Consider the following 57671-nt stretch of genomic DNA (forward strand, 5'->3'; position numbering starts at 1 on the left):
TTATTGAATTTTTTAAGATTGCCTGCGGATTTTCATCACACTCTTCATCTTTCACATCTTTGCCACACCAACCTTTGTGACCATCACACTTGGCAAAACTAAACTCTCTTTGAAAAGAAGTAGGTCCATTATCATCTTTACTTTTACCTGTTATTCCACTTAATGAGTGAGATGCACCACAAATACATTTTAAATTCCAGTTTAAGATTGAGCTTCCTCTCTTCTCAATCCAAACTCTATGCTCCACATCATTATCGTAGCCTGTTTGTGAGTGTGTGTACATAAAAAAAGGAAAATCCTGAATATGTCCTTTTTTACATGCAATTACTATTGGAAACTGAATATGATTCTGCTTACTGTCACACTTATTACAAGTTACATTAGCATTCGAATAGGTCGGAAGTAAAGTTTTCAAAGTTTGACATTTACTACAATAATGTAAAAGTGGAAAACGTTGCAAAGGAATTACAATTTCTGTGTTAGGCGCTTTGTTGTGAAAGTTTTTCTCTCTATAAAGAGGTACTTCTCTAAATCCATCTACACCTAGAAAACTTTCTAGCCTAACATCATTTATATCAAATTCATTCGTTGTTTCGTCATAATCCGCATACCATTTGTCCACTGCAGAAACTAAATAAGAAACCCCTTCAGTATCAACGTATAGACTTCCAGGTCCATTTTGCCCTATTAGTTTCCCCCTAGAAGTTCTAATCTTGTTACCACTCATATTTAAACTGCCCCGATTCTTTATTAATATTTTTTACACTCAGAACACTCTCAGATTCAACACTTCTCATTGAATTTATTATAGCTAAGACATTATTCTCGTTAGAATTCTCTTGAGACATTCTAATAATCAAGCCTTCTGAGTGTTTATTGTGTTCCCACCTATCAAAATTATTTTGAATTAACATGTTAATTAAGCTCTCTACTTCTGATTTAAAGTACTTTAATGATCCCGGATCAACTAAACTGATTTTAGCTTGAATTGACTTTACGAACTTCATAATGTCTTCCAACTCTTCTTCAATTAGCATACCTTCTGGACTTCTTCCTAATGTCTTCAACTCAAATGCCTGTCTAATGAAGCCAATTATTACTGCAGGTAGACCTCTTCTCAAAGCAAATTGTGAGAAAGGTGTGATACTACTTTCTTCTACTTGTGCATAAAGTTTTTGATGGTATTCTATGAAATGCTCATAATGAGATTTATCATTACTGTTATTGTTATCATACATAACGACGACCAATCCTGGTCTTTCAGTTACTCTTCTACCAACGCGACCACTTACCTGTATATATTGTGATGTCGTTTTAGGTTGACCAACAATAGTCATCAACGATAATCTATCAATATCGATTCCCACTTCAATAATATTAGAGGCTAAAGTTATATCATTAATATTGTCTCTTGTGCCATAACTAGTTTTCAACTCCGTTATTTCTCTACTTAGGGAAGAACTGTGCATCCTGGAGGTTAACTCTTTAACATTCAGATTAGAGTAGTTTCTTCTCTTTAAAGAATTTCGCTTTCTGTAAAAGTGTTCCATGGTGTTGGGGATATCTTGTTGAGTAAGTGTCAAAGCTTTCCCTATATCATTTATGCGATTATAAAATGATAAAATTGTCCAATATGGATCTCTTTCCTCTTCTGGAAACTCGTTAGATGCTATTAACAACGAGCTAAATATCTGTACCTGCGTCTGTAACAAACCTTGAGTCGTTGTATAAACTCCCACATATTTCCGTCCGGGCATAGGGTCATCATTCTCATCAACCAATATTGTAGAATAAAAATTATCATTTATGTCCAGACCAGATGGTGGAAATAGTAAACTCTTTTCTCGACCAAATAATGCTTTTATTTGATTTCCATATGCTTTAGTCGTCGCAGTAGCAGCAATTATTTTTGGTTTAATGCTTTTGTTTCTTCTTAAATCAGTAGCTAAATATTCTATTAAAACTTCGTACATTCCAGCTAATGTACCTAATGAGCCTGAAATTAAATGAAGTTCGTCTTGAATTATTATAGTTGGTGGGGAAATAATTCTTTTTCCACTTTCATCTAATCCAAAAATAGACCTCGCTTCTGGCTTCCATGTTAATTGAACAAACTTATCAACTGTCCCAACAACATACGTGGGTAAATTCTTATAAATATCCTCGTCGACAATATAAATCGGTAAATGATTGTGGAAATGACAATTTTTATCAGGACAATAAATTTTCAAACCATCCTCAAATCTAATTCCTAAATACTTTTTATTTATAACTTTGACCTCAGCCCCGCAAAACGGACAACTATTTACTAAGAATTCTTCTTCTGATTTATTATTTATCAAACTCGTATATTGTTTTTTAGCTGCTATGCTATTATTAGGAGTAGTATTACCTCCTACCCATAAACCTACGGAAAATTCATTTTCACCTAATTCTTTGGAGAAGTGACTCCTTAGATATTCTAAACTTACAATTAACCTAGAAGCTCTTTGAAATTGGTCAGCAGTTAACATTCTCAAAGTATATCTCATCATGATATCGACACCGTAATCATTCGGATTTTTTAACCTTCTATAAATCATAGAGAATGCAGACACTGCGAGATAAGCCTCTGTTTTCCCTCCACCAGTCGGAAACCAAATGACATCTACTGTTTCTCTATCTTCAGACTCTGGATTTACAATTGATTCTAATGATTGAAGAAGAAAGGCAATTTGAAAGCCTCTCCATTTACTACTCTTCATGAAATCTTTTTCTTTACTTTTGTTAAAATTTTTCCCAACAGATTCATATAAACTACTAAAGGTATCATAATTCAATTTATAAAAAGGATTATCGTAATTTTTATGAAACAAAACATTAGAATCTTTTATACTGATTTCCCTTATATCTTTCCCCATATTCATTTGCATTAGCATTGATAGATTAGCTAATTTAAACGAATCAAAAACTTCTTTATTTTTTAAAAGCTCTAATCCTTTTTCCATCTTTTTAATAGACTTTTCGATGTGAAGGATATTTTCATCCTTTGCTTTTTTATAATATGTAGGAACATCTTGTGTCTTTAAAATTTCAAACCAATTTTTATATCCATTTATAAAAGGATCAAATATTGAATGTATCTCATCAATTGTTTTGGATTTTATTATTTCTGCATGATGAATAGTTAGTTTTTTACCATCAATTATAATATCAGGTGTCATAGTTTTAATTTCATATTCCGGTAAGAATGTTGTCGATATTTCACTAATTTTCTCTGAATGATAGTCCCAGTGAACTGCACAATCATGACCAAATGCATACGTATTTTCTTTACCATATAACATTTCAAATTCCCTATCCTCCTCAGAGATATAAGTGTTCATTTCCGAAGCAGTAGGATAGGGTAAAAACTCGTTATTATTAATAGACGCTTCAAGTTTACATTGAAATAAAATACTCTCATCGTTGTTTGATTCATTATTTATATTTTCTATAGTGATTGAAACAATTTTTATGTCTCTCTCTTCATTTGTTATGAAAACTGGTCGAACAACAGTGTAAACTGACACCTCTGAGTTCGGCACTATATCTCCATTTTGTTCATTTAATAACAGCTTATTTTTTTCGACTATGGACTTCCCACTTATGTCAACAAGCACCTTAGAATATAATGACTTTCTATACCACCACTTGTTTGTTGATGCGCTATTGATTTTATTATCTCTTTCTTCATACTTCCCACAGGAAAACATAATTTCTACGGCGGACACTTCTGAGGGGACAGCGAATGTCATGCCCATTGTTGATTTCCTGTATTGATCCACTGAAGCATTTTTATACGTTTCTTCAGCAACTTCTTCAATAGGGCCATTATCTTCTTTATTTCCAGCAAATACAGCAAGAGCTTCCTCTTCTTCAGCTTCAGTCTCAATTTCACCTTCAACTGTGCTGAATTTTCTTTTGGGATATAGTAAGCCTGTCGCATATTTCTTACTAGGTATTCCTTCAGTGAAAACTTCTTCAAAAACACCATGATTTTCATAATAAAAAATAGATTTTTCTTCCATGCCTTCCGACTCAACATCGACTGCTTCCTCAAACTTTCTGAATGGTCCGATTAATTCTTCTTCAATTGCTTCAATTAATTTCTCTCGATTTTTTACATTAAGAATTAGTTCTGACATACAATCATTCCCTTTACAATTTTTGGATTTTATATAACTCACTTGTGTGAACATAAATTTTTTTCTTTATAACATTAACTACAGTTTCTATTGAATATTTCCCTATTTCAGAAATTGAGAACACGAAGTTATCTTCGCTGTATATAGCTTTATTATATTCAATAACTTCTCCTTCAATTTTCTTCAAAAGCTTAGCAATATTTCTTGACTTATATATTCCTGCTCTTCTTCTAGTAGTATTAATCTCTTTAGCTGCTTCCATAATTTCACCTATTTGGCTATCTTCAAATTTCAAAAAGATAAGCAGTTCTTTTAATTGTCTGGGTCTTACAGTTTTTTCTCCCATCCAATTTTTGAGAACTTGTAAATCAGATACCATCACACCATTATTATTTAGCTCTCTCATAAGGCGCTGGTAAGTACCTAATATATCTTTGGCCTCTTTCAACTTTTCCTTATATTGATTAACACAGTGTTGATACTTCTCATATTTCACTTCACCCAGCTTCTTAATCGAGTATTGCTCTAAGAATGTCGGATTAGTATATAATGTAATTATTATTTTATCGGCAGGTGTTAAGTCATTGAGCTTTTTCCTAATAATACTTACATTAATTTCATTATCTTTTTCGACCATTTCTATTACTCTAAGCGTTGAGTTTTTTAAAGCAATCAAGCCTCGATTATTGGTCAACCTTATGAATCTTGCTTCTACAACGTTATCTTCTTCTAAACTATTAGTACTAAGTTTCATAATATTTTCAGGCACCCCGACAAATATAGCGCTTTCATTAACCATTTCAATTGGTGTTGAATTTATATCATGATGCTGCTTCTCATTAGTAAATACTCTTACATTTCCATAAATCGTATTCAATTTTTTTTGTAATGGAGTTAGAACTTTACTCTTTTTAAACTCATTTCTATAAAAATCATATGACACATAATGTATAGTTGTTCCAAAGAATACATTATTAAACTCATTAAAAAAATTCGGTGTTCCTAAAAAAATTAGGACATCATATATTTCCAATCCTCTCATTAACTGATTCGGTTTCAAAAATATTAAATTGCTATGTTGCTTCAGTAGTTCGGAATCATATTCTGGATAGTTTGCAATTACTGCAACACGTTGAGTTCGATATTTGTAGCATATAGTTGTTAACCATTCTTTTGTTTTATTTACTACCTCACCATTTCGAATTTTTAAAATAATTTTAAATAATTGATTTGATATTTCTCCGTAATCTTCTCCATATAATACAAACTGACTAAAAAACATTCTGATTCTTTCCCAATCCTCATCCATGAATATTTTATCTAACTTTACATTGTATTCTTCTATCGACGATCTTAATTCGTAAAATATTTCTTTAATTGGCTGAAATAATTTTTCTAGCTCAGGGTTATACTGACTTTCTAATATCTTTTTTATTTTCATATATAATTTAAAGTAGTCTGATATTTCTTTAGAATATACATAGACATTTTCCACTTTGGTCTTCATAGAATTGTACTCATTTAAAAATTCAATTTCATTCGTGTGCAAAAATATCTACTCCCTTCGGGATTTTTATATCTAAGTCTTGGAAGTAATCTATAAGTTCATTATTTATCCTTTGTTTTCTGACTATTTTTGAATCTAGATTTGCAAATAGAACCGTATTAGATTCTATATCCATGTGCTTCCTGGTTGTCAAATATATATTTTTCCCACTGTAATTCCCACTAAACCTAAGTGCAGTATTTGCATTAAAAAACATCTGAGTTTCCCCCTCTCTGATTTGTTGGAAATTATTTTTATTAATAATTCTTGCGTTGTTATAATTAGAGTTAGAGTTACTGAATATTATATAATCTGTTAAAGGATAAATACCTCTTTTAGTTTTGATACTTAATTGAGTACCCTTATCTAAAAAAGCATTCATAAAATTATGACCAAAGATATTTAATATATTATAATTAAACATTTTTAAATGACTCAGTTTTCTGTTATATAGCTCTCTTATTAATGCCGATGGCATTTCATCCTCTAGTTTTACTATCGCTCCTGCTGTTTTTCGATAGTTTCCATTTATCCTAACATCAGCTAACCATCTATCTATAGGAATTGTTGATTTAGTTGTAGATTGACCAGCACGTTTCACGTCGAACTGCAACACTTCTTCTTTAAAGTATGGGCACATATATACCTCCAAGTTATTAGCAGTCATCCATTTGTGTTCATCATTTTCAAACCCTCTCTTTACCACAAAGTCCGATTCTAATTGGATTTCTCTTCTTATATCAGAGAGTATCTTTTTTTTATTTAAAGAGAGTCCCTCATAATATTTATCAAGAATTCCGATAGAAATAAGAATCCCTGGATAGAAACAATCCAGATAGCTTATATATATATTAATAGTTTTTTTCGACTCAACAAATCGTCCTAAATAGTAAAAGAAATCCATCCACTCAGTAGACTGCTGCCATTTACCGATTCGATTATTTAAAAACACTATTTTATTTTTATTTTTTTTTGTCATTTTATTCTCCTATATTCCCTGCAGTCGCGACAGAAAGCGTTTCCATTTATATACATTCTATAATACATTTCATTATATTTATAGGTGATTTTGCAAGTAATATAAAATTAGTGTCTTTAAAATAAGAATTTTTGGATTTACATTACCTTTTTCTAATTTTTTACTAAATACATTCTTAGCTATAGCATCTTTTTAAATACATATACATGGTATACTGAGTATAATTTATAGCTTTGATTTTCTTAATTATTGAGTTCAGGAGGAATCATATGATAATCTCAACGATTGATGACTTGTTGACAGTTGCAAAAGGTGCTGAAGGGTTGACTTTTCAAGAAATCGATACTACAGAACGATTATTATCTCGCAAAAACAAAGGTGGATTGGGACAAGTTATCGAAGAAAGTTTATTCGGTTACGAAGTTAATTCTTCCAGTGAAGCGGACTTTTCAGAGTTAGGTGTAGAACTAAAAGTTACTCCGGTTAAAATTAACAAAAGTGGATCAGTTTCAGCTAAAGAAAGATTAGTCCTAAATATCATTAATTATATGGAGGAAGTAAATTTTTCATTTGAAACTTCTTCTTTCTGGAAAAAGAACAAACAACTTTTGATAATGTTTTATCTATGGGAAGCTGAGAAAAATAGAAATGATTACACAATACTGAAATCCGTACTCCTAACTTACCCTGAGGATGACTTAGAAATTATTAAGAACGATTGGACAGTAATAGTTGAGAAAATAAAAAATGGTAGCGCAGAAGATATTTCTGAAGGCGATACCATGTACTTAGGTGCGTGCACTAAGGGTGCAAATAGAAACTCTCTCAGAGCTCAACCTTTTTCTGAAGTCCCTGCTATGCAAAGAGCATTTTCATTAAAACAGTCATATATGACTACATTTGTTAGACAGCATCTAGATGAACATAGAATTGTTTCATTCACTAATAAACATGAGCTAAGAAGTAAATCTCTTGAAGAGATTTTGATAGAAAAGTTTTCTCCTTACATTAACTTATCTTTAAAAGAAATTAGTCAATCAATTGGTTATACAATAACCCCCACGAATAAAGCTACTGTTGCAAACATGATTAGTACCATACTTGGTATTAGAGGAACTAAATTAGATGATATAGAAGAGTTCTCTAAAGCTAATATAAAATTCAAAACGATACGGTTGGAAAAAAACGGTATCCCAAGAGAACATATGTCTTTTGAGAACGTTGACTTTGATAGATGGGTAATCGATTCTTTTGAAGAGTCTCAATTTTATAATAGATTCGAACAAACTAAGTTTCTTTTTGTTGTTTTTCAATTTAACGAAACACACTCTGAAAATCCGCTTAGAACTCCCTACTTCAAAAAAGTATTACTCTGGAATATGCCTGAATCTATAATACAAACTGAATTAAAAAAAATGTGGTTAGAAGGTAGAAAAGTGTTGGAAGAAGGTGTACAATTAACACCGACTAAACGAGGTATATCAAACAATTTACCTAAAGCTAAAGATAACTTAGTTACCCATATCAGGCCTAAAGCGAGAAATGCAGAGGATAAAGTTGCGTTACCTGATGGACAGTTAATTACAAAACAAGCCTATTGGCTCAATAAAGAATATATTGCTGAAATTGTTAACAACTAGATCAAGCATGTTGCTTGATCTTTTTCTTGTTTTAATATATAATATACGAAAGTATGTTCGTAGAGAGGTAGTTTATTAATGAAGATTTTTTCAATGTTTGACGGTGTTGGTGGGTTTACCATAGGTTTTAATAATTCTGATAGTGAATTCTTCCAAACGATTTATTCGAACCAGTATGAACCCTCTAAAAAGGCTCAAGACGCCTATGAAGTTGGTGTCCATCGTTTCCCTGAAATGGAACATATTCCCACTGATGTCGCTTTAATTCCAGATTCTAAGTTCGAAGAAATGCGCGAGAATGGTGTAAATATGATTGTTGGCGGTTTTCCCTGCCAAGATTATTCTGTTGCGCGCAGTAAGAAAAATGAATTAGGTATTGAAGGAAAAAAAGGTGTGTTGTTCTGGGAGATAATTAGAGCTACAGAAATAATCAAACCAGAATTCTTAGTATTAGAAAATGTCGATCGCTTATTAAAAGCTCCTTCTAATCAGAGAGGTCGAGACTTTGCTGTAATGCTGGCATCCTTTAATGAGTTAGGTTATTCAGTAGAATGGAGAGTCATTAACGCTGCTGAGTACGGACGTGCACAAAGACGCCGTAGGGTTTTCTTTTTTGTTTATCGAAACGATACTAAATGGGCAAAGAAAATTGATTCTCAGTTTGAAAATCAACCTGTTGATAATTTATTAGGTATGAGAGATTTCTCTCATTATGCAGACTATATCTTTAAAGACGGTTTATTTGCACGACAATTTCCAGTTAAAAAGAATGCTTTTAAAGAAAGAATGACATTCAATCAATTGTCGAATGATATTAAAGAAGTTTCAGATAACTTTAGTGATGGTAAATTTTGGAACAGCGGTATTATGCGCCATGGTTACTATTATTCAGCTGATACAATTCCTTTGGGTGATGAAATTCCAATTACTCTTGGTGACATTATCGTACCTGAATCTTCTGTACCTGAAAAATATTATATTGATGGTGAAAAACTTAAGAAATTCAAGTATTTACGTGGAGCAAAAAGAATTGAAAGAACTTCTGCCGATGGACATAAGTATATTTATTCCGAAGGTGGCATGAGTGAGACAGATGATTTGGATTTACCAGGACGTACTATGTTAACTTCAGAAGGTACTGTTAATCGATCTACTCATCTTATAAAAGTTAATAATCGATATCGTCTAATTACTCCAATAGAAGCGGAGAGACTTCAAGATTTCCCTGATGATTGGACTAAATATAAACAACTTGATACTGGTGAAGTCGTAGAAGTTGGTGATCGTATGAGAATGTTTTTCATGGGAAATGCATTGGTCACTGGTATTGTTAAACGAATTGGCGATGAGTTGAAAAAAATAGCATTAGAAAATTAAAATACTTAAGAAAATAAGGCTTTAACTTAAGCCCAAGGCAAACGAAACAAACGAACTGACTATCGGTTCGTTTGTTTTTATTATTCAAAATATCGGATAGAGTTTTGGATTAAACAAATATAAACTGTATAAGCCATTATTCATGATGTTTTTTACGTAAATTTGATATTTTTTCTATGTACTGATTGATTATTCATTTACATCTTCATTTAACCTAACTTTGTCATTTTCACAAATAAATAAATGACGATAATTCTTGTGAATCACTCTTAGTCTAACTTGAAAAGCTTGTAGTGGCTGGTTGTCTTTCTTTCTAGAATATAATTTTTTCTGATTTATGATTTCTGCAATTTCTGCTAAACCAAGAGACCTTTTCTCTTCTCTTAGAACCTGAATAATTGCATCATGCAATGTCATTTTACTCACCCTTTCATCCTATTTAATTATCCAACCTATTCATTTAGATAACGGTTACTTTGATTATACATCAAGACATCTCTAATATCCTCTTCCCCAATAAAAAACCTCCAACCACTTCCCTTTATAGGATAGCGGCAGGAGGTTTTTTTCAGTTCATATGACTACAACATAATTTTCAATAACACTGGAATATAAAGTAAATAAAGTAAGACTGAATAGCCTAAACTTGAAGCCGCAAATTTCTGGTCCGCTTGATAAGAACGCGCTAGAATCGGAATAGAATTCTGCACAGGCATAGCTGCTTGAATAATAAATACCGATAACATCAGAGGTGGCACGGTGACAAACTGGCCAACAGCCCAAACTAGTAGTGGTGAGATTAGATAGCGTCCCACCAAAACACCAATAATTTCTTTATCCAAGCTCAGTTTAGTAATCCCAACACCATAAACAATAATACCAATAATAAACATCGACAGTGGTGTCGTTAAATTAGCCAAATAATCCAGGAAGGTTGTGACTGACTCAGGCAAAGGCAACTGGATTAAAACCCAAGTCACTCCCAGCATAAAACCGCCGAGCGCTGGTGAGAATATCTTCTTCAAAGCAACCAGTGGATTAAATTGAACTTTCTCTTTGGTAAATTGAGGGTTGTCGCTGGCAATTAAATAAATACCCACTGTCCAGAATAAGGTCGTATTGACGATATAATATAACAAAGCAAAGGGAATGGCGCGACTACCAAAGATTGCATAATTAATCGGTAAACCTATAAAAATTGTGTTGGAACAAGTAAAGGCGGTTGAAAAAATACCACGCCTTGAAACAGCTACCTTAAAGACTTTAATATAAATAAAACTGACCACAAATGTCAGTAGCATCGAAACAATTGGCACAATCGTTCCTTTGGCTAATTCCAGAAATTCTGCTTGCGTAAAATTACGTGTAATCGTCAGAAACATACTAGACGGCAAGGCAATTTGAAGTACCAGCTTAGAGAAAGCATCTCCAACGGTATCATTAAACCAGCCCTTGTAGGTCAAATAGTAACCTAGAAACATTAAGACAAATATAAAGACAATATTGATATAAACTGCCCCCATGACGCCACCTTTCTTTGCTTTAATCTACTTTGCTAGCTTAGTTTTTAATATCTATCGTTTATTGCGAATGCCTTGCTGAAGCAACCACTCTCGAAACGTCTCTTCTGAACCTTCTAGAAAACTATTCTTTTCAAGCTGAACGATGGTTTCCCCCTTCATAATCAGTACGAAAAAATTTTCCGTCTCTAAAGATACCTTGATTTCTTCAATCTCACTCGTAAACATTAACGTCTCATTTCGATAGATTGACATTTGACTATCTATTACGACCTTATTAACTAGATCACTCGGTGTTGCTAAAACACTTCTGTTTTTCAGCATTTTTCGGTACGCAAGTCTAGGTCCAATTATCGCCAGCAATAAACAAATTAACACAGCTAAAGCGAAGACATAGACTGTTCCTACCACATCTTTAGTGAAAAACCACATCATAGCTACCACAAAAATATAGACAAAGCCTAATTTCTTCGTTATTTCGCCAGCTCGATTTTTCATGGCTCTATAGATACTTTCTTTGAATTGCTCGTCTGTTATTTTTGGAAATTGATTGATAAAAATCATTCTACACCCCTCTAAACTTTCTTAATCCCTAATTTTCTGAGTTCCTTCATAAATTCCTCCGATGTCCCCGTCAGAAAAGCATTTTTCTTAAAGGCAACAACACTGTCTCCTTCTAATACTAACAAAATAAAATTATCCGTCAGCATAAAGGCTTTTGCCTGATCGAGTTGACTTATTGCAACAAGTTCCTCCCCCCAATATATCTGAATATCTCGTCCGAAAACCACTCGATTAATCAAACTTTTAGGACTTTTCATCACTGAGTGTCTTTTTTTAAGAGTTATTAAAGCAATCCTCGCAGTAACGCTCGGTTGCAACCAAATAAGCACTATCATAACCCCTGCAAAACTACCGGTGACTTTCCATAGTCCGATGTAATAATGAATGAACAAAGAGAACACGATAAACACTATTAAATTGTATATTTTGTAATTCTTTTTCGTTATATATTTAAGCGAAAGATAATTCACTTCAGAAAATTCCTCACTATTTAACGCAGGATATTCATTAACAAATTCCATTCAATTCTCCTTAATTTCAAGCCTCACTAAGCTGATTTTTGTACAATAACATTTATTAATTTTACTATACTAGTAAACCAAGTGCTAGCCAACAGCAATCCAAACAAAACAGCCACCTTCAACTCTTTTAAGTTGCGGCAGCTGTTTCATAGTCATATTGAGTCCTAAAGGGTTGTAATAATTGGGCCATCTTTAGTGATGATCAGCGTGTGCTCGTATTGAGCAACGATGCTTTCTTCAGTGAACAGCGTCCAGCCATCCTCGTCCTGCTCAACTTCTTCCTCATAGGTTGAAATAAAGGGCTCGAAGGCAATTACCAAGCCATCAACTAAAATTTCATCATCCCAACGAGAAAAATAATTCAATACGTATTCTGGCGCCTCGTGAATCGAACGGCCAATACCGTGACCCGTTAAATCTTTGATCACCGTCAGGCCATGGCGTTTGGCCGTATTATGAACCGCTTTACCTAAACCGCTCAGCTTAGCACCCGGCTTGGCTTTAAGAAGCCCCGCATCGAAGGCTTCCTTGGCAACCTTACACACTAAGTGCGCATGCGGATGTCCCTCTCCAACAACAAAAGAAATTCCCGTATCCGCGAAATAACCATCTTTAGAGCCGGACACATCAATATTCACAATATCGCCCTCTTCAATCACGCGATCGCCAGGAATCCCATGGGCAACTTCTTCATTAATACTAATGCACACATGGCCGGGAAAATCATAAATTTCAATTGGCGCCGATTGAGCCCCCTCTTTGGCAAATAGTTCTTTAGCCACATCATCCAAGTCCTGCGTCGTAATCCCCGGCTTCGTTTGCGCAACTAGCTCATTACGAATTAAACCACAAATTCGACCAATTTCCTTTAGCCCATTAATTTCTTCTTCATTTTTTGCAATCATGTAATCCCTCTTTTTAGTTTGTTTATCTTATTAATCACTTTCGCTGGAACACCGCCAACAATCGACAATGGCGGTACGTCTTTTGTTACGACGCTTCCAGCCGCAATGACTGAACCATGTCCAATCGTCACACCTTTTGTAATAGTCGCGTTTGACCCAATCCATACATCATCTTCTATGACGATTTTAGCTGGATGTAGAACGCCTCGATCTGCCGGTAACAAGTCATGGTCTAAAGTTGCTAAGACCACTTGGTGACCGATTAATACGTTATTACCGATTTGAATGCCTCCTTGATCTTGCATGTGCACATTCGCGTTAATAAACACATTTTCACCAAAGCGTATATTACGCCCGAAATCCATATAAAAAGGTTGCCAAATTTTGACAGACTTGGGAATATCATAATTTAAAATCCCTTGAACTATCTCATGCATTTCGTCCTCATTTAGATATCCAGCGGTATTGGCCTGTCCTAGTCTTTTACGTGTATCTGAACTAATCTCATTCATTAACTTACTTAAATCACTACCTGGCAATAGAGCCTTGCCTGCATTTAAGTGTTCTAATAATTCTGTTAACATCCTTAGTCTCCTTACTGCATTTTATTGCGTACTGATTCTTTGACATGCTATAGTGAACCGTTCAATTAACTTGGCTTGTGTTATCTTTATGACTCTACCTAATTCTAACTGATAAATGGCTAGTTCGCCATATTTTTCACACAACACGAATGAGAGGTAAAATATAGTTACAATAAAAGTCAGTCAAGCGCATTGTCATCATTTTCTTGATATAATGGTAAAAATAAGCTTTAGGAGAGTGATCAGATGACCATTCAACAAACATACATCATGTTGAAACCAGACTGTGTCAAGCGTGGCTTGATGGGTGACGTGATTTCACGTATTGAAAAAAAAGGTTACCGTATCGTACAAGCCAAATTGATGACACTTGATGCGCCTATCATTGCCGAGCATTATGCCCACTTAACTGACCAGCCTTTCTATCCTAAACTGGAACGCTATATGTTATCTGGCCCTGTCTTTGGCATGGTTCTTGAAGGTGAAGACGTTATTCGAGGCATGCGTGCCATGATGGGGCCAACCAATGTCTTTGAAGCAACGCCTGGAACCATTCGCGGTGACTATGCGACTGATGTGACTTACAATCTCATTCATGGATCAGATACGCCTGAAACGGCTGAAGCAGAAATCAAACGTTTTTTTGGTTAAGTTTAATTCTTTACTCATCAAAGGGCGCTCTCAACAGTTTGCTTAAAGCTAAACTGCTGAGAGCACTCGTTTTTATTTTTCACCCGTATAATGAATTTTTTCTCTTTGATCTTTTGCTGATGCTTCTTCTGCCAGCATCCCAACAAATAGTGTCAGTTGGAAAGGAACGGTTCTTTTTTAATTAAAGCTTGCGTGTGAAGCATCGTAAACTTACGACTTTGTTGATGGACTGATGTTGCACTCATACGGGCAGCTTCAGCACTCTTTAACAAATCTTGCTTTTTAACTGTGTCTTTGCTAAATTGTCGGATACTTTTGCGTTGACGTGTGACTTCGAATACTTCCATAGAGTTTTGACCTTCTTTTCTTTAGCTTCATTTAGATTTTTAACAAAAAAACTGGACCCCCTACTTGAGAGTGTCCAGTTTTCTTTGGTTTATTAAAGACTTTTGGAGTGTCTTCGAAGGACCCTACTTCCAGTGATGATTGAAGTAGGAGGCTTACATTTAGCAGACTGTCAGTCTGATTGTCCAATTAAGTTAACTCTTTATATTCAACTTCGAGGCCTTTTCTTACACCTGGGCGCTCCGCGATACGTTTTGACCATTCCATTAAGTGAGTGTATGACGCAACGTCTAAGAATGTGTCTGAACTTTCGTAAAGGTTGCCTAAGGCTAGGCGGCCGTACCATGACCAAATCACGATGTCGGCGATTGTATAATTGTCGCCAGCGATGTATGGGCGTTGGGCTAGGGTTTGGTCGAGTAGATCTAGTTGGCGTTTGGTTTCCATCGAGAAGCGGTTGATTGGGTATGCTTGTTTTTCTGGTGCGTAGGCATAGAAGTGGCCAAAGCCGCCTCCGATATATGGACCTGCACCGATTTGCCAGAATAACCAGTTGAGCGTTTCTGTACGGCCGTGGATGTCTTGTGGGATTAGTTGACCATATTTTTCAGCTAGGTATAAGAGAATCGATCCGGATTCAAAGATTTCCAAACGTGGTTCTTGGCTTTGGTCCACGAGGGCTGGGATTTTTGAGTTAGGATTTATCGCGACAAAATCTGAACCAAACTGGTCGCCCTCACCGATGTTAATTAAATATAAATCGTAGTCAGCGTCCTCTACGCCTAGCTCTTTTAGTTCTTCCAACATGATGGTGACTTTAATACCGTTGGGGGTGCCTAAAGAATACAGTTGTAAGGGTGCATCTCCAACTGGAAGCTTTTGTTCAAAGCGGCTACCTGCAGTTGGGCGGTTGCCACTTTTGCTGGGATTTTCTTCGTTCCACTGCCAAACTTCGGGTAATTTATACTCTGTCATTCTAACACTCCTAATAATGTTTTTGATATTTTCATCTTACTACTAATTGAGCTTTTTCCAAAATATTATGGTGGGATTTTGTTGAAAACTTTTAGGGTGGGAAGTTATCTATTTTGTTATCGTTTATAATTAAATAGTGCCTCAAGTCTTATTACTTGGTTTCAGTTTATTGTTTCCTCATCATATGATAAAGATCGGTAATACGCGATGTTTATCTACTTCACGTTTGTGTCGCCTGATCTACCAATTTTTGATTTACTTTAATCTATTATTGACTCTAAAAACCTCCAGTCTCTCTTGTGAGAAAGACTGGAGGTTGTGTTTGCGTTGAGTTATTTAAGGTTTTTAAAATTCTAGTGTTGAACCGATCCCTTTTGCGATGGCTGCTTCATAAATTCTTTGAGCTGTCACAATGTCTAATACCGCATTTCCTGTTGTGTTGAAGTAAGTAATTTCTTCGTCAGATTCTCTACCAGCTGTTTTACCAATTAATAAGTCACCTAGCTCACCTGTTACTGAAGCTAGATCAAACACGCCTGGTTCGACTGCTTGAGTAAAGTCACCACTTTCAACTAAAGCATCCGTCGTATCACAGTAAACCTTACTTGCTCTTTGTAAAACAAGCGCATCTACTTCGGCCATTTGTGGCGTATAAGAGCCTACCCCATTGATATGAGCGCCTGGTTTTACCCACTTACCATCAAAAGTTTTGACTGGTGACGTCGTCACAGCCGTTATGACGTCCGATTCTCTAATCGCTGCTTCTAAATCATGAGCCGCTTCAATTTTGGTTTGATACTTCTCTCCGTATAATTCTGTCATCTCTTTAGCAAAGCTTTCTGCACGTTCTGTATTTAAATCAGAGACATAAACTTGCTTGATGGGTCTAACAGCCAGTACGGCTTCTAATTGTGTTTCGGCTTGCCCGCCTGTTCCAATTAATGTGAAGACACTTGCGTCTTCCTTTGCTAGCATGTCAGTACCTGCACCTGCAACAGCACCTGTACGTAATTGAGTTAAATAGGTACCATCCATAATTGAACACACTTGGCCTGTTTCAGCATCTACTAATACCATGGTAGCTGGTACACTCGTTAAGCCTTTTTCAATGTTGCGTGGATAGACACTCACAATTTTGACACCTAAAGCATTCGCATCTGCCGCGTATCCTGGCATATAAAGACTTTGTCCCTCATGTTCAGGTACATCTAAGTTTACTCTTAAAGGAATTGTGACTTTATTCTGTGAGTATAAAGCTAGCGCATCTTTATCTGCTTGAATAGCCTCCGGCATCGTCAATACAGCTTTCATCTCGTCTGATTTCAGCACTAAAATTTCCATGTTTATCTCGTCCTTTCCATTTGTCTAACTTAAGCTTGTTTCGCTATATTCTGATCAGTGGTTGCTTTCTTGTGGGATGCTTGGCGTAAATCCATAACCATAGAATACACACTATAGAAGATAACTACCAATACAATCCATTGTAATAAGTTAGTATCTAAGCCTTTAACTAGAAAAGCTGCGACCAAAACACCGATTACGCCGAATGTTGCAGAGAATAATGTGATTTTACGTGAATATGAATCTAATTTGATAAATTGTAAACTCCCTACTGGTACAGAGAACGTACATGCCCCCATCATAATTGGGAAAGCCACACCTGGGTGTAAACCAAAGGCATAAATCGTTGCCATTGTTTGGTTATTACTTTAAATGAACAGTAGCAACCTTAGGTAACTACTAGTTATATGTTTTCACAAAGTGCTTGTCAATACGAATGCGAAATAATTTACATTTTATTTTTTTGAGAGTTTAATCAGTGATTATTTGGTTAAGAAAATCCAGGGTTTTATGATTCTAGGGCAGGCCATTGGACTGAATAGTTTAGACCGCGTTTTCGGATACTAGAATGAAAGATGGGTCTACATGGCTTCTAAAAATAAAAGACACTGAATGATTTACTCATCCAGTGTCTTTCGCTTAGTAAAGTTTATTTATTATATATGGTAGAAAGTCAGAAATTACATCCTAAATTTCTGGTTTATTATCACGCGATTTCGCTAACATATACTAGTTTAACCTACTTTTAAAGCTCCTCGTTGTTATTTTTCTGAAATGAAGTGATCTAAAAAGTTGCTAGATCATCTACGGTATTAAAGTCACACATTTATTGGCTTAATCGTGTGATGTTTCGCTTTCTTCATGTTCTTCCGCTTGTTCTTCTGCGTGTTCGTCACCATGTTCTTCATCATGCCCAACTTCAAATAAGTGAGTGAAGACAACATAATTTTCTACAAAGGCACGTCCAGCTGCGACATCATCATGATCGTATTCTTTAGTGGCAAGTACTTGCGCAAAGACCTCTTCAGCATGGGCACGATTTTCATCGGTAATTAGTCCGGCTGCTTCTAGCGGTGCTAGTGTTCCTTCTTCAATACTTGCATCGGCGGCAGCGTTTTCTGGTGCGATAGGGTCATTACTGATGCCGGTGTAAGGTGCGCCTTCACCCGCACGGTGGATACGGACTAAGTTTTCTAGCAAATAACGTTCCGCTAAGTGAACGGTATCCTCACTGTCGGTTGTTTCCATCACGCTAGTTGATAACTCGTAAACTTCTAACAATTCTGCTTCGTCTTCCTCAAGTACCCATGACGCGATATAACTGAAATTATCTTCAGCTAAGGCCTGTTCTAAAGCTGCTGCGACTGGTCCGTCCGGTGTATCACAATGCGCCTCGGCACTTGTTGGAAATAATAGGCCGATTCCTAAGGCTAATGCTGAGCTGGCTGCGAAGATTGTTCTTTTGTTCAATTTCATTTTTGTTTTCCTCCTCTTGGTTTATAAATTTAGTATACGCCTTATTTTTTTTCAGAATACTTGATAGAAATCATAGTTTCAATTGATTTACTATTTCTTTATTGCAGTAAATATGTTTAAGTTTATACACTTAGCCTTTACGATATAGTTCATCTTTTCAGTCTTAAAGTAATTAGTAAATATATTTCACAACAAGCTTGAACATACGTTCTCATAGGTGTATAATTATTCTTCTATTGATAATAGTTGATTATTTATAAGCCTTTAGCCAACTCGTTGACCATTAAAAACTAGGAGGAGAAATTAGATGTTAAGCGAAAAGTTCTATGAAGTAACCAAAAATGAAGGGGTTGTTTCAATCACGTCTTGGGGCAGCGACGCTCAACCAAGCGTTCGTTGTACGTGGAATTCTTATTTACGCATTACACAAGACCAACGTCTCTTAGCGCCAATCGCCGGTTTTACAAGTGTTCAACAAGATGTGGCTGTCAATGACCGCGTCATCATGACATTAGGTAGTCGCGAAGTTGAAGGTTTTAATGGCTATCAAGGAACCGGCTTTTTAATTGAAGGACGCGCTCGTTTTACAGACTCTGGCGAAGAATTTGACCAAATGAAAGCTGAGTATCCTTTCATGAATAAATTACTAGAAATTACCGTTGAGTCAGCAAAACAATTACTTTAAGTCGGGTGACTGAAGCTCTTCACTCACTTACAGGTTGCGACAGATAGTTCAACGATCAGTTAAAAGAAGTAGCCTTCGGCTGCTTCTTTTTAGTTTGTTGTGTCCTTCAACAAGTGATAGAATCATCCAGAGGATTCTATCCTCCACCGGGTCTTCAACTATACTATTCAAGAAGAAGTTTTTTACTTGAAATCTTTTAAATTAAACACAACTTATTCGCATTAAACCCCTTTGGTCACGCAGGGCAAATTTTCTTTAATTATAAATTTATCTAAAAATGCTTTAATTCAAACAGATAGGATGTCAAAAGTGGGAAAACTCTGGTAATATAGAGCTAATTTGTAGCAAATATTTAAGAAAACGAAGGTGAATCCTCAAATGGATATTGTCATTATAGGTGGGGGAAAAGTAGGCGAGATTCTATGTCATGAACTTGCTTTAGAAAATAATAATATCGTCCTCATCGAAGCTGTTCCAGAAAGATTGGAAAAAATTATCAATAAAACCGATATTACAGGTTTAGTGGGCGACGGGGCAGATTATGATAATTTAGTCGAAGCGGGTGTTGAGACCTGTGATATGTTCATTGCTGTCACGCCCGAAGACGAAACAAATATTATTAGTTCCATTATCGCCAAGCAATTAGGAGCTAAATACACGATTGCTCGTGTTAGAAATCCTAAGTATACCAACCATATTGAATTTGTTCGCGAAAGCCTAGGCATCAACCTGGTCATTAATCCGGAAATGGTGGCGGCGCGCTATATTACTAAAAGTATTGAATTTCCGCATTCCCTCAGCATTGAGCAGTTCGGTAAGGGCCGCGTGAATATGGTAGAGCTGGAGATTAAAGCTGGCAGTCCTCTAGCCGACCAGTCCTTAAGCCAGTTTAGACAAGAATATGGCGATGTCTTGATCTGTGCCTTAACCCATGCGAAACAAACGATTATTCCTAGTGGACAAACTGTCCTAAGGGTTGGGGACCGTTTATATGTGACCGGTTCACGGGAGGATTTAGCAAACTTCTACTTGAAAGCCGGTTACCGGGAAGAGAAAGTTCGCTCGGTTTTAATTATCGGTGGCGGACGAGTAACCTATTACGTGCTTCATCTGTTGAGTAAAATGGATATCGACCTGAAAGTTATCGAATTAAATGAAGAAAGAGCATTAGATCTCAGTCACCGTTTTCCACAAGTCGTGGTGATTAAGGGCGATGGGATGGACCAAGAACTGTTATTGGAAGAGCGGATTGAAGGCTTTGATGCGGTCTTAAGTTTAACCGGTATCGATGAGGAAAATATTATCAACTCAATGTACGCCCTCTCTCTAGGCATTAAGAAAGTCATGACGAAAGTCAGTCGAACAGGCTTACTAAAAATATTAGGCGACTCAGACTTACAAGCGATTGTGACGCCTAAACGCTTAATTACGAACAAGATTTTACGCTATGTCCGCTCTTTAGGTAATGCGACCGCGTCCAATGTGGAGGCTTTGATTCGAATTGCTGATGACGAAGTCGAAACCTTGCAATTCTTCGTGAAAGAAAATAGTCGCGTCTTGAATATCAAGCTGAAAGATTTAAACACCAAAGACAATTTATTGATTGCCTACATTATGCGTGACGACCAATTAATTTATCCTTCTGGTGAAGATGTGATCTTAGCCAATGATCATGTGCTAATTGTGACCAAGCATAAATCATTTAGCGATATTGACGACATCTTAAGGTAAGGAGTGCCTAATGAATAAACAAATTATCCGCTATACGCTTGGCAATATCCTTATGATTCTTGCGGGCTTAATGATATTACCTCTAATTGTCAGTCTGATTTATCAAGAAAGCTGGGTCAATATTGCTAGTTTTCTTGGTACGGCTTTAGTCACATTCGCGATTGGTTTTTTCTTATCGCGCACCAAACTCCATCGTCGTAATTTCTATGCAACGGAGGGCTTTACGATTGTCTCACTTTCTTGGATTGCGATTTCATTTTTTAGCGCGATTCCTTTTGTGGTCAGCCAGCAGATTCCATCCTTTGTCGATGCCTTTTTTGAAATGTCGAGTGGTTTTACTACAACGGGTGCCAGCATTTTAAATGATGTCGAGGCGCTCTCGCATTCGATGTTATTCTGGCGTAGTTTTACTCATTTTGTTGGTGGGATGGGCGTCTTGGTCTTTGCCTTGGCGATTTTACCTAAAGCTGAATCGGCCTCTGTTCATATTATGAAGGCTGAAATGACTGGGCCAACCTTTGGCAAGCTCGTTTCAAAATTGTCTTCTACGGCCCGCATTTTGTATGTGATTTATTTCGTCTTTATGATGATAACGCTGGGCTTACTTTGGCTAGCTGGTGTGCCTTTCTTTGACTCGATGTTGTTGGCTTTTGGGACAGCCGGTACCGGTGGTTTCGGGGTTTTAAATGGCAGTGTCGCACCTTATGATAGTTTTACCGTTGAAATGATTTTAAGTATCGGCATGATTGTCTTCAGTATTAATTTCAATTTATTTTATCTGGCCTTCATTGGTCACGCTAAACGCGCCCTTAAAAGTGAAGAACTCCGCTGGTTTCTGGCAATCATTGCCGGCAGTGTGTTCTTGATTGCGCTGAATTTAATTTCGACGTCTTATGGTGTCACCAGCGCCTTTCGCGATAGCTTCTTTACGGTTGCTTCCATTATTTCGACAACGGGTTATTCAACCGCCCTCTTTGATCATTGGCCTTTATTCTCGCAACTGATGTTAATTCTGTTGATGTTTGTCGGAGGTATGGCTGGCTCAACGGCTGGTGGTTTGAAAGTCTCTCGGATTATGTTACTGATTAAAGCGGCTTGGGCGGAAATTAAACAGACTATTCGCCCAAACCGAGTGGTAACCATTGAATATGAAGGCCGCCGAATTGATGCTAAATTGGTCAATACAGTGTTGAGTTACTTCGTGGTCTATGTGCTGATTTTTGTCGTGGCTGTTTTAGTCGTCAGTTTAGAAACACCAAATCTGCTGTCCTCTTTTAGTGCTGTCGCAGCTACCTTTAATAATATTGGGCCTGGGCTTGGCATCGTCGGTCCGTCACAAAACTTTGCGCATTTTAGCCCCCTAGTCAAAATAGTCCTCTCATTTATCATGATCATGGGCCGTCTAGAAATATTCCCTATGATAATTTTATTTGCACCAAACACTTGGTTGAAACGCTTTTAATTGATGGGCCGTTGGCTGTCCTTGCGTTTCTCCACTAATTCATCAGATAAGATCACGCTTGCTTTGTTGGAAGCTTTGGTCAGAAAAAAACATAGTGAGTGCTCTTTCAAAAGGAAGGAGTCTCACTATGTTTTTGTTTAGATTTTTGTGAAGCGTCTGCAGGCCTGCTGGATTTACCCCGCCACTACCTTTTCAAGAAGTTGCTTGAAAGAACGGGCTTATTCTGACTCATTTAAGTTTAGAGTCATGGCGTTAAAGGCCACGATGACGGTTGAGGCGGACATCAAAATTGCGCCAACAGCAGGTGCCAACGTAAGGCCAATGGGGGCTAAGATCCCAGCAGCTATTGGAATTGCCAAGAAATTGTAGCCTGCTCCCCAAGCCAAGTTTTGCTTCATTTTTCGGTCGGTATTAATAGAGAGTTCGACAAAGGCTTCAATATCACCTGGATCCGACTGCGTTAAGATGACATCGGCAGAATCAAGAGCAACTTGAGTACCGGCACCTACCGCAACACCCACATCTGCCAGAGCGAGTGACGGCGCATCATTGACACCATCGCCGACCATAATCACTGTTTGACCTGCATTTTTATAGCTTTCAATCAGCGCGTATTTATCCTGAGGTGACATCGAGGCCCGGTAGTCGACCTCCAAGAGATCCGCAACAGCTTTGGCGGCTGATTCATTGTCGCCCGTTGCAATCATCGGTTGGATACCTTGAGCTTTCAGGAAATCTATCAAGGCTTTACTGGTCGCTTTGAGTTCATCTCCTAGGGCAACTGTTCCAATCGCTTGGCCGTTTTCCGTTAGAATACTCAAGGTAGCACCTGTAGGCACTTGGACGTCAAGCGGTTGCCCGTAGGCTTTTTGACTAAGCAGTTGATAGTCTTTGCCATTCAGTTGACCGCTAACCCCTTTACCAGCGAGGACTTCAACTTGTTCGAAATGACTGGCTTGAATCGAGGCCGCTTCAGCATGTGTGATAATCGACTGGGCAATTGGATGACTCGACCCCGCTTCAAGGCCAGCCAATAAGGCAATGAATTCTTCCTCCGTATAATCTGTTCCAAAGACTTGAGTGTCGAGCACTTTAAATTCGCCCGTTGTTAAGGTGCCAGTTTTATCTAAGACAATGTGCGTGGCTTTACTGGTTAATTCATAGACTTCACGATTTTTGACTAAAAGACCTCGTTGCGCCCCAAGACTTGTACTTCGTGAAACGACCAATGGGATGGCCAAACCTAACGCATGCGGACAGGCAATGATTAAGGTGGCAACCGCAAAGGATACGGCACTTTCTAGACCTTCTAGATTAAACCAGATGATAAAAGCAAGCAAGGCTGCCCCTAAGGCAATCCAAAACAACCAACTCGCCACCCGATTGGCTAAATCTTCTGCTCGCGAGGGGTGACTCTGGGCTTGACTGACAAGGGCTTGCACTTGAGATATAAATGAGCTTTCGCCGACTTCTTGCGTTTCAATATAGAGTACACCTTGACCATTTGTTGACCCACCAATGGCTTGATCACCCACGGCTTTTTCAACTGGGACGGCCTCGCCCGTTAGGAGCGCTTCATTGATCCGCGATTCCCCACGGACAATCACGCCATCGGCCGGAATGTTCTCACCGGCTTGCACACGCACGACTTCACCAATGGTTAACGCTGACAATGCTTTCGTTTCAATCGACTCATCCTCTTTCACCACATGAACTTCTTTAGGCAAAAGGGCTGCTAAGGCAGCTTGGGCGTCCCCCGCATCACCTAAAGCTTCCATTTCGATCCAATGACCGAGCAACATGATTAACACTAATGAGGCGAATTCAAAGAAGAAATCCATCATTGGCCGATCCAAAAGATAGGTCGAAATGACCGCATACATACTGTAGAGATAGGACACGCCTAAACCTAATGACACTAAGGCCATCATGCTCGGCGCTTTACTTTTAATTTCTTGCCAGCCACCTTGGAAGAAGGGTTTTCCTCCATAAACTAAGAGAATGGTTGATAAAATCGCAACCACGATATCTGAATAGGTAAAATGAATTAAACCTGTCTCTGTTAAACCAAAGAATGGCGATAACAGTAAGATAGGAACCCCTAAGAAAAGTGAGCGAATAAAAATCGTTTTGAAATCCCCGTGATGATGGTGAGCGTGATGATCATGACCGCCGTGACCATGGTCGTGGTCGTGCCCGCTGTGGCCGCTATGATCATGGCCGCCGTGACTGTGAGTGTGATCGCTGTGCCCATCGTGACCGCTATGTTCATGAGCCCCATGCGAGTGATGGTCATGTGAGTGATGCGCGTGGTGATGGTGTTCATGCTCGCCGTGGTCATGCCCATTATGGCCGTCATGCCCACCGTGCTGCGTTTTAGTCTGCTGTGTATGTTGTTTATCCATGAGAACTCCTCCTATATGTCGTTTAAGTTTACATCTGTAACCCAACTCATTAATTATAGTTTACACTCGTAACCTGAGTAAGTCAACTAATCTTCCTTAAGCCACACTTTTTCGCCACAATCCGCCAGACAAACTCCCTCAAGCCCCCGCCGACACCTCGCCGCAGGCACACAAATAGGTTCGCCTCCTAACAAGACGAACCCACTATACTTCACTAACCTAATTAAATTTATTCGTGTGCGTCTTCTTCATGCGCTTCATGGTGCTCAGCATGTTCGACTTCAAATAAATGTGTAAATGTTACATAGTTTTCGACAAATTCACGGCCTGCTGCCACATCATTGGAATCGTAATCTTTAGTGGCCATCACTTTTTCAAACACTTCTTCAGCATGGGCGCGGTTGTCTTCCGTGATTAAGCCCGCTTCTTCTAAGGGAGCTAAACTCCCGGCTTCAATACTCGCATCGGCCGCCGCAACCTCTTTGGCAATCGGCTCATGGCTAATGCCCGTATAAGGTGCCCCTTCACCCGCACGGTGGATTCTCACCAAGTTTTCCAATAAATACCGTTCGGCTAAATGACTCGCGTCCTCGCTCTCGGACGCGTCCATCACGCTGGTTGATAAGTTGAAGACTTCTAATAATTCCGCTTCATCCTCTTCGAGCACCCAATTAGCAATATAGTTGAAGTTGTCTTCCTCTAAGGCTAAAGTCAAGGCCGCCGCAACCGGTCCGTCTGGCGTGTCACAGTGAGCTTGAGCGCTCGTTGGAAATAACAAACCAACCCCCAGCGTCAACACAGTACTTGCCGCAAACAATGTCTTTTTCGTTAATTTCATTTTTCTTAGCTCCTTTTGTTTTGATAAGCCAAGTATAGCCCCTAAAAAAAATGAATAACTTGACCCCAATCATTACCCTGGCAAAATAGGACAAATAACTTTACGGCCTAAAAAAAGAAAGCAAATTAGCTTGAACGATTAAAAAGGAGTAGAATTAAGTCAATAGATAAAGGAGGCGGAAGAATGATTCAAAATGAACAAGCCGTTGAATTGTTACAAGATATTATCCGTATACGCACAGAAAATGATCACGAAACAGAAGTCGCCAACTATTTACAAGTTTTGTTGACAGAACATGGCATCGACTCTGAATTAATCGAATTGGAGCCTGGCCGCTCAAACTTAGTGGCTGAGATTCAATGCGGTAGCTCTGAAAAAACCTTAGGTATTTCCGGCCACATGGATGTTGTCAAAGCAGGCAATCATGACTTATGGCGACACGCACCTTATGCCGCCGAAATTGTGGCTGGCAAATTATATGGCCGTGGCAGCACGGATATGAAAGGTGGCCTGATGGCCTTAGTCATTGCGATGATTCACGCGAAAGAAAAGCAACAATTTAATGGTCGCATTCGTCTACTTGCGACCGTCGGTGAAGAAACTGGTGAACCAGGCGCACGCCAACTGAGTGATTTAGGCTACGCCGATGACTTGAATGGTCTTCTAGTGGCAGAACCATTTAATAACCGTATTCTTTATATGCATGGTGGCTCATACAATTACAAGATTAAATCTTATGGCCTTTCAGCTCATTCTTCGACCCCACAAAAGGGTCAGAATGCGATTCAACATTTACGGGATTTCATGCTTGTGATTCAAGAAAAACTTGACCAAGTCATCGCGCAATATGAAAACGCCAAACTCGGTCGCACCATTCATAGCATTACGTTGATTGACGGCGGCGTTCAATTAAATTCCATCCCTGAATACGCTGAGTATCAAGCGAACGCCCGCACGATTCCTGAATTCGATAATGATCAATTAACGCACTTACTACAAACTACCGTCGACGAGATGAATGCCCTAGATAAAGGCTACCACTTCGAATTTGAACTCTTGGCCGATATGCCGACCGTCGTTTCGGATCCAAACTCTGACTTAATTCAAGTCATTCATCAAGTCTCTCATCAAGACAACATTGAGTTATTAGCCTTACCTGGCACTACTGATACGGCACAATTCCAAAGAAACAATCCAAACATGGATGTGGCTATTTACGGGCCGGGTGATGTCAATATTGCTCACCAAATTGATGAATATATTGAAGTGGATGATTATTTAGCTTTCATCCCAACCTTTGTGAGTATCATGGAAACTTATCTAAGTTAAGCTACATCAACTGACGCCGCCTCGATTGAGGCGGCGTTGGTTGTTTTTGTAACCTTGTGAGTCCTATTTTTACCATGGGTTAAAAGATTTTTATGAGGTTGAGGAGCCCGAGGAGGAAGATTAAGTAAAAGATGTAGCGTTTGAAGTTGTCCATCGGAATGCGGGCATAGAGCTGGTTGCCGATTAAAATCGCGAGTAAGACGGCTGGAATCGAGGCCAGGTATAGGATGGCGAGTGAGGTCGTGTAGAAGCCTCCGATAATGTGGCTGAGGATAACTAGGGCGCTTGAGACGAAAAAGTGCGCCTGGACGTTGCTGGAGTATTGTTTAGGTGTCCAGTCGCGCCCGGCTGCATATAAGACGACCGGAATGCCATTCATGTTATAGGCGCTGCCGAGCATGCCCGCGGCAAAGCCAAAGGGATAGGAGGCGTGCGGGTGGGCAAATTTCTTTTGCAAGGCGACTTGTCTGGCGCGTGAGCCGGTCAGGGAAAAAATCGAATAGGCCACTAATAGGATGCCTAGCAGGAAACTAATCCATTCTTCGCTGGCAAAGCGCACGAGTAACAGGCCGCAAGGGATGCCGACTAGGGTAGCGAGGGATAATTTTTTTAAGATAACGGTATCCTTGTCTTGCCAACTTGAGACGGCGTAAAAAAGGCCGAGGTCAAGCCAGTCAGGCCAATCAGGGCGACCGAGGTTGAAAACGGTATGGGTAAAAGGGCTAATAAGGGCATGCTGATGACGGAGTCACCGAAGCCGAAGATTGAGCGCATGAGCGAGCCGAGAAAAACGGCCACCATGACTTGGATGATAAGTGTAATTTCCAATCTATCTCTCCTAAATTTCTTGCTGGTCATGAGTAGTCTAAACATACCACGAAGGCTGTTGGCATGCAATCAAGACGCCTGTCTAGCGGTGAATTACTTGTCATAAATACATCGGCATGGTAAATTCAAGCTGTATCAATCTTTCGGTTGTTGTCACTTGGTTTGTTAGTGTTAGAATTAACAAAAGGAGGCTTTTCATGCATACACAAAGACTTGTCATTGCCATGGCTGCGCTCGTGGGTTTGTTTGCTTGCACATTGCCCTGGCTCAAGGTCTTGAATCAAGGAATCCCTGGGATTGAAGGCGATGGTTTGTTTTCGGTAATCGCTTTTGTCGTGATTTTAGTGTTGGTGTTTATTGCCAACAAAAGGCAGCTATTAAGCACTGGCTTGAAACGGACGGTGCTTATCTTTGGACTGCTTGCGACCAGTTTCCCAATGTTCGTCTTCTTCAATTTCCAAAGCACTTTGTCCGATACGAAAGCTAGTTTAGCAGATAATCCCTTTGGCTCCTTGGCCATGTCAGCTGCTTCTGTCGCCCCTGGTTTATATTTAACCGCCCTGATGGGTCTGGCGATTGCCTTTCTGGCGGTCAAATCCGATTTATTTGACCGCTCCGCCTAGGCTTTGTTGTACTTTGGGTGCCTTATCGAGATATTGCCTATTAAAAATGATGCTAGTTGGAGTGTATCCAATGCGTCTAAATTCGTTTCGTGTTAGTATATAGATAAGAAACTATTGGAGGATGATTTTATGGATCAAGTATTAGTTGAGATTTGCTTGCGTGTCAGAGATATTGAGGCGACGTTAGACTTTTATACGAAGCTATTCGATTTTGAAGTGGCGAGTCGTCGTGAGTTCCCTGAGGATAAATTTGATTTAATTTATTTAAATTCCCCGGGTTCTTCTGTACAGATTGAATTAACTTACAATTATGACGCCGAGCCTTACACCATCGGCGACGGCTTTAGTCACCTGGGTGTGACAGTCAGCGATTTGGAGAAAATGCATGGCATCTGTAAGGATTCCGCTTATGAAACAGGCGAATTAAGAGGCCTTTCAGGTGGGACACCGTCTTATTTCTTCGTGACGGACCCAGATGGCTACCGTATCGAAGTCAAGCGCGCTAAATAATTCAAACTAAAAGGTAGGCCGGTTGAGTTCGCTCAACTTGCCTACCTTTTTTGCTTACTTCCAGATTTTTAGATATTTTTTCTGATATTTAACGTCGTCCACCGTTTCAATCAGCTCCAAAGCAAGATCTTTAATCCCCTCACTAGCAAAATAGTCATATAGATTTCTCATGTTTTGAATGATATCGTTGCGTATCAACGTATAGTTTTTTTCGTTCTCGCAGACTTTAAAACGGTCGCTTAAATACGTCAGCAACATATCTTTTTGTTCGCTCCCAGCTATCCCAATTTTCCATAAAGCTTGCAGTGTATGTCTAGCGGTCACAAACTTTTCATCATAAGTCACCTGCCATATTTTCGGAAAATCCGCCAGCATTCGCTTGTCTGGGTCGCTTTTAGCCAGCCCAGCCAAATATTGACTAGCACGCGATCTTTGATGATTATCCTTGTGACTCAAGTCTTCTATTAGCTGGTCCCACACTTCATACGCCCAAGATACTTCTTGATCCGTTGCTGCGATAATCGTCTGATAAGATTGATACCGTTCGTCCTTATCCCCCGTTTTTGATTGTTCAAATGCCAGTTCCATTGCTTGATCCATCTTGCACCCCTCATTATCTTCGCTTGCTTCTATTGTATCATATATTCACTGCTTACTTGTTGGTTGCCGGCTATGTTGCAAGCGCGGAACGCTGGGTGTGAGGCCTACTGGTTATCGATGGCATAAATAAAGGCCGACCGGCCTTTGGGCCTATTATGATAGTGGGTTTTGTCTTTTATAAAAGACTCTCCAGATTGGGAACTTGTGGTAGAGCTGCACCGTCGCGGTACCAGTCATACAAGCCTTGAGGCCATTTGACATATGCCATCACATCCTCGGACATCTCGCTAACGATTTCGTCCTTTCGTTGATGCGTGAGTTTGTGTGTGAATTCAGGATCCAACAGGGCTGCTCGGCCAATTGCCACGATATCTGCGAGCGCCAATGCGTTTTCGACATCTGCTTGTGTAAAGACGTTACTTACTGTAATCAGCGGGGTTTCGTTACCGATAGCTTTTTTATAAAGCTCGACATAAGACCCGTCAAGGCCTTCTGGACCCATATCAAATTTATCAAAGTTCGAAATATGAATATAATCCAGTCCATATCGCTCTAATTTCTTCACTAATTCTGCTGATTCCTTGTAGTCATAGCCAATAGTTATCCCATGAATTTCTTCTGGTGAGATTCTATAGCCCACAATAAAGTTATTTTCGAAATGTTGGACTACTTGTTTAACTTCTTCCACAACCGCCAATGGAAAATTCATGCGTTTGTCAAAGCTACCACCCCAATTATCGGTGCGATGATTTGAGTAGTTAGAAAAAAATTGTTGAATGAGGTAATGATTGGCGCCGTGAATTTCGACTCCATCAAATCCTGCCTCGTACGCTCGTCGAGTGGCTTCACCAAAGGCTTTGATTGTCGCTTTAATTTGTTCATCGGTCATTTCTGTTACAGGATAGTCTAAAAAGTCAAAATCCAGAACGCGTTTGTTGGATTGAAAACACTTCTCTCTTGGATTTCTATTTTTGATGTACTGATTTTTTGCATCATCAATAGTTTGTCCTGTCAGTTGGTTTTTTAGTTCCAAAGCAACCATGGGAATGCCATTGATTGACAACACCATGTCCAAAGTATAGTTTCGGTCACTTTCATAAGAAAACTGTCTGATGACTTCCATTCGATTTGCTTCGTACATTCTTATTGTTTCTGTATTTAGTGTTGACTCTGGTTTGAATGCAATCAGCTTGTGTACCCACCCTTATTTAGCAAATAGTGTTCAATATCAGTAAACCCCATTGATTCATTAATTGTCCAGAAGTAGGCATCATTTAAATTCATATCATCCATCAAATTAAATATCTCATCATAAAAGAAAAGGATCTTACTAATTTATCCATAGAAAACGCCACAATCTTTAGATGTATCATCTGAAGGAAGGGCTATAAAACATCGAGATTGACAACGTTTTTTTTATGAGCTATGATATCATCTAAGCAAAGGGGAATCACTAGAGTGATTGAGACTGGATGTATGCCGGGACTCTTATTACCTGATCACGTTAGTACGTGCGGAGGGATTGCAGACTTAAGAAGACTTAAGCCTCCTTTGTGTATCAAAGGGGGTATTTTTATGCAAAAAAATTCGTTAACTGTTTATATAGAGGCTGGGGTGATTGCGACTTTGGCCTTTATTATCTCACTGTTTCCTATCGAAGGAACAGGCTTCGATATCGCTTTGGGCTCGATTCCCATTACATTGTTTTGTTTACGTCGAGGGTGGAAAGCAGGGATATTTACTGGGCTTTTATGGGGCCTACTGACGATTATTCTAGGCGGAGCTTCAATTATCCACCCTATACAAGTGGTGCTAGATTATCCAGTAGCTTTTGCTTTTAATGGGCTAGCAGGAATTGTGGCTCCGGCACTTCAACAGGCAACCGCTTCGGGAAATCAGAAGAAAGCAACTTATTATATCTTTTTGAGTACTTTTATCGGGACTCTAGCTCGTTACTTCTGGCACTTTATTACTGGGGTTTATTATTGGGGCCGGTTTGCTCCAGAAGGTTGGTCTGTTGGCTTTTATTCCTTTGTATTTAATGGAGGATCTGTCATTATCACAACAGTAATTGCTGGTCTAGTTTTATTGCTTCTGTACCGGCAAGCTCGGCATTTATTTGTCGGTGAATTGGCATGATAATAAATGCCCATGATCACCTCAGTCATTATCCATCGCTGGAGAAGGCATTGGCGGACTTTGAAGTCTTAAACATGACAACTTTAGCGGTTAGTGAGTCTGTGTCTGACTATCAATCCATTCCAGACCATCCACTCATCTTAAAGGGATTCGGAATTCATCCTTGGAAGGTGACGCCAACTACATCTTTAGACAATATTGAACCTTATATTCAGGATTGTGATTTCATCGGTGAAATTGGTTTAGACTTCCACTGGGCAGAAGATACAACGGCTTACCCGCGTCAATTGGAAGTTTTTGAATATTTTCTAGCGGAGGCAAAAAAGCACCAAAAAATTTGCAATATCCACACAAAAGGAGCTGAAAAAGAAGTACTTGCCTTGCTACAAAAGCACCAATTACATGGTCAAATTATCCACTGGTATAGTGGGCCTTTGGACTTGGTGACTGATTATTTGGAGCTAGGCTGTTTCTTTACGATTTCTGTCGATGCAGGGCATTCAACCTTGACCGATCAGCTGATTAATCTTATTCCAACACAGCAGTTATTATTTGAAACCGATGGCCCTACTGCCCTAGAGTGGGTCAATGGTACGCCTTCTTGGCCTGATGAAATCTTACGAATTCAAGCCTATGTGGCTCAATTGAAAAGTTGTTCATTGACTGAGTTGGAAGTGGGTGGGCATTTATTGATGGAACAACTCAAATAAATAACTTTACTCTTCGAATTTGTCCACATCCGATATTTCAATCACATTTAGCTTAGGCTGTTTAACAGCGTCGGAGCGTATCAATTTAGTCAAGCTTCGGCTGAAATTTTTGGAGTTATGTCGAGGTAAGAAGCTAATTGCTTTTTGTGGAAGGAAATTCTGTGAAGAATCCATGTGATTGAATAAAGGTCTAATTAAGATTAAAAAACACTAAAAAAGTCACCAGTACTCATTAGCATTTTAATGAGAGCTGGTGGCTTTTGGTGTTATTCAAGAAAATGAACAAATGCTTTTATCTTAATGTCGTCATTACTTCGTTTAAAATAAAGCAAACAGACCTAGAAACTCAACACATCACACTATAAAAACGTTATAATCTAAATATATATGTAAGCGAATACATCAATTGGAGTAAAGGAGTCTAAAAATGAAGTAAATCATGCGTAAATCAAAAGTAAGCTGGATAATCGTTAGCCTTGGAGCGGCCATGATAGCTTTAAGCGTCCCAACAGCAAATGCTGAAGAAATAGTAAACTCGGCAGGGAATAATGCAACAATTGAAGCAACAGTGAAGCCAGAAACGAATATTGCTGAAGAATTAGAGAAAGCAACAGAGACTTTGAGTGAAGAATCCTTCACAGAAGCAATGACCGATACATCAAGCGAGGCCTCACCAACCAACTTATTATCAGACACTCTATCAGATAACTTAAGCAAGCCAATTCAAGCTTTTGATGAGACGGTTGACGACACACTAATAGAAGGCACAGATAATGTAGAAACGGAAGTAGCACAAGAGATCCCAAGCAAGAAAGCAACTTCAGAAGCGGATTCTCAATTAGAAGCAAAATCAGAATCGGTAACACAAGAAGTAGCTCCATTAAAAGTGCGTACAATGACTACCACAGCTGAAGCTGCTGCCAAGACGCACACCGTTAAATCAGGAGAATATCTATACCTGATTGCTGGGCGATACGGGATTACGGTTGCTTAACTCAAGCAATGGAACAATTTAACTTCCAACTATATTTATTCAGGCGACCAACTAAAAGTATCAGCCGGTCCAGTGGCTACAAAACCTAGTGACCCAAATACAAGTCAACCAACAGAAAACGAGAACACGGAGACAACAACCAATTCCTATTACACGGTACGTCCGGGAGATTATCTCTGGAAAATTGTAAATCAATACGGCATTACAGTAGCGCAATTAAAAACTTGGAATATCCTAACGTCGAACTACATTTACTCAGGCGATCGCTTTATTGTATCGAAAACGAGTACGACACCGTCATCGACACAGCCTGAGCAACCAGTCGAAACAAAACCCGAGACACCGTCGCCTAATCCATCCACTCCAGCACCGAAAACAACTTATTACACCGTGAAGTCTGGAGACTATTTATGGAAAATTGCAACTCAACACGGGATTACAGTGAATCAATTAAAATCTTGGAACCAGTTAACTAGCAATTATATTTACGCAGGTGATAAATTAGCCGTAACAGATCCAGCTCAAGTAACCACTCCAGTAAAGCCAGAACCTGAAAAACCAGAGCAACCTGAACAACCAGTTAAGCCTGAACCTGAACAACCAGTAAAGCCAGAACCTGAAAAAACTGTTAAGCCTGAAGAGCCCAAAGAGCGAACTGAACCAACTAAGCCCGAAGAGCCAGAAAAACCTGTTGAACCCACAAAGCCAGCAGCCAAATATCACACGGTTAAATCAGGTGAATACTTATGGTTAATTGCTAATCAGAACAATATCACAGTCAATCAATTAAAATCATGGAATAATTTGACTTCAAATTATATTTATTCTGGTGATCGTTTAATTGTCACGGATCCAACTAAAACGGTCCCAACGTCGCCAACAAATCCAACTGATCCTAATTTACCAGAAGGGACGTTAACGGGAACTCATATGGCAGTTCAAGCAGTATTAAACCAATATAAAAATTCGCCAATTCATGTCTTCTATGAAAGTTTAGTCGAAGATGACTTGAGAACGGCGTCTTTAAACGGTGATACAGCCATGTACGGGGCCTCTATACCGAAAATTGTTCTAGTTGCTTATACTCTGGAGCAAGTTGAAAAGGGCAATCTATCTTGGGATATGCCCTTGAAGTATACATCAAGTATTTATAATTATACGGAGTCATACGCTTGGGGCGGTAGTGGAACGATTCAATATGAGAACTATCAGAATAAAACGTATACCTTGCGGGATGTCTTGAATCGTACGATTGTCAATTCAGATAACTTAGGTAGTAACATGTTACTGCATTATGTAGGTTACCGTGATAAAGCTGATTTCAACCGCTTTACGAAAGAAGTATATGGTGCGCCAAGCTATACACGTAATATGACACCACGCAAAATCAATAAAGTGATGGCCTATATTTATGAACATCCACAACAACAGGCGATGCTGTCTCTAGATAGTACAGATTATGATAAAACGAAGCTAGACACAGTAGCAGCCAATGTCTTCCAGAAAATTGGGGCTTGGTGGCCGTATTATAACCACTCAACAGCCATTGTTGAAAGCTCGCGCCCATACATACTGACGGTCCTATCAGATTACTGGTCAGATAGTTCTATTGCAACCCTCGCCAAGAAAATCTTTACAGCAGTGATGAGTTAAAGTAAGAAACATCCCCATGCCAAAATAGGATTTTAAATAAATACCTCATTGTCAAATAAGGTTGAAGAAGAATATTATCAAGATCAAGCGACTATACTGGTTGCTTGATCTTTTTTTCTTGGGTTCAGATTCTTATAAGCAACTTGCGAGTAAGATACGATCTCTAAAATGACTGTAATTACGATAATCATTTACAAACAATAACCCCCAAATATTGGCATTAAAGCAACTAAAGCAGAGCTCATAGATTTTCCTATAACACTCTAATTTATTTTTAGATTGATGAACTTGTCTCGAATTCCCATCTACTGGCTCATAAACTTTGAATACGACTATCTAATGACCCCCGAACCCCCGATGATTTTAGAGGATAGAGAGGCATTAAGTAGGCATCTTATCTACCCATATAGATCATCATTTATGATAACTATGTGCGTACCAATCGTAACTGCGGTTTATTAATCGCTACATTAGTGATACCTATATCATAACAGAAATTGTAAAATCGGCACTAGCTACAGTAACATAAGAAAAAGAACAAGATCCATCCATCGAATCTTGTTCTTAATTCTAGCTAAGTGACTTATATGTTGGGACGAGTTCTGTTACTTCTTTTCGGTCTAACTCCACATTAGAGTCGTTATTTAATGTATTCAGATTACAATTTCAAGTGGCGTGGCTACAGAAAAAGAGCCAACAGCATTTCCAGCTGTTGACTCTTTTTTCATTTGTTCATTTAACTTAGCTATTACAGCATCATCGAACTTCATATAAATTTTATAATTGGACTTAGAATCTTTATCAACGGTTATCTTATCAACAAAAGTCCTTAAAATAGCTTTTTTAGCTGCTTTAGAGTCTGAATCTTCAAGCAGCTGAGTAACTAATCCCATAACTTTTTTAGCATCACTTAGTTTAATGCTATAGCCCTCTGTATGTAAAATTTGCACTAGCTCTTGTGTACGTTTTCTATTATTTACACACTCCATCTCAAGCTGATGGATTCTATCGTTTAAGTCAACCCTCAACTCTGGTGAAACTTTAATTAAATCTTCCCACTTTTCGAGTTTTTTCTGTGTCTCCACTAGATCAGCACCAAGTTGCTGTAGTTCTCTTTCCCATGGTTTTCTCTGTGTCTGTATTTGTTTATTTAACTCACTTACAACGTTACTTAGTATCTCTGGTACCTGTATCACCTCACTGAGTCTCTCCAAAACAAAAGGTTCAGCCTTGTCAGCACGTATGGAGTTTGCATGACATACACTTGATCCTTGCTGACGGAATTTTCCACAAGAATAGTAATGTATCCTTTTCTTCGTTCCATCTTTTAATGTGTTTGTTGTGTTAGATGCATTCATAGCCGCCTCGCATTCTGGGCATTTCAGTAAGCCAGTTAGTAAATTTTCCCCTCTGTGGTTCCACTTAGGTTGTTTACTTTCTAGTTTAAGTCGATCTTGTACCTTTTGAAAAAACTCTTTATCTATGATAGGCTCATGTGGTCCATCAACAAGAATGTAGTTAGGATTATAACCCTTTCGTCGTTTTAATTCCCAATCTACGTGTCGATTATAACGTATCTTTCCTGAATAAGTAGGATTGTAAAGAATGTCTTTAACTGCCGTAATGCTAAACGGATTACCTTTAATCGTTCTGTAGCCCATTTTGTTTAAACTGTTAGCTATAGCACGATACCCGTCCCCGCCCAAGTACTTCTGAAATATAAGTTTAACTACTTTAGCTTCCTTTGGTTCAATGACAAGTATTTTCCTTTCGAGGATCCAGATTACCTCACATTTTTACGCGAAAGAATGGCTGGCCGGCTTGAATTTATTGTGAATTACAATAAAACACATCCAACTGAACTTCTTCCTAATGAAATTATTGAAGCCTTTCAAACCATTACAACTGGTCTTGCATAGTTTGGCCAACCTATCCTCTCACCCTTATTTCTAATGAACTAAATCCTGGTCATCCTAAATCAACCCCAAAAACAGAACCCCCTCACTCTAGTAAAAAGTGAGGGGGTTCTGTTTGGGTGAAAATAAGGTTGATATTCATTATACTGCGCGTCCCCGGTCGATTAAGTCGCCGATAGCTTGGCGCATGGCGGGGATGCTGTGACGTCTCGAGCGTCCACATTCTTTGGCATTTTCGTCGCATATAAAGCAAGTTCGCGGCGGTAAAGCTAAAGTTTTACGGCTGACACTAGTCAACTCCCCATCCTTTAACCAGAGGACGTCTAAATCAAGCAGTCGTCCCCATGGATGGTTTTGTTCGAGTTGAATCATGCGCTGTTTCAATTCAACTGACGTCAAGGGCAAAGTTAAGTAATATTCAGGACCCGTCGGTAAATCACGGTATACCTGAGCGGTGACGGTTATATCCGACAGTGCTCTTTCAACTGCTTCAATCACAGTCGCAAACACTTCCAGAATCACTTCGGATGTTTTGACTGCTCCAGGAATGTTCATCGTAGCTGACAACATCACATCGGTTGGATGTTCGTGTAGCAGTGTTCGCTGCATGGCAACGCGAGCTTCGCGGGCATCTAACAGACTCATTAATTCGACGGCTGGTCCATCAAAAACAGAATTAGACATTACGTACCACATCGATAATCGTGCCATCACGGTATTCGATTAAGGCAACAACCTTATCACCATACTCAATTGGTTCTGGCGTTCCCACCACGGCGTAAGCTCTTTCTTTCAATTCTTGAATGGTGAATTGCGGAATATCGATTGATTTAAAATGCTCTAGTAAATCCTGACGGTTCGGGTTAATCGCGATGCCAATTTCTGTTACAACGACGTCCACACTGGCTCCAGGTGTGATAATCGTATTTACTTCGTCGACGATTGTCGGGATACGTCCACGAATCAGCGGTGAGATGACTAAACTCATTTTGCTGGCGGCACTGGTATCACTATGTCCGCCGGAAGCACCACGGATGACTCCGTCAGAACCGGTCATGACATTGACGTTATAATTTGTGTCGATTTCCAAGGCAGATAAGATTACCATGTCTAATTGGTTGATTGCTGACCCTTTGCTTAATGGCGATGCATAGAAATTAGCATCGATTTCGATGTGATTTTCATTTCGACCTAATGATTGACCTGATAAGGCATCAAAGTCTTGAACATCGAGTAATTTCTCAACGAGACCAGCTTCGAGTAGTTCTACCATTTGATTTGTAATCCCACCTAAAGCAAAACTTGCTTTGATGTCGTCTTTCAACATGGACTCACGTAAGTAACGTGCAACGGCTAGAGCTGCCCCACCTGTACCCGTTTGAACAGAGAAACCTTCTTTGTAATAAGGAGACTTAGTAATCACTTCATTGGCATATTCAGCGATTAACAATTCTTTCGGATTCGTCGTGAAACGAGTGGCTCCTTTAGCAATACCGGCGGGATCGCCGATGGCATCTACTTCGACTACATAGTCGACATCAGTTTGGGGAATACTAATGGGTGAGTTTGGATATGACACTAATGTATCAGTAATAATCACCACTTGGTCAGCATATTTTGCATCAATCATAGCGTAACCTAGAGAACCACAAACTGCTTTACCGCGGGTTCCATTAGCATTGCCGTATTCATCTGAGCTTGGTGCTCCCAAAAATGCTACGTCAATGTGAATATCGTCGGCTGCTATTGCGCGGGCACGTCCACCGTGTGAGCGAATGACTACCGGATTCTCCATGATTCCTTCCGAAATAGCTGCACCTAATTTATCACGTAAGCCACTTGACGTGATGTCAGTTACAACACCATTTTTGATGTGTTCAATCAATGGTTCATGCACATTGGCAATCGAACTCGGTGCAATTTTTAAGTTTTTGATACCCATATTTGCTATTTCTTCCATTACCATGTTAATTACATAGTCTCCTTCACGAAAGTGATGGTGGAAGGAAATGGTCATGCCGTCTTTTAAGCCTGTTTTTTCAATCGCTTCACGTAGACTGCCTAATAATTTTGTTTCGCCTGGTTTAATTGGTTTCAATTGACGGCTTGATTCTGTGTAAGGTTTAACATTCGTAAATAAATCGTCATAAACCCCGTATTGATCAGCATGTTCTTGAGGGATATCGCGTCCTACATTATTTTTAACCATACTTAAATATCCTCCTCTGTTATTAACTTAGCTGCCTTAGCTAAAGCAATCACGCGTTCGGCTCGTTCAACAATTGGCTTATCAACCATTTTACCGTTGACTGAAATAACGCCTGAACCTTTTGCTTCTGCTTCACGAATGCCCCAAATAACTTCTTTCGCATTTTGAATTTCTTTTTCAGTTGGTGCATAGATTGCATTAACTAATGGAATTTGACGCGGGTTAATGACAGACTTGCCATCGAAACCTAGTTGTTTAATTAAAGTTACTTCCGCTTGGAAACCTTCAGTATTCTCAACGTCTGAGTAAACTGTGTCGATTGCCGCAATGCCTGCAATGCGAGCTGCATGCAAGATCATGTTCCGAGCAAAAAACAGCTCTTGGCCATTGGGGTAACGTCTGGTTTTCATGTTAGTCACATAGTCTTCGGCTCCTAATGCAATCCCGATTAAACGGTCAGATGCTAGAGCGATTTCGCGGGCATTCATCACCCCTTCAGCCGACTCAATAGCAGCCATCATTTTCGTCCGACCCACTTCGATACCGTATCTTTCTTCCACGTCGGTGATGACTTTTGCTACTTCGACGATGTCTTCCGCACGTTCCGTTTTTGGTAAGCGGACCACGTTCACACCGGCCGTTACAACCGCTTCGATATCTTGGTCACCACCATCTTCTAAGGCATTAATACGGACAACCGTTTCGGTGGCACTGAAGTCGACCGTTTTTAACGCGTTATGAACTAAAAGACGTGCGGAATCCTTTTCTTTTAAGGATACAGCATCTTCCAAGTCAAACATAATGGAGTCAGCTCCGTATAAAGGGGCGTCGCGAAGCATAGCTGGATTAGCACCCGGCACAAACATCATTGTTCTTCTTAAGCGTTCCATGAACTGATCTCCTTCCAATCGTAATTTTCTTTACCTGCTGAGCGATAGACCGCTGTAATGACACGCGCTTGGATGGTACAATCTAAGGCACCTTTGTCGATGGCTGTAATTTTGGCGGCTTGAACACCTAATTTATTAAGTGTTTCTTGAATCACAGCACGAATTTGCTTGCCGAATTGTTTTTCAACGCTACTATCTAAATCAATGGTAATTGCTTGCTGATTCGTTGGTTCTACGGTAACCATAATATCGCTTGATTCAACCGTACCTGCTACTGCATGTTTGATAAGTTCCACTCATTTCACCCCATATTATTTATGATATTCTCTGTAGTTTTTTTAAATATTGATACGTTGTTTCTGGCAAAAATTCTAACAGTAGCGATTTATTTTGCTCCTCGATAGCTTCTCTTACTCTAGTTGCACTAATCGTTTGGTCATTGACAGCCAGTCTCGGTATGATTTTCAATGCAAGTTCATCAGCGAACACAGTTTGCATCGCTTGATTGTACACATCGGTCACCGGAGAAAATGGTTCTTCTCCTACAAAACGCGTCTTAATATCTAAGACCGGCGCAATTCTCATTTTGAATAAGGTCGCATCTAAGGTAGCTTGAGTTTTAGCAAGTGTCATCTGGGCTTTTTCTTTTAGAAAATAGGAAGGAAAAGTTGCTGAAGATACCATATAGTCTCTAGTCGGTAAAACAGTGACATTTTCTAAATGGTTTATCCCCAGTTTAACCATTGCCATCCGATCAGCAGTTGAAAATTCAGATCGATCTTCAGATAAAACGAAGACGTAAACTTGGTCACTACTTTGTGCCGCAATTTCGACTAAATATTGGTGTCCTTTAGTAAAGGGATTCGCATTCATCACGATGGCACTCCCTCGACCTGATTGCTTATGGTCTTGAAGAAGTTCCAAATAATGACTGAAATTAGGGGTACCTAGTTCCATAAAAAGAAGCTCGTCGATTTCGATTACGCTTTTGAAGCCTAAGGACTTAAAGATAATCGCATTAGTCGGTTTTGTATAAACGAAAAATTGTGAATACCCATCTGATCGCATCTGCTCCAATAAATGGTTCAAAATCTTTGCTAGCAAGTTTTCGGCTTGATAAGGTTCGCACACGATAAGGTATTTAATGATGTTGCGGTGGTAAGAACCGGTGGCGGCCAAAGTGTCACCATCAAAAATTCCGACAGTGTAATCCACTTCTTCTCCTTCAACTAAATCCGATCGATGCATCAAACTAAGCCATTTTTCATAAGCCTGTTTGTCGCGATCAAGCCACATTCTTTTTAATGTATAGATAACTTTCACCTCCCTGTACTAAGACGCAAGAATTACTCTTCAATCGCTTCTGACTATTATTATAAAGACAAATAGCAAAAGTTGTAGCCTATTTGGACAATCTCTATGTTCTTTTACTGTTTTGCCAATGGTACTTACTTACAAACCGCTCTTAATCTTCCGTTTGGATTACATCAGCTGGATTGACTCCTTCACGCACTTTCTTGAGTTTATGATGGTAATCCACCGCTTCTAATAGAGGAATCATAATTGCAGCCACGATTCCACCGGCAAAGCCATTATTGTATAAGTTAATACCACCATGTAAATAAGAAGTATTACCGACAATGGTAAAATGTATTGCCCCCGCCAAAATACCTATCAACACACCATATCGACCAGCGATCGGGGCAACCGTTGTCCCAAACAAACCGGCAATAATAACACTAGTCAATGACATGTCAAAGCTATTTACGTAGCCCATTAAAGTCACTCCCATTAAAACTGGTATAACATTTCGAGGGTGTTTTCCGAAAGCACCAAAGCCGACAACAGTCAAGATGCCACCAATTACTGGACCATTCAATTGGCCGCCTAAAGCAATCGGATAGGCAACGCTAATGAAACCGAGCAGCGACATATTGATGAGCGCCAAACTAAAGCCCTCCTCTTCCATAAAATCGTCCGTTAACTGACCTGAATGTTGTAATAACCTACCGTAACCATGAAAGCTCCATGAATTAAGCGATAATCCGTACAATAGCATCAGAGAAAACAGAAAACATAAGATGATCCCGAAATGTAAGTTATATCCCGATGAATAAAGGGTGACTGGTTCGATTTCATTTCCCATAGCGCGTAAAACTGAAGTGAAAAGTGTCCCGATTAAGCCACATGTGAAGCCAACATTGTATAAGCTGAAGCCTTTCGTAAAACTAATCGCATGTTGGGCTATTGGTGGCAACATAAAGCCAGCCAAAAAACCAGCCAAACACCCAAAAAAAACACCAAATAAAATCGGCAAATTCATGTTAAATGTAATCTCACTGACCAATGGTCCGAGCGCCGTTCCAAATAAAGCTGCCAATAAGGAGCGTTTAGACGGTATTAGAGTCAGTTTGGCATAAGCAAAAGCTCCTATGACAATCGGCATTGAATTATATAAATTCTTTCCAAACAACGAAAAACCAGCTACCGTAAGAATTGCGGCCAAAATCGGACCGTTGATTTCTGCGCGAGTTAGTTTCACAACGATTAAGGCATGAATCAACATTAAAGCTGAGTTGAATAAAGTTGGCCCTACTCCAACTAGCGCAAAATAATCCGTAATTAAGTTAGAAGGTGAAGTTAAAATTTTCAATTGACCATTTAAGATTTCACTGGGAGAATTAAACAGCAAAGCTACTAATCCTAAGTAACACGCCATTAAAATAAAGAGTCGGTAAATACTAGTTTGGCTTATTTCTGGTTTTTTCTTGCTATCTTTGCCTAAGTTAAAAACACTCATAAATCCACTCCTTTTGAACAGTTTAGCTATAACGTTAATTCAAATTTATCTAGTTGTTAATATCCTAGCATACGCTTTCATGATTATCTATGAAGTGATTGTTCCTTTAGTGTTTTGGGCTTAATGATTAAACTTAATTGGCAGAATGATTTGATGAAAAAATACCTCTTTGCTCGTAGCTTGGCCTACAAGAAAGAGGTATTGAAATGATCAAAAATAGGTTAACCGAAGAAAGAAAGCAAGACACCTGCCGCTACTGCAGAACCGATTACTCCAGCAACGTTTGGTCCCATAGCATGCATTAAAAGATAATTATTCGGATTATATTTTGATCCTTCTTTTTGCACCACACGTGCTGACATCGGAACAGCCGAAACGCCAGCTGCACCAATTAATGGATTAATTTTACCGTTCGTCAATTTATACATAAGTTTACCTAGTAGAACGCCAGAAGCTGTTCCAACCGCAAAAGCAACTAGCCCTAAGATGATAATGGTAAGCGTTGTCGTTGATAAAAAGATATCCGCTGTGGCTTTTGCTCCTACTGTGATCCCTAAAATAATCGTGATGGTATACATAAAGGAATTTTGTAAAGTTTCTGTAATTTTAGGTACTTGACCGCTTTCTTTGATTAAGTTACCTAACATTAACATTCCGATTAAAGTAGTTGCCGACGGAATTAATAAGCTGACGAATAGCGTCGTTACAATTGGGAATAAAATCTTTTCGACTTTAGACACGACACGTACTTGTTTCATTACTACACGACGTTCTTCATCTGTCGTTAAGAAACGCATAATGGGCGGTTGGATAATCGGCACTAGCGCCATATAAGAATAGGCTGCTAGAGCAATCGCCGGTAATAGATGCGGAGCTAGTTGAGTGGTCGTATAAATCGCCGTCGGTCCATCCGCTCCCCCAATAATACCAATGGATGAAGCTTCTTCCGGTGTCATCCCTAATGCGATTGCACCAAAGAATGCGAAAAAGATACCAAATTGCGCCGCTCCACCTAATAAAAGGGTTTTAGGATTGGCTAGTAAAGGACCAAAATCAGTCGATGCACCTAAACAGAGGAAAATTAAGGGCGGATAAATCCCTAAGTCTACTCCTTGGTATAAGTAGTAGAGTAAGCCACCATCTGAAGCACTCGTAGGTTCGCTCATTAACCCACCTAAAGGTAAGTTAACTAATAACATTCCAAAGGCAATTGGGATTAGCAGATAAGGCTCATAGCCTTTTTTGATTGACAAATATAAGAAAACAAGTGCAATTCCAATCATAGTGATTTCACCAAATGTTATATTGGCAATCCCAGACGATTGGATTAATTCATTAAAAACTTGTAGCATATTTTAATGCCCCCTCATAATTATAAGCTGAAAAGGACATCATCAGATTCGACAGCTTGTCCTTCGGTAACAAGAATCTCGCTAATGGTACCGTCTTCTGGTGCAATGATTTCATTTTCCATCTTCATGGCTTCTAAAATAATAACCGCCTCACCTTTTTTAACTTGTTGACCTGGTCTTGCAAGCACTTTAAAGATGTTACCTGCCATTGGCGAGTTGACCTGTAAGCCACTTGTTGAAGCTGGAGCTGCTGGAGCAGGTACGGCTGCAGGGGCAGGTGCAACTTGACTTTTTTCGGACTGACTAATTTCTTCTACTGTGACACGGTATAATGTTCCATCGATTTCTACTTCGTATTGATTCTTCATTTGTTAAAGCCTCCAATTATATTTTCTTTGTTTTAATTTCTTGTGCTTTTTTTTCAAAAATAATACTCATGAGCAAAGCCACTTTTTCTGGTGGTAAACCTTGCGCTTCTGTTTGTGTTACGGGTGCACTAGCTACGGGTGCTGCTGGCAAGGGTGTTTTGGCAGGTACGGGTATATACTTGTCGACTAGCTTGCCTATGAGGGTAAGTAATACTCCTAAGCTGGCTAGTATCAGAAAGACGGTCGTCATCGCGACAATCATCAGATAGACACCGTCGATAATTGTGAAATCTGTCAAATTGGGCTCTCCTTTCTCATAACGTTCTTACTGAGATTCTAGTAATTCCATTTGTGGGTTTAGTTTCTTTTGGCGCATACTTTTCTTTCAGATAAGTTAAACCAACTTGAGGGAATAAAGCATATGTTAAAATATCTTCTTCGGTCTTCGCTAAATCGCCTAACTCTGCTTTCAAGCTTGGCATCTCTGCTTCTAGTAAATCAGCCGGACGAACTGTTAGTACTTCATCATCACCAATGATTTTTTGTTGAACCTCAGGATCAATCGTTCCTGGAGGCGTTCCATATTTGCCATGTACGTAATCTTTGATTTCATTTGGAACGATTTTGTAACGTTCATTGACCAAAATATTAAAGGAAGCTTGTGTTCCGACCATTTGACTTAAAGGTGTCACCAGTGGTGGGTAGCCTAAATCTTGGCGTACTTTTGGTACTTCTCTTAAAACACTTTCATACTTGTCAACTGCATTTGCTTGTTTTAACTGTGAATATAAGTTAGACAACATGCCACCTGGCACTTGATAAAGTAGTGTTTTTGGTTCTGTCTCGAGCATTTTGCGGTCAAAGACGTCTGATGCCACATATTTATCACGAATTGGTTTAAAGTAGTCGGCAATATCTTCCATTTTTTTAAGGTCGACGGACAACTCATAACCGTATTCATTCAATACAAAGGCCATCGTTTCGGAAGCTGGTTGACTCGTTCCACCCGAGAAAGGTGAAATCGCACAATCGATAATGTCTGCTCCTGCTTCTGCAGCGGCTAAATAAGTCATTTCTGCCGTTCCACTTGTCGCATGTGTATGGATATTCAAGGGCACCGTGATAACTTTCTTTAAGTTCGTCACTAAATCCTTTGCTACTTTAGGTGTCATAATACCGGCCATGTCTTTAATACAAATAGAGTCGGCCCCCATATCGATTAGCGTTAAAGCAAGTTCTTGAAAATATTCCATCGTATGAACTGGGCTGATTGTGTAACAAATCGCTAATTGAGCATGTTTGCCAGCTTTTTTAACAGCTTTCACTGATGTTTCGAGGTTACGCACATCGTTTAACGCATCGAAAATTCTAAATACATCAATACCTGCTTCAGCCGCTTTTGCTACAAAGGACTCTACTACATCATCAGCATAATGGCGGTAACCAATTAAATTTTGACCACGCAATAACATTTGTAACTTAGTATGTTTGGCCCGTTTTTTGATTTCACGGAGTCGTTCCCATGGATCTTCTTTCAAAAAACGAATGGCTGCATCATAAGTTGCGCCACCCCAACACTCTAGAGCTTCATAACCTACCAGATCCATTTGTTCAATGATTGGCAACATATCACTTGTCGACATTCTCGTAGCCATTAAACTTTGATGCCCATCTCTTAAAACAGTTTCTGTCATCTGGATTTTCTTTTGTGAATTCATATGTTTTTATTTACCTCCAAATTCTCGTATTGATAAATATAATCTCTTTAGTCATCATACTTGAATGATTCAAAGATAGTCAATGAAACTCGATGGAAAAACACCTTAAAAACACATCAACTCAAACTTCATGGAGATGTACCTTAATAGAAATAAGACGGGTCTAAGCTCTAAAAGATGAGGATATTAGTTTGGTAAGGTATTGGTCGGTGTTCTTTTGCTGTACTTTTATAAATTTCTATTGTAATCGGTTACTTTATTGCGTAATCTTGGAATTGTTCAATATTACTATTTTATGAGCAATGCTCGCGTGGTTTTTTTACTGTTTTTTTCAATTTACATATGGCAAGTTGTGACATTATTGAGTATGCTTACGTTGTTTATTGTGTGATTTTTTGAACAGATGAAATTGAAAATAAATCAGTTTTTAGAAAGTGAGGGTAGGGTTGTATTTGAAAGTAAACCGTTTCAGCTATTTAGTCTGACAAAATGTATTTATTATATAAAATAACTAGAATGTATGTAAAATTAGGAGGATATTATGAATATAGCTATTATAGGTTTTGTGTTAATTATTATTTTAATGTATGTGTTGATCGCCGAGAAGATGTCTCCACCGATGGCTTTTATTGTTTTACCATTGATTGCCGCCATTCTCACTGGTGCAAACATTGCGGATATTAGTCTGTATGTCAGTGAAGGATTAGGTTCCATTTTAAATACAGCGGTTCTGTTCCTTTTCTCAATTTCATTCTTTACTTTAATGTCTGAACAAGGATTATTTGACCCTTTAGTCGATTTTGTTATCAGTAAAGTCGGAAATAAAATTACAGCAATTTTCCTTGCAGTCATTGCCGTTGCAGCTGTGGCCCACTTAGATGGTAGTGGAGCTTCTACTTACCTTATTGCAATTCCAGCTTTCAAACCAATTATGGATCGTTTAGGCGTAAGACCGGAAGTCTTTTTAGGAACTATTGTTGGTTTAATGGCTGCGATGAATATCATTCCTTGGGGTGGACCTACCATTCGTGCAGCATCAGTTGCTCAAGTAGAAGTGTTTGATTTATACGCTTTCATCTTTCCAGCTGTTGCCGTGATGTTCATCATAGCGATTGTAATTGCTGTGATTAGTTCTAAACGCAAAAGAATTGGTGGTACTACTTTAGGTAGTGAACTTAACCTTGCAGATATTGCGGGCGATGTAACACAAGAGCCTAAAACAAGTAAAGGCCTTTTCATGTATAACTTAGCAGTTACTCTTGTAATGTTAGCACTCTTATTCATCGACATTGGTTTACCAATGCACTTTATCTTCATGGTTGCTTATGCTTTCGCGATTTTAGGTAACTTTAAATCTGTTAAAGAACAAAACGGTAAAATCAAAGAATACGGTACCAACGCAATTGTTATGACAATGACCTTATTCGCTGTCGGAATCTTTATCGGGGTAATCGAAAACTCAGGCATGGTTGAAGCAATGGCAACGATGGTCATCAACGCTTTACCTGAAGCTATCGCACCACATACCCACTGGTTCCTAGCTCTATTCTCAGTACCATTAATGATGGTTCTTGGAACTGATGCTTTCTACTTCGCCTTATTACCGATTGTAATCGGAATTGTAGAACCATTTGGCATTTCACCAGAAGTAGTAGCAGCAACCTTCTTGATTACAGGTACTTACGGTACTTACATCAGCCCAACTGTGGCAGCTAACTATGTTGGGGTTTCCTTAGCGGGTACAACGATTGGTGAGCATATTAAAGCTAACCTACCTATTATGTGGGCTTCAAGTATTGTAACGCTTGTCTTAGCTACTTTATTAGGTGTTGTCCAGTTCTAATTGATCTCAGTTCATGTAAAATAACAATCCATAGATAGCATTCGACAGAATAGGTTGATGAAAAGCAAATGCTTTTCATCAACCTATTCTTATCGATTTTTTTATTTCTTTTATAACTGATTAGACTGATTTTTTTGCTAGTGAGACCTTCTTTCCAATGACTGAAGAGTGGTTCATTGCTATATCTAAGCCACAATAATTACGTTATAATAAATGCAAGTATATTTCGCTTGTTTTATTTAATCACCGTATCTACCCATCCCGAGCTCGGAAAAATACAAAGGCGACTGGACATTACCGTCCTTTAAATCCCCCTTTCTCCCTATATTCCTACTTCGTCACTTAGTTGAAACTGTTCACGTAGTTATTAAAGAAACTGATTTAGTCGTCAATTAGTTAGGCCAGCAATAAAGGAGCGTTTATGATAATGACTAATATATTTGAAAGTATCAAAAATAATTTAGACTTGAGTCAGAACAAATCGTTGAAAGAATCCGTCTACCAAGCCCTAAGAAAAACAATCATTTTAGGTGATATTCCGGCAGGTATGCGTATAAATGAAATGGAATTAGCTGATGTCTTAAATATTAGCCGTACCCCCATTCGTTATGCTTTAAAAGAACTGACGCAAGAAAATTTGGTTGAACATCAACTAGGAATTGGAACGGTCGTTAAAGGAATCAAGATGAAAGATGCCTATGAAATTTATGACATCCGCAAATCGCTCGATACATTAGCCACAGTAAAAGCGATGCAAAATATGACGGCAGATGACTATCAAGCACTCGAAACTTTATTGACTTACGGCGAAAAACTAAATAAAGAGGACCGCGTCGATGAAGTGTTGCAAAATTTCTCTGATTTTAATTCTTTTATTTACGATAAATCAGAAATGCTACGCTTAAGACAAATTGTAACGGAGCTGCAAACCTATCTCGTTTATTTTCGTGATGTCGCAATTCGCTCCTCAGCTAGACGCCACATCGCCTTAGAAGAACATTGGCTCATATTGAAAGGTATGAGAAATAACGACATCGAATCTATTACCTTGATGGTTCATGATCACCTCGATCGTTCGCTCCAATTTATTATCCAAGAAATGGAGCAACGTCATATTGACTAGAAATTCTCAAACATTAATCAAATACGTTGCAGATGCTGCTATCCAAGCACTTTATTGTGAATTAAACTTATCCCCTAAACCTGGTCTAGTCGACCGCTATAACAGTGGCTCGCACCATGACATGAACTATCAAACATTCTGCGATAGTATCGTTGCTTTAACTCCCTTCTTTTCAGACTATGTAACATTAGGTTTTGAACATCAGGGAGACTTAGAAGAACTGTTCATACAAGTCCGCGATGTTGGAGTATGTGCCGAAAAAGCGATGCTGTTAGCAACTAAAGGGATTAACACACATAAGGGGGCTAATTTTTCTTTCGCAGTTATTTTGGGAGCTACGGGTTACTATTTAAATCAAGAACCGGGCTTAGTTTTTTCTCTACAAGACATTGATGGCATTTTTCAAATTGTCCAGCAGATGACGCGCAATTTAGTGGACAAGGATTTCTCAAACTTACATCTGAAAACAAAACTCTCCTACGGCGAAAAGTTATTCTTGGAAAAAGGACTCACCGGTATACGCGGGGAAGCTTCCGCTGGTTATCCAGCGCTACGTGAAGTTTTAATGCCCTTTTTGCGCGAGCAAAAAACAACTGATGAAGCGGTTGAGACGCAGTTTTTACGTGGGATGCTTTTACTGATGAGTGAAGTAGAAGATGGTAATATCCTTCACCGAGGCGGTTACGATGCTTGGCTGCAAGTAAAAGGCGAGACAAAAGAGCTTCATCAGGCCAACTTTGACACGGAAACTTTACATGCTGAGTTAGTCAATTACGATCAAGTGATGAGGGACCGTCATTTAAGTCCTGGTGGAACGGCTGATTTACTTTCACTTGGCTTTTACTTGGCCTACTTGGAAGGTTTTATCACGAATTTTGGGGATTCTACTTCTTGCTTGAAGCATGTCTCATTGTGAAAGAGTGATTTTCTGCTTCACCTAAGATTGAACTAAAAGAGGCCAGGACAATTTGTCCGGCCTCTTTCTCATATTTCATATCTTAAGAATTCAAGTAATCCAGTGCATAAGCTACATGGAAGTTGACCATGATCGGTAAGGCACGCTCATCGAGGTCAAATTGATTGTGATGCAAGCCGTAAGAGGTTTCCTGGGAACTGTTCACCCCTACGCGACCATATAGTCCTGGAGCTAGGGTCAATAAATCAGCGAAATCATCGGCTACCATGCTTGGCAATTTAGAGGTAATCACGTGTTGACTACCGCCAAGAAATTCTGCTGCAACTCTTGCACCGCGTTTTGCTTGGACTTCGTTGTTAATGACGGGCAAGGCTGCCGAATAATTCTCGAACGTCACCGTCGCACCGTGAATTTGGGCAGTCAAACAGGCAACTGCTTCTACTTTCGCAATCATGCGGTTTCGTGTGTCGTGAGTCATCGCTCGGATTGTGCCTTGAATATAGGCACGATCAGCCACAACATTGTAGCGTGTCCCCGCTTCAAAACGGCCGATACCAATTACAACAGGATCTAAAGGATCCACTTGGCGGGAAACAATATGTTGGATTTCAGTGACAATATTTGCTCCCACTACTAAAGCATCGACACCGCGGTGGGGTTGAGCCGCATGAGCATTTACCCCTGCAACTTCAATCGTAAAAATATCACAGGAAGCATTTTGCGGGCCCGCGATGGCTTCAATTTTCCCCAGAGGAACATTGGGATCGACGTGAAGTCCGACTACTTCGTCGACTCCATCGATTAAGCCACTGTCAACGAATTGGCGTGCCCCGGCACCAATTTCTTCTGCTTGTTGAAAGGCTAGTAGCACCGTACCTCCAAAGGTATGACGGTTATCCTTTAAATACTTGGCGGCGCCTAATAGTGCTGCCGTGTGAGCATCGTGGCCACAAGCATGATTAAGGCCGGCTTTCTTTGAAGAATAGTCTGTTTCTTTTAAATCCGGCACTTCGAGCGCATCGATATCTGCCCGTAAGAGTAGACTGCGTTGGCGTTGCGTTTCATTAGCATCAACTTGAGTGCCAATGATTTTGGCTAAAGTCCCTGTCTCACCTATTGTTTCAAACGAAATATCCAGTTTGTTAAGAATCGATTGAATCGTGGCAGCTGTTTCATATTCTTTAAGACTCGGTTCAGGATTTTGATGGAAATGGCGTCGCCACTCGCTTAGTTGGGGAGTCAAAGCTAAAATGTCAGGTAAAAGGTGCTTCATTCGATACCCTTCTTTCTCTTATCACGTCGTCCATTCAATAAGAAAAGCAAAGTCGGTCAACACATAAGTTGACCGACCGCTTTGCTTTTGAGTTACAGTTAATTATTCAGCATCTTCTTCTGATTCTGCATCCTCAGCGTTAGCATCAGACTCTTCTGCGTCATCACCAAAAACAGGTGCGCCTTCCCAGATTGGCTTGTCTCCACCGTTTGATAAGTCATAAATAGCTTGAGCGACTTCCTCTGTTTGGTAAAGTTCTACAATCCGGATCAAGGTTTCGTTGTCTTTTGTTTCTTCAGTTGCAGCAATGACATTTTTGTACAATTCATTTAATTGGTCTGGATAATCTGCATCAACGAAAATAGCTTCTTTCAATGAAAGACCAGCATCAGTTGCGAAGTTGGTGTTGATGATAGCAGTAGCCACATCTGGTAAGACAACTGCTAATTGAGCCGCATCTAATTCTTCAAATTGTAAGTTTAATGGGTTATCAGTAATGTCTTCAGTAGTCGCTAGAGCGCCCACTGCATCATCCACTTCAATCACACCGGCGATTTCTAACGCTAGAATCGCACGACCGCCATTAGTTGGGTCATTGGGAATCGCGACTACATCGCCATCTTGCAACTCGTCCAATGAGCTGATTTTTTCAGAGTAAGTACCCATCGGCGATACAAAGGTGAACCCTAAAGGTGCCAATGTACCATCATTAGAAGCATTCCAGTCTTCTAAAAAGGCTACGTGTTGGAACGCGTTCAAGTCTAATGAGCCATTTTGTAAGGCAACGTTGGGTTGGTTATAGTCGGTGAACAGTTCTAATTCAACCGTGATATCTTCTTTAGCGGCTGCATCGACCACAATTTGCCAAATTTCTTCAGCTGGTCCAGATACGATTCCGACGGTTACGGTTTCTTGTGCTAAAGCGCTCGTTGCACCGAAGCCTGCTAATAATCCTGCTGCTAATGTCGTTACGCCTAATTTTTTAATCCAGTTTTTCATTATAATTTCCCCTTTTTAGTTGTTTTAGTGTTATTAATCAATAGCATTGCTGATGGTCAGTGTTCAACTTTACGAATCAACCAGTTAAAAATCAGTTGACTAACGAAAACAATAATTAAAATTAAAACCGTGGAAACAAGTATGACGTCCATTCGACTACGTTGGTATCCTCTGGCAATTGCCATCGTTCCCAAGCCGCCCCCGCCAACTGCACCAGCCATGGCCGTTAAACCAATTACGTTGATTACCGTTGAGGCGCTCACCCGTAAAAGTGCTGGCAAACCTTCGCGTAAATAAACGCGGTAAATGATATCAAATGGGCTTGAACCCATCGCTTGAGCTGCTTCGACCACACCGGGATCCACTTCCAAGAGGGCAATCTCCACTTGGCGGGCGAAGAAAGGAATCGTTCCGATGACAATCGGGACCGTAGCAGCTGTTGCTCCAATGGTCGTGCCGACTATGAGCCGAGTCACGTTAACTAATAAGGCTAAGAGAATGATGAATGGAATCGAACGAAAGACGTTGATTAAAGCATCCAATATTTTAAAAACCGCCTGATTGGGTAAAATACCATTAGGTCCCGTAACTGTAATAATCACCCCTAAGATCAAGCCGAGTGTACCCCCAGCCACAATAGTCAAACCGAGCATATACAATGTTTCCCAGGTCGCTTCGATAAAACCATCACGTAGCGGCCAAGCGTGTGGCAGCCATTCTTCCATGAAACTATTAAAACTTAAAATGAGTTGTGTCATGTTATCCCTCCTTTGTCACGTATTCTTCAAGCAGTTCGCTGACTGAATCGACCGTTACGCTATTTTCACGTAAGTAAGCGACACTCCGCTTGATATTATTGCTGTCACCGGAGAAAGCTACTAGTAAATTTCCAACCGGTGTATTTTGTAAAATTTCAACATGACCATAAATAATGTTGACCGTCACATCGAAGTCTTTCACCAAGGTAGCGATTAAGGGTTGGGTTGTGCTAACCCCAACATAACTCAAGCGAGCGAGAATCCCATCGCGATTTAATTGCTGCGTTTCTGGATGTTGTAAAACGGTAGCCAATTCTTGGTCAAAATGGGTTGCAGTATCAATAAACTCTTTTGTTAGTTGTTCTTTTGGCTGGGTGAAAATATCAATAATGGTACCTTGCTCCAGAATACGACCATCTTCCATGACCGCCACTTTATGGCATAAGTCTTTTACTACTGACATTTCATGCGTAATAATGACAATCGTTAGACCTAGTTTTTCGTTTAATTCTCTCAATAAATCGAGAATCGAACTGATTGTTTTTGCTATGCTCTCTATAAAGTAGACAGAGAAATAAAAAAACTCTACTACTTTTATAGGGGGCTATTTCTATGTCAGGAAGAACAACTAAACATACATTGGAGGAGCGTGTTAGTGCAGTTCGACGTGTTACTGAAGAATATCATAGTTACAGTCAAGTCGCACGAGACTACTTAGTCGATCCCTTAACGATAGAAGCTTGGGTTAGAAAATATCAACTGGATGGCTTAGAAGGGTTGAAAGTATCTAAATCACATAAGAATTATTCGAACGAACTTAAATATGCTGCTGTTCAAGCTTATTTATTCGGTCACCTTAGTTCACAGGCATGCTGTGAAAAATATGGCATCTCTGATGGTTCAGTGTTAAGAACGTGGATTAAACAGTATACTAATGGTGAGGATTTAAAATCTATTAGTAAAGGGAGATCGACGATGACTAAAGCGCGTAAAACAACACACCAGGAACGATTGGAAATTGCACAACACTGTCTGGCAGAAGATAAAAATTATCAGAAGATGGCTGATTTGTACAACGTTTCTTATTCGCAAGTTTATCAATGGGTTCGCAAATATCAAGCGCATGGCCCCGATGCATTAATTGATCGACGTGGCCGTACGTTAGAGTCGAAATCCAAGCTGAGTGAACAAGAGATTCTTCAACTGAGAATCAAAGAGTTGGAGCGTCGTAATACCTATTTAGAAGCAGAGAATGGTCTAATAAAAAAGTTGAAAGAAATCGAAAGGAGGCGGTAACCGCCACAGCAGTAAGAAACGATTCTAAGTTTAAAGCGATTCAGATGCATCACGAAGAAACAGGCTGTACCATTACCCTATTATGCAATTTATTAGAGGTGTCACGTTCCGGCTACTATAAGTGGCTAAATCGTGAAGAAACCGTACTAGATCAAGAAAATGCCTGGCTAATGGCTGAAATCGAATGGGTCTTCCAATTATATGAGGGGATTTTTGGCTATCGTCGTGTACAGATACATATTAATCGTTATCACTCAAGAAATTATAGTTTGAAAAGGATTCGCCGCTTAATGCAATTAATGGGCTTGAAGTCCCATATTCGCCGCGCAAAGGGGTATAGTGCTCAAGCGAGTTATCGTAATATAGAACCCAACCGACTGAATCGTGAATTTAGCGCAGATAGACCCAATGAAAAATGGGTCACAGATATTACTCATCTCTTCTTTGGTATGAGTCAGAAAGCGTATCTAAGTGTAATAAAGGACCTTTATGATGGCTCAATTATTGCCTATCAAGTGAGCTTAAAAAATGATACCGTTTTAGTGATGGATACCTTAAATCAAGCAATTCAGGTTGCACCTGAAACAGGCATTTTAATTCATAGCGATCGCGGTAGTCAATATACTTCTGGTGAATATCGTCAATTTACGACACAACAAGGATATATTAGGAGTATGTCGCGTACAGGTGAAGTGTTAGATAATGCGCCTATTGAAAGCTTCTTTAGCCATTTTAAATGTGAATGTTACCATTTAAAAAAGTTTCTGACTTATGAAAAATTAGTAGAAGCTATCGATAGTTACATCAGGTTTTATAACGAAACACGATTCCAATCTAAATTAAACAACCTGACACCATTGGAGTTTCGGAATCAGGTTGCAGCTTAAATTTTATTTTATTACAGGGTCCAAGGCGCTTGTTGCTTCATCACACAACAGGACATCTGGATCATTGGCGAGGGCACGCGCTATCGCAACCCGTTGCTTTTGACCTCCTGATAATTGGCTAGGGAAATTATCGGTTTTTTCTTTCAAACCAACTAAGCTGAGCAATTCAGCTACTTTCGCAGCCACTTCTTTCTTATTCAATCCGCTGCCTTTTAATGGGAAAGCGACATTTTCAAAAATCGTGCGTGATTCCATTAAGTTAAAATGTTGAAAAATCATCCCAATTTTCTTACGAGCTTCCCTTAAATCTTTAGGTGCTAACTCCATTAAATTCTGTCCATTGACATTGACTGTTCCTTTAGTTGGTCTTTGTAACAAGTTAATCGTCCGCACTAACGTACTTTTCCCCGCACCACTATAACCAACAATTCCAAAGATCTCGCCTTGTTCGACTGCCATCGAAACATCTTTCACCGCTGTGACGACACGATCATCGTCATGAAAAATCACATCTATATCACGTAATTCAATCACATATGTACCTCCTCTAAATACTGCATTTACTTACAAATAAAAACCGCTCATCTATGGATGAACGGCAAAAAAACGATAGAGAGTCTGTATTAGAATTCCATCGTTTCTTCTTTTCCATCCCCGAAAAATAGAAACTAAATTATTTGGCAGGTCTCCTGGCTCATGCTTCGTCCTACTACAGCCCTTCCCGTATTCCTAACCTACAGCTAGGTGATACAGTGGTTTACTGATTCGTCCACACTAACAGTTGCGGGGGCAGCTCCAGCTTTCAACTGGATTCCCTTTTAAGGCATTGCGATGCCGCCAAATAATTAGGCACTATATATTGTATTGTAACACTATATTTTAAACCCATTAACACTACATGTAGTATTGCAACATATTCATTAAGCTAATCATAGGTTATTTAGATTTCTATAAAGTAAGGTTAATAGCACAATTAGACAGATTGTCTTACATAGAAAGAGAGCTGGAATAAACTTTCAGCCTCGCTTTTTTTCACGTTGGGTGATTTTATATGGTTCACCTTTGCTATCATAGGTAATCCATTCGCCCACCGGGTCTCCTTTTTCAAAGTAGCCTGAACGCTTAATGGTGCCATCAATGCGGTACCATTCCCAATAGCCTTCTGGTTGGTCGTCAACTATTTTGCCTTTTGACCAGATGGTCTCGCCACTTGCATGGTACTTGATTGTGTAGCCATCCACTACTTCTATTTTCTTTTGCTTGATGCTTTTTGGATTGATTTTCTCACTTTTATTGCTCATCATGCTTATCCTCCCAACTTTATTTGACTGCAAAAATTCATTCTGATTCTATTCCTTTAACTCAAAGTATAGTGTCAGACACCGTAACGTTTTATCGCGCGTTGGAATTGCCTTTTCACAACCATATGACCTTGACCACTAGACCTCAAATTTTTCTAACACAAAATTGTTGTTAGACGTGTTTATCACGACATCAAAGTGTTCGCTGTAAGGGTGCATAAACCGTTCATACTGAATTCGCCGCTGTGGGTGGAACTCTTTTAAATCAGTCAGTTTGACGCCCCGCTCTATGACATCACGATTTTCCCTTCTTCTGAGCTCTGTTTCGCTATCACAGTATAGATAAATCGATAGATCAAATAAGCCTAACTCTAAAAATGTAATGCTCATGCCCTCGATGAAACTAATTGGATAGCTTGATGAAATTAAAGAGCTAGCCATATACTCCGTTTCGATGGTATAAAAATCTAGTCCATTTCGAATCATTTGAATGTCTCGTTTTAAAGCTGGCAAATGGTGGGCTTGCGGGTGACAAGCTGTCATTTTGGCAGCATATGTTTGATGATTCAGTTTCTCTAAGATTTTCTGTACTATTGCTTCCAATTTTTCACTTTCTTTTTTTGACTAGGATTTACTTTACGGTTGTTCCATTATAATGCGACATCTTCTTCTCCTGCAAGTTTACTGATGGATGTGTGACGATTTGGTTTTGGGAAATACTAGACAGAAAAAGGTACATCTCAGGTTTTAAACCTCGATGTACCTTCTAAATTAATGTGATGCCGGCTATAGGGATCGAACCTACGGCCTCCGCGTTACGAGTGCGATGCTCTACCAACTGAGCTAAACCGGCATTCTTTGTGTTTTGAACTACAAAGAATATAATAAACCTTTCAGCCAAAATGTAAAGGTCTTAGTGAAAAAT

53 protein-coding genes, 1 tRNA gene, 3 pseudogenes and 2 riboswitches (1 of these 59 only partly in view) are annotated in these 57671 nt (G+C 39.3%); of the genes and pseudogenes, 17 read left to right on the forward strand and 40 right to left on the reverse strand.

Annotated elements, in window-relative coordinates:
• The 4 genes in view from ACTQ45_RS10990 to ACTQ45_RS11005 are tightly spaced (at most 13 nt apart) and all read right to left on the reverse strand, a layout consistent with a single transcriptional unit that may run on beyond the window.
• A protein-coding gene (locus ACTQ45_RS10990; RefSeq protein WP_441763724.1) for a Zn-binding domain-containing protein crosses the window boundary here: on the reverse strand, positions 1-727 show its 5' end (the start). 1205 nt of this gene lie to the left of the window's left edge; 727 of the gene's 1932 nt are visible here — the first part of the coding sequence; it begins with the start codon at positions 725-727; the stop codon falls past the left edge of the window.
• Positions 717-4166: a helicase-related protein gene (locus ACTQ45_RS10995; protein WP_441763725.1), complete on the reverse strand. Its 3450-nt coding sequence runs from the start codon at positions 4164-4166 to the stop codon at positions 717-719. Before ACTQ45_RS10995 ends, ACTQ45_RS10990 begins: the two co-directional genes overlap by 11 nt.
• Before the next feature lie 13 nt (positions 4167-4179).
• Positions 4180-5715, reverse strand: coding sequence for a DISARM anti-phage system protein DrmE domain-containing protein (locus tag ACTQ45_RS11000; RefSeq protein ID WP_441763726.1), 1536 nt, complete (start codon positions 5713-5715; stop codon positions 4180-4182).
• Positions 5702-6691: a hypothetical protein gene (locus ACTQ45_RS11005; RefSeq protein ID WP_441763727.1), complete on the reverse strand. Its 990-nt coding sequence runs from the start codon at positions 6689-6691 to the stop codon at positions 5702-5704. The genes ACTQ45_RS11000 and ACTQ45_RS11005 overlap by 14 nt, the downstream gene beginning before the upstream one ends.
• A 269-nt stretch (positions 6692-6960) precedes the next feature.
• Between ACTQ45_RS11005 and ACTQ45_RS11010 the strand changes: the two genes are divergently transcribed.
• On the forward strand, positions 6961-8331 hold the full coding sequence (locus ACTQ45_RS11010; RefSeq protein WP_441763728.1) for a Sau3AI family type II restriction endonuclease: 1371 nt from the start codon (positions 6961-6963) through the stop codon (positions 8329-8331).
• A 78-nt stretch (positions 8332-8409) separates the two neighbouring features.
• Complete coding sequence (gene dcm / locus ACTQ45_RS11015) at positions 8410-9708, forward strand: DNA (cytosine-5-)-methyltransferase (protein WP_441763729.1); 1299 nt, start codon at positions 8410-8412, stop codon at positions 9706-9708.
• 189 nt (positions 9709-9897) lie between these two features.
• Here dcm and ACTQ45_RS11020 read toward each other — a convergent pair whose 3' ends face one another.
• The 6 genes and pseudogenes from ACTQ45_RS11020 to ACTQ45_RS11045 all read right to left on the reverse strand — a co-directional run.
• A complete protein-coding gene (locus ACTQ45_RS11020) occupies positions 9898-10125 on the reverse strand; it encodes an HTH domain-containing protein (RefSeq protein ID WP_441763730.1) in 228 nt (75 codons plus the stop codon).
• A 164-nt stretch (positions 10126-10289) separates the two neighbouring features.
• Entirely contained in the window at positions 10290-11231 is a 942-nt protein-coding gene (locus tag ACTQ45_RS11025) for an AEC family transporter (RefSeq protein WP_441763731.1), read from the reverse strand.
• A gap of 51 nt (positions 11232-11282) precedes the next feature.
• Positions 11283-11792, reverse strand: coding sequence for a hypothetical protein (locus ACTQ45_RS11030; protein WP_441763732.1), 510 nt, complete (start codon positions 11790-11792; stop codon positions 11283-11285).
• A gap of 11 nt (positions 11793-11803) precedes the next feature.
• A complete protein-coding gene (locus tag ACTQ45_RS11035) occupies positions 11804-12313 on the reverse strand; it encodes a hypothetical protein (RefSeq protein ID WP_441763733.1) in 510 nt (169 codons plus the stop codon).
• A 164-nt stretch (positions 12314-12477) separates the two neighbouring features.
• A complete protein-coding gene (map, locus tag ACTQ45_RS11040; protein ID WP_441763734.1) occupies positions 12478-13218 on the reverse strand; it encodes a type I methionyl aminopeptidase in 741 nt (246 codons plus the stop codon).
• Positions 13215-13403: pseudogene (locus ACTQ45_RS11045) on the reverse strand (DapH/DapD/GlmU-related protein); the annotation flags it as partial. The pseudogene ACTQ45_RS11045 and the gene map, both read right to left, overlap by 4 nt.
• A 651-nt stretch (positions 13404-14054) precedes the next feature.
• Here ACTQ45_RS11045 and ndk point away from each other — a divergent pair.
• A complete protein-coding gene (ndk, locus tag ACTQ45_RS11050; RefSeq protein ID WP_441763759.1) occupies positions 14055-14453 on the forward strand; it encodes a nucleoside-diphosphate kinase in 399 nt (132 codons plus the stop codon).
• Positions 14454-14605: 152 nt separating this feature from the next.
• Here the strand turns inward: ndk and ACTQ45_RS11055 are convergent, their stop codons facing one another.
• The 5 genes and pseudogenes from ACTQ45_RS11055 to ACTQ45_RS11075 form a co-directional block, all read right to left on the reverse strand.
• Positions 14606-14800 (reverse strand): nitroreductase family protein, encoded by a 195-nt coding sequence (locus ACTQ45_RS11055; RefSeq protein ID WP_441763735.1) that lies wholly within the window; start codon positions 14798-14800, stop codon positions 14606-14608.
• Positions 14801-14987: 187 nt separating this feature from the next.
• A complete protein-coding gene (gene yghU, locus ACTQ45_RS11060; protein WP_441763736.1) occupies positions 14988-15773 on the reverse strand; it encodes a glutathione-dependent disulfide-bond oxidoreductase in 786 nt (261 codons plus the stop codon).
• A 345-nt stretch (positions 15774-16118) separates the two neighbouring features.
• A complete protein-coding gene (locus ACTQ45_RS11065; protein WP_441763760.1) occupies positions 16119-17108 on the reverse strand; it encodes an ornithine cyclodeaminase family protein in 990 nt (329 codons plus the stop codon).
• 35 nt (positions 17109-17143) lie between these two features.
• Positions 17144-17470 (reverse strand): annotated as a pseudogene (locus ACTQ45_RS11070) (TSUP family transporter); the annotation flags it as partial.
• A 478-nt stretch (positions 17471-17948) separates the two neighbouring features.
• On the reverse strand, positions 17949-18590 hold the full coding sequence (locus tag ACTQ45_RS11075; RefSeq protein ID WP_441763737.1) for a DUF6448 family protein: 642 nt from the start codon (positions 18588-18590) through the stop codon (positions 17949-17951).
• Between the two features lie 307 nt (positions 18591-18897).
• Between ACTQ45_RS11075 and ACTQ45_RS11080 the strand changes: the two genes are divergently transcribed.
• The 3 genes from ACTQ45_RS11080 to ACTQ45_RS11090 all read left to right on the forward strand — a co-directional run bounded on the left by ACTQ45_RS11080 (position 18898) and on the right by ACTQ45_RS11090 (position 22468).
• On the forward strand, positions 18898-19275 hold the full coding sequence (locus ACTQ45_RS11080) for a pyridoxamine 5'-phosphate oxidase family protein (RefSeq protein WP_441763738.1): 378 nt from the start codon (positions 18898-18900) through the stop codon (positions 19273-19275).
• A 378-nt stretch (positions 19276-19653) separates the two neighbouring features.
• The gene (trkA, locus tag ACTQ45_RS11085; protein WP_441763739.1) at positions 19654-21006 is read left to right on the forward strand and encodes a Trk system potassium transporter TrkA; all 1353 of its coding nucleotides are present in this window, start codon (positions 19654-19656) and stop codon (positions 21004-21006) included.
• 10 nt (positions 21007-21016) lie between these two features.
• Positions 21017-22468 (forward strand): TrkH family potassium uptake protein, encoded by a 1452-nt coding sequence (locus ACTQ45_RS11090; RefSeq protein WP_441763740.1) that lies wholly within the window; start codon positions 21017-21019, stop codon positions 22466-22468.
• 218 nt (positions 22469-22686) lie between these two features.
• Here ACTQ45_RS11090 and ACTQ45_RS11095 read toward each other — a convergent pair whose 3' ends face one another.
• Together ACTQ45_RS11095 and ACTQ45_RS11100 are read right to left on the reverse strand one after the other, a co-directional pair.
• Positions 22687-24873, reverse strand: a complete 2187-nt coding sequence (locus tag ACTQ45_RS11095) for a copper-translocating P-type ATPase (protein WP_441763741.1) — start codon at positions 24871-24873, stop codon at positions 22687-22689.
• Positions 24874-25102: 229 nt separating this feature from the next.
• Positions 25103-25711 (reverse strand): DUF6448 family protein, encoded by a 609-nt coding sequence (locus tag ACTQ45_RS11100; protein ID WP_441763742.1) that lies wholly within the window; start codon positions 25709-25711, stop codon positions 25103-25105.
• Positions 25712-25894: 183 nt separating this feature from the next.
• Here ACTQ45_RS11100 and ACTQ45_RS11105 point away from each other — a divergent pair, with 183 nt between their 5' ends.
• Complete coding sequence (locus ACTQ45_RS11105) at positions 25895-27040, forward strand: ArgE/DapE family deacylase (RefSeq protein WP_441763743.1); 1146 nt, start codon at positions 25895-25897, stop codon at positions 27038-27040.
• Between the two features lie 79 nt (positions 27041-27119).
• Here ACTQ45_RS11105 and ACTQ45_RS11110 read toward each other — a convergent pair whose 3' ends face one another.
• Both ACTQ45_RS11110 and ACTQ45_RS11115 read right to left on the reverse strand, forming a co-directional pair.
• Positions 27120-27656 carry a TSUP family transporter gene (locus tag ACTQ45_RS11110; RefSeq protein WP_441763761.1) on the reverse strand — a complete coding sequence of 179 codons (537 nt, stop codon included), beginning with the start codon at positions 27654-27656 and terminating at the stop codon, positions 27120-27122.
• Positions 27650-27868 carry a hypothetical protein gene (locus ACTQ45_RS11115; RefSeq protein WP_441763744.1) on the reverse strand — a complete coding sequence of 73 codons (219 nt, stop codon included), beginning with the start codon at positions 27866-27868 and terminating at the stop codon, positions 27650-27652. Before ACTQ45_RS11115 ends, ACTQ45_RS11110 begins: the two co-directional genes overlap by 7 nt.
• A 197-nt stretch (positions 27869-28065) precedes the next feature.
• On the opposite strand from ACTQ45_RS11115, the gene ACTQ45_RS11120 reads away from it, so the two are divergent.
• The gene (locus ACTQ45_RS11120; protein ID WP_441763745.1) at positions 28066-28491 is read left to right on the forward strand and encodes a hypothetical protein; all 426 of its coding nucleotides are present in this window, start codon (positions 28066-28068) and stop codon (positions 28489-28491) included.
• A 129-nt stretch (positions 28492-28620) separates the two neighbouring features.
• Entirely contained in the window at positions 28621-29001 is a 381-nt protein-coding gene (gene gloA / locus ACTQ45_RS11125; RefSeq protein ID WP_441763746.1) for a lactoylglutathione lyase, read from the forward strand.
• A 54-nt stretch (positions 29002-29055) separates the two neighbouring features.
• On the opposite strand, the gene ACTQ45_RS11130 is transcribed toward gloA, so the two are convergent.
• Positions 29056-29601: a hypothetical protein gene (locus ACTQ45_RS11130; RefSeq protein WP_441763747.1), complete on the reverse strand. Its 546-nt coding sequence runs from the start codon at positions 29599-29601 to the stop codon at positions 29056-29058.
• Positions 29602-29776: 175 nt separating this feature from the next.
• On the reverse strand, positions 29777-30742 hold the full coding sequence (locus ACTQ45_RS11135) for an oxidoreductase (RefSeq protein WP_441763748.1): 966 nt from the start codon (positions 30740-30742) through the stop codon (positions 29777-29779).
• A 292-nt stretch (positions 30743-31034) separates the two neighbouring features.
• Positions 31035-31140, forward strand: a riboswitch (TPP riboswitch).
• 36 nt (positions 31141-31176) lie between these two features.
• On the opposite strand from ACTQ45_RS11135, the gene thiT reads away from it, so the two are divergent.
• The 4 genes from thiT to ACTQ45_RS11155 all read left to right on the forward strand — a co-directional run bounded on the left by thiT (position 31177) and on the right by ACTQ45_RS11155 (position 35097).
• Positions 31177-31740 carry an energy-coupled thiamine transporter ThiT gene (gene thiT / locus ACTQ45_RS11140; RefSeq protein ID WP_441763749.1) on the forward strand — a complete coding sequence of 188 codons (564 nt, stop codon included), beginning with the start codon at positions 31177-31179 and terminating at the stop codon, positions 31738-31740.
• Positions 31737-32450 (forward strand): TatD family hydrolase, encoded by a 714-nt coding sequence (locus tag ACTQ45_RS11145; protein ID WP_153832341.1) that lies wholly within the window; start codon positions 31737-31739, stop codon positions 32448-32450. Before thiT ends, ACTQ45_RS11145 begins: the two co-directional genes overlap by 4 nt.
• Positions 32451-32889: 439 nt before the next feature.
• Complete coding sequence (locus ACTQ45_RS11150) at positions 32890-33444, forward strand: LysM peptidoglycan-binding domain-containing protein (RefSeq protein ID WP_441751230.1); 555 nt, start codon at positions 32890-32892, stop codon at positions 33442-33444.
• Positions 33445-33516: 72 nt separating this feature from the next.
• Entirely contained in the window at positions 33517-35097 is a 1581-nt protein-coding gene (locus tag ACTQ45_RS11155; RefSeq protein ID WP_441763750.1) for a LysM peptidoglycan-binding domain-containing protein, read from the forward strand.
• Positions 35098-35750: 653 nt separating this feature from the next.
• Here ACTQ45_RS11155 and ACTQ45_RS11160 read toward each other — a convergent pair.
• The 11 genes from ACTQ45_RS11160 to ACTQ45_RS11210 all read right to left on the reverse strand — a co-directional run bounded on the left by ACTQ45_RS11160 (position 35751) and on the right by ACTQ45_RS11210 (position 46350).
• Complete coding sequence (locus tag ACTQ45_RS11160) at positions 35751-36881, reverse strand: recombinase family protein (protein WP_441763762.1); 1131 nt, start codon at positions 36879-36881, stop codon at positions 35751-35753.
• Positions 36882-37154: 273 nt separating this feature from the next.
• The gene (citX, locus tag ACTQ45_RS11165) at positions 37155-37697 is read right to left on the reverse strand and encodes a citrate lyase holo-[acyl-carrier protein] synthase (protein WP_441751236.1); all 543 of its coding nucleotides are present in this window, start codon (positions 37695-37697) and stop codon (positions 37155-37157) included.
• A complete protein-coding gene (gene citF / locus ACTQ45_RS11170) occupies positions 37690-39222 on the reverse strand; it encodes a citrate lyase subunit alpha (RefSeq protein ID WP_441751238.1) in 1533 nt (510 codons plus the stop codon). The genes citX and citF overlap by 8 nt, the downstream gene beginning before the upstream one ends.
• Before the next feature lie 2 nt (positions 39223-39224).
• Positions 39225-40112 carry a citrate (pro-3S)-lyase subunit beta gene (gene citE, locus ACTQ45_RS11175; RefSeq protein WP_441751240.1) on the reverse strand — a complete coding sequence of 296 codons (888 nt, stop codon included), beginning with the start codon at positions 40110-40112 and terminating at the stop codon, positions 39225-39227.
• Complete coding sequence (gene citD, locus ACTQ45_RS11180; RefSeq protein ID WP_441751242.1) at positions 40100-40408, reverse strand: citrate lyase acyl carrier protein; 309 nt, start codon at positions 40406-40408, stop codon at positions 40100-40102. Before citD ends, citE begins: the two co-directional genes overlap by 13 nt.
• 19 nt (positions 40409-40427) lie before the next feature.
• Positions 40428-41408: a [citrate (pro-3S)-lyase] ligase gene (citC, locus tag ACTQ45_RS11185; RefSeq protein ID WP_441763751.1), complete on the reverse strand. Its 981-nt coding sequence runs from the start codon at positions 41406-41408 to the stop codon at positions 40428-40430.
• A gap of 169 nt (positions 41409-41577) precedes the next feature.
• Positions 41578-42912 (reverse strand): DUF1576 domain-containing protein, encoded by a 1335-nt coding sequence (locus tag ACTQ45_RS11190; protein ID WP_441763752.1) that lies wholly within the window; start codon positions 42910-42912, stop codon positions 41578-41580.
• Positions 42913-43133: 221 nt separating this feature from the next.
• Complete coding sequence (locus ACTQ45_RS11195) at positions 43134-44264, reverse strand: sodium ion-translocating decarboxylase subunit beta (RefSeq protein ID WP_441763753.1); 1131 nt, start codon at positions 44262-44264, stop codon at positions 43134-43136.
• 20 nt (positions 44265-44284) lie between these two features.
• Positions 44285-44632, reverse strand: a complete 348-nt coding sequence (locus tag ACTQ45_RS11200) for a biotin/lipoyl-containing protein (protein WP_441751248.1) — start codon at positions 44630-44632, stop codon at positions 44285-44287.
• A gap of 16 nt (positions 44633-44648) precedes the next feature.
• Positions 44649-44930, reverse strand: coding sequence for an OadG family protein (locus ACTQ45_RS11205; RefSeq protein ID WP_441751250.1), 282 nt, complete (start codon positions 44928-44930; stop codon positions 44649-44651).
• 16 nt (positions 44931-44946) lie between these two features.
• Positions 44947-46350: an oxaloacetate decarboxylase subunit alpha gene (locus ACTQ45_RS11210; protein ID WP_441751252.1), complete on the reverse strand. Its 1404-nt coding sequence runs from the start codon at positions 46348-46350 to the stop codon at positions 44947-44949.
• 541 nt (positions 46351-46891) lie between these two features.
• Here ACTQ45_RS11210 and ACTQ45_RS11215 point away from each other — a divergent pair.
• The 3 genes from ACTQ45_RS11215 to citG all read left to right on the forward strand — a co-directional run bounded on the left by ACTQ45_RS11215 (position 46892) and on the right by citG (position 50232).
• The gene (locus ACTQ45_RS11215; RefSeq protein ID WP_441751253.1) at positions 46892-48193 is read left to right on the forward strand and encodes an SLC13 family permease; all 1302 of its coding nucleotides are present in this window, start codon (positions 46892-46894) and stop codon (positions 48191-48193) included.
• Between the two features lie 427 nt (positions 48194-48620).
• Positions 48621-49316 carry a GntR family transcriptional regulator gene (locus ACTQ45_RS11220; RefSeq protein WP_441751255.1) on the forward strand — a complete coding sequence of 232 codons (696 nt, stop codon included), beginning with the start codon at positions 48621-48623 and terminating at the stop codon, positions 49314-49316.
• Complete coding sequence (citG, locus tag ACTQ45_RS11225; RefSeq protein ID WP_441751257.1) at positions 49309-50232, forward strand: triphosphoribosyl-dephospho-CoA synthase CitG; 924 nt, start codon at positions 49309-49311, stop codon at positions 50230-50232. Before ACTQ45_RS11220 ends, citG begins: the two co-directional genes overlap by 8 nt.
• Before the next feature lie 82 nt (positions 50233-50314).
• Here citG and ACTQ45_RS11230 read toward each other — a convergent pair whose 3' ends face one another.
• From ACTQ45_RS11230 to ACTQ45_RS11245, 4 genes are all read right to left on the reverse strand, one after another.
• Positions 50315-51505 (reverse strand): M20 metallopeptidase family protein, encoded by a 1191-nt coding sequence (locus ACTQ45_RS11230; protein ID WP_441751259.1) that lies wholly within the window; start codon positions 51503-51505, stop codon positions 50315-50317.
• Between the two features lie 102 nt (positions 51506-51607).
• Positions 51608-52504, reverse strand: a complete 897-nt coding sequence (locus ACTQ45_RS11235) for a MetQ/NlpA family ABC transporter substrate-binding protein (RefSeq protein ID WP_441763754.1) — start codon at positions 52502-52504, stop codon at positions 51608-51610.
• 56 nt (positions 52505-52560) lie between these two features.
• Positions 52561-53262 carry a methionine ABC transporter permease gene (locus ACTQ45_RS11240; RefSeq protein WP_441751263.1) on the reverse strand — a complete coding sequence of 234 codons (702 nt, stop codon included), beginning with the start codon at positions 53260-53262 and terminating at the stop codon, positions 52561-52563.
• 1 nt (position 53263) lies between these two features.
• The gene (locus ACTQ45_RS11245; RefSeq protein WP_441751265.1) at positions 53264-53779 is read right to left on the reverse strand and encodes an NIL domain-containing protein; all 516 of its coding nucleotides are present in this window, start codon (positions 53777-53779) and stop codon (positions 53264-53266) included.
• 95 nt (positions 53780-53874) lie between these two features.
• Here ACTQ45_RS11245 and ACTQ45_RS11250 point away from each other — a divergent pair.
• Positions 53875-55445 (forward strand): IS3 family transposase gene (locus ACTQ45_RS11250; RefSeq protein WP_441751266.1). Its coding sequence is split into 2 segments (ribosomal slippage): positions 53875-54523 and positions 54523-55445, totalling 1572 coding nucleotides; the frame shifts between segments, so codons are not numbered across the junction.
• Positions 55446-55460: 15 nt separating this feature from the next.
• On the opposite strand, the pseudogene ACTQ45_RS11255 reads toward ACTQ45_RS11250, so the two are convergent.
• The 4 genes and pseudogenes from ACTQ45_RS11255 to ACTQ45_RS11270 form a co-directional block, all read right to left on the reverse strand.
• Positions 55461-55979, reverse strand: a pseudogene (locus tag ACTQ45_RS11255) (methionine ABC transporter ATP-binding protein); the annotation flags it as partial.
• A gap of 128 nt (positions 55980-56107) precedes the next feature.
• Positions 56108-56302, reverse strand: a riboswitch (cobalamin riboswitch).
• Positions 56303-56461: 159 nt separating this feature from the next.
• Complete coding sequence (locus tag ACTQ45_RS11260; protein ID WP_441751268.1) at positions 56462-56749, reverse strand: hypothetical protein; 288 nt, start codon at positions 56747-56749, stop codon at positions 56462-56464.
• A gap of 135 nt (positions 56750-56884) precedes the next feature.
• Positions 56885-57349 carry a phosphoribulokinase gene (locus ACTQ45_RS11265; protein ID WP_441751270.1) on the reverse strand — a complete coding sequence of 155 codons (465 nt, stop codon included), beginning with the start codon at positions 57347-57349 and terminating at the stop codon, positions 56885-56887.
• A 177-nt stretch (positions 57350-57526) separates the two neighbouring features.
• Positions 57527-57599: transfer RNA gene (locus tag ACTQ45_RS11270), tRNA-Thr, on the reverse strand.
• Positions 57600-57671: the final 72 nt, after the last annotated feature.

The sequence above is a fragment of the Fundicoccus sp. Sow4_D5 genome (assembly GCF_052116365.1).
Lineage (GTDB): Bacteria > Bacillota > Bacilli > Lactobacillales > Aerococcaceae > Fundicoccus.

Bases quoted from the DNA above. Each gene is read 5' to 3' on its own strand.
- ACTQ45_RS10995 (WP_441763725.1), bottom strand. From the start codon at position 4,166: ATGTCAGAACTAATTCTTAATGTAAAAAATCGAGAGAAATTAATTGAA.
- ACTQ45_RS11005 (WP_441763727.1), bottom strand. From the start codon at position 6,691: ATGACAAAAAAAAATAAAAATAAAATAGTGTTTTTAAATAATCGAATC.
- ACTQ45_RS11010 (WP_441763728.1), top strand. From the start codon at position 6,961: ATGATAATCTCAACGATTGATGACTTGTTGACAGTTGCAAAAGGTGCT.
- dcm (WP_441763729.1), top strand. From the start codon at position 8,410: ATGAAGATTTTTTCAATGTTTGACGGTGTTGGTGGGTTTACCATAGGT.
- ACTQ45_RS11020 (WP_441763730.1), bottom strand. From the start codon at position 10,125: ATGACATTGCATGATGCAATTATTCAGGTTCTAAGAGAAGAGAAAAGG.
- ACTQ45_RS11025 (WP_441763731.1), bottom strand. From the start codon at position 11,231: ATGGGGGCAGTTTATATCAATATTGTCTTTATATTTGTCTTAATGTTT.
- ACTQ45_RS11030 (WP_441763732.1), bottom strand. From the start codon at position 11,792: ATGATTTTTATCAATCAATTTCCAAAAATAACAGACGAGCAATTCAAA.
- ACTQ45_RS11035 (WP_441763733.1), bottom strand. From the start codon at position 12,313: ATGGAATTTGTTAATGAATATCCTGCGTTAAATAGTGAGGAATTTTCT.
- map (WP_441763734.1), bottom strand. From the start codon at position 13,218: ATGATTGCAAAAAATGAAGAAGAAATTAATGGGCTAAAGGAAATTGGT.
- ACTQ45_RS11055 (WP_441763735.1), bottom strand. From the start codon at position 14,800: ATGGAAGTATTCGAAGTCACACGTCAACGCAAAAGTATCCGACAATTT.
- yghU (WP_441763736.1), bottom strand. From the start codon at position 15,773: ATGACAGAGTATAAATTACCCGAAGTTTGGCAGTGGAACGAAGAAAAT.
- ACTQ45_RS11075 (WP_441763737.1), bottom strand. From the start codon at position 18,590: ATGAAATTGAACAAAAGAACAATCTTCGCAGCCAGCTCAGCATTAGCC.
- ACTQ45_RS11080 (WP_441763738.1), top strand. From the start codon at position 18,898: ATGTTAAGCGAAAAGTTCTATGAAGTAACCAAAAATGAAGGGGTTGTT.
- trkA (WP_441763739.1), top strand. From the start codon at position 19,654: ATGGATATTGTCATTATAGGTGGGGGAAAAGTAGGCGAGATTCTATGT.
- ACTQ45_RS11090 (WP_441763740.1), top strand. From the start codon at position 21,017: ATGAATAAACAAATTATCCGCTATACGCTTGGCAATATCCTTATGATT.
- ACTQ45_RS11095 (WP_441763741.1), bottom strand. From the start codon at position 24,873: ATGGATAAACAACATACACAGCAGACTAAAACGCAGCACGGTGGGCAT.
- ACTQ45_RS11100 (WP_441763742.1), bottom strand. From the start codon at position 25,711: ATGAAATTAACGAAAAAGACATTGTTTGCGGCAAGTACTGTGTTGACG.
- ACTQ45_RS11105 (WP_441763743.1), top strand. From the start codon at position 25,895: ATGATTCAAAATGAACAAGCCGTTGAATTGTTACAAGATATTATCCGT.
- ACTQ45_RS11120 (WP_441763745.1), top strand. From the start codon at position 28,066: ATGCATACACAAAGACTTGTCATTGCCATGGCTGCGCTCGTGGGTTTG.
- gloA (WP_441763746.1), top strand. From the start codon at position 28,621: ATGGATCAAGTATTAGTTGAGATTTGCTTGCGTGTCAGAGATATTGAG.
- ACTQ45_RS11130 (WP_441763747.1), bottom strand. From the start codon at position 29,601: ATGGATCAAGCAATGGAACTGGCATTTGAACAATCAAAAACGGGGGAT.
- ACTQ45_RS11135 (WP_441763748.1), bottom strand. From the start codon at position 30,742: ATGTACGAAGCAAATCGAATGGAAGTCATCAGACAGTTTTCTTATGAA.
- thiT (WP_441763749.1), top strand. From the start codon at position 31,177: ATGCAAAAAAATTCGTTAACTGTTTATATAGAGGCTGGGGTGATTGCG.
- ACTQ45_RS11145 (WP_153832341.1), top strand. From the start codon at position 31,737: ATGATAATAAATGCCCATGATCACCTCAGTCATTATCCATCGCTGGAG.
- ACTQ45_RS11150 (WP_441751230.1), top strand. From the start codon at position 32,890: ATGCGTAAATCAAAAGTAAGCTGGATAATCGTTAGCCTTGGAGCGGCC.
- citX (WP_441751236.1), bottom strand. From the start codon at position 37,697: ATGTCTAATTCTGTTTTTGATGGACCAGCCGTCGAATTAATGAGTCTG.
- citF (WP_441751238.1), bottom strand. From the start codon at position 39,222: ATGGTTAAAAATAATGTAGGACGCGATATCCCTCAAGAACATGCTGAT.
- citE (WP_441751240.1), bottom strand. From the start codon at position 40,112: ATGGAACGCTTAAGAAGAACAATGATGTTTGTGCCGGGTGCTAATCCA.
- citC (WP_441763751.1), bottom strand. From the start codon at position 41,408: ATGTGGCTTGATCGCGACAAACAGGCTTATGAAAAATGGCTTAGTTTG.
- ACTQ45_RS11190 (WP_441763752.1), bottom strand. From the start codon at position 42,912: ATGAGTGTTTTTAACTTAGGCAAAGATAGCAAGAAAAAACCAGAAATA.
- ACTQ45_RS11195 (WP_441763753.1), bottom strand. From the start codon at position 44,264: ATGCTACAAGTTTTTAATGAATTAATCCAATCGTCTGGGATTGCCAAT.
- ACTQ45_RS11200 (WP_441751248.1), bottom strand. From the start codon at position 44,632: ATGAAGAATCAATACGAAGTAGAAATCGATGGAACATTATACCGTGTC.
- ACTQ45_RS11210 (WP_441751252.1), bottom strand. From the start codon at position 46,350: ATGAATTCACAAAAGAAAATCCAGATGACAGAAACTGTTTTAAGAGAT.
- ACTQ45_RS11215 (WP_441751253.1), top strand. From the start codon at position 46,892: ATGAATATAGCTATTATAGGTTTTGTGTTAATTATTATTTTAATGTAT.
- ACTQ45_RS11220 (WP_441751255.1), top strand. From the start codon at position 48,621: ATGACTAATATATTTGAAAGTATCAAAAATAATTTAGACTTGAGTCAG.
- ACTQ45_RS11230 (WP_441751259.1), bottom strand. From the start codon at position 51,505: ATGAAGCACCTTTTACCTGACATTTTAGCTTTGACTCCCCAACTAAGC.
- ACTQ45_RS11235 (WP_441763754.1), bottom strand. From the start codon at position 52,504: ATGAAAAACTGGATTAAAAAATTAGGCGTAACGACATTAGCAGCAGGA.
- ACTQ45_RS11240 (WP_441751263.1), bottom strand. From the start codon at position 53,262: ATGACACAACTCATTTTAAGTTTTAATAGTTTCATGGAAGAATGGCTG.
- ACTQ45_RS11260 (WP_441751268.1), bottom strand. From the start codon at position 56,749: ATGATGAGCAATAAAAGTGAGAAAATCAATCCAAAAAGCATCAAGCAA.